Origin of the sequence: Ulvibacter antarcticus, assembly GCF_003688405.1 — a bacterium.
In the GTDB taxonomy this organism is placed as follows: Bacteria; Bacteroidota; Bacteroidia; order Flavobacteriales; family Flavobacteriaceae; genus Ulvibacter; species Ulvibacter antarcticus.
On record NZ_REFC01000013.1, the window covers coordinates 519,043 to 576,713 of the forward strand.

The 57,671-nt window shown below is 36.4% G+C and carries 44 protein-coding genes (2 of these 44 only partly in view); 16 read left to right on the forward strand and 28 right to left on the reverse strand.

Annotated features, from left to right (window positions below):
- The 4 genes from BXY75_RS11155 to BXY75_RS11170 all read right to left on the reverse strand — a co-directional run.
- Nucleotides 1–76 carry the beginning of a CAP domain-containing protein gene (locus BXY75_RS11155; protein ID WP_121907831.1) on the reverse strand. 827 nt of this gene lie to the left of the window's left edge, so the window shows 76 of its 903 coding nt (coding positions 1–76); its start codon is at nt 74–76; its stop codon lies beyond the left edge, outside the window.
- A 151-nt stretch (nt 77–227) separates the two neighbouring features.
- Nucleotides 228–1,451, reverse strand: coding sequence for an alpha/beta hydrolase-fold protein (locus BXY75_RS11160; protein WP_121907832.1), 1,224 nt, complete (start codon nt 1,449–1,451; stop codon nt 228–230).
- Nucleotides 1,452–1,506: 55 nt separating this feature from the next.
- On the reverse strand, nt 1,507–3,165 hold the full coding sequence (locus BXY75_RS11165) for an alpha/beta fold hydrolase (RefSeq protein WP_121907833.1): 1,659 nt from the start codon (nt 3,163–3,165) through the stop codon (nt 1,507–1,509).
- Nucleotides 3,166–3,286: 121 nt separating this feature from the next.
- On the reverse strand, nt 3,287–3,481 hold the full coding sequence (locus BXY75_RS11170; protein ID WP_121907834.1) for a cold-shock protein: 195 nt from the start codon (nt 3,479–3,481) through the stop codon (nt 3,287–3,289).
- 244 nt (nt 3,482–3,725) lie between these two features.
- Here BXY75_RS11170 and BXY75_RS11175 point away from each other — a divergent pair, with 244 nt between their 5' ends.
- Nucleotides 3,726–5,003 carry a carboxypeptidase-like regulatory domain-containing protein gene (locus BXY75_RS11175; RefSeq protein WP_121907835.1) on the forward strand — a complete coding sequence of 426 codons (1,278 nt, stop codon included), beginning with the start codon at nt 3,726–3,728 and terminating at the stop codon, nt 5,001–5,003.
- A 3-nt stretch (nt 5,004–5,006) separates the two neighbouring features.
- Here the strand turns inward: BXY75_RS11175 and BXY75_RS11180 are convergent, their stop codons facing one another.
- The gene (locus BXY75_RS11180) at nt 5,007–5,543 is read right to left on the reverse strand and encodes an acyltransferase (RefSeq protein WP_170152886.1); all 537 of its coding nucleotides are present in this window, start codon (nt 5,541–5,543) and stop codon (nt 5,007–5,009) included.
- Nucleotides 5,544–5,773: 230 nt separating this feature from the next.
- On the opposite strand from BXY75_RS11180, the gene BXY75_RS11185 reads away from it, so the two are divergent.
- Nucleotides 5,774–6,736 carry a lipid A deacylase LpxR family protein gene (locus BXY75_RS11185; RefSeq protein ID WP_121907837.1) on the forward strand — a complete coding sequence of 321 codons (963 nt, stop codon included), beginning with the start codon at nt 5,774–5,776 and terminating at the stop codon, nt 6,734–6,736.
- A gap of 345 nt (nt 6,737–7,081) precedes the next feature.
- Here the strand turns inward: BXY75_RS11185 and BXY75_RS11190 are convergent, their stop codons facing one another.
- The 5 genes from BXY75_RS11190 to BXY75_RS11210 all read right to left on the reverse strand — a co-directional run bounded on the left by BXY75_RS11190 (nt 7,082) and on the right by BXY75_RS11210 (nt 11,887).
- Nucleotides 7,082–8,047, reverse strand: coding sequence for a toll/interleukin-1 receptor domain-containing protein (locus BXY75_RS11190; RefSeq protein ID WP_121907838.1), 966 nt, complete (start codon nt 8,045–8,047; stop codon nt 7,082–7,084).
- A 7-nt stretch (nt 8,048–8,054) separates the two neighbouring features.
- Nucleotides 8,055–9,503, reverse strand: a complete 1,449-nt coding sequence (locus BXY75_RS11195; RefSeq protein WP_121907839.1) for a caspase family protein — start codon at nt 9,501–9,503, stop codon at nt 8,055–8,057.
- Nucleotides 9,482–10,198: a hypothetical protein gene (locus BXY75_RS11200; protein ID WP_121907840.1), complete on the reverse strand. Its 717-nt coding sequence runs from the start codon at nt 10,196–10,198 to the stop codon at nt 9,482–9,484. Before BXY75_RS11200 ends, BXY75_RS11195 begins: the two co-directional genes overlap by 22 nt.
- A gap of 239 nt (nt 10,199–10,437) precedes the next feature.
- Nucleotides 10,438–11,145 (reverse strand): leucine-rich repeat domain-containing protein, encoded by a 708-nt coding sequence (locus BXY75_RS11205; RefSeq protein ID WP_121907841.1) that lies wholly within the window; start codon nt 11,143–11,145, stop codon nt 10,438–10,440.
- A 94-nt stretch (nt 11,146–11,239) separates the two neighbouring features.
- Complete coding sequence (locus BXY75_RS11210; protein WP_121907842.1) at nt 11,240–11,887, reverse strand: alpha/beta hydrolase; 648 nt, start codon at nt 11,885–11,887, stop codon at nt 11,240–11,242.
- Nucleotides 11,888–11,930: 43 nt separating this feature from the next.
- On the opposite strand from BXY75_RS11210, the gene BXY75_RS11215 reads away from it, so the two are divergent.
- The 3 genes from BXY75_RS11215 to menD are packed head-to-tail and all read left to right on the forward strand — an operon-like array spanning nt 11,931 to nt 15,130.
- Nucleotides 11,931–12,350, forward strand: coding sequence for a PaaI family thioesterase (locus tag BXY75_RS11215; protein WP_121907843.1), 420 nt, complete (start codon nt 11,931–11,933; stop codon nt 12,348–12,350).
- 7 nt (nt 12,351–12,357) lie between these two features.
- Nucleotides 12,358–13,425, forward strand: a complete 1,068-nt coding sequence (locus BXY75_RS11220) for an isochorismate synthase (protein WP_121907844.1) — start codon at nt 12,358–12,360, stop codon at nt 13,423–13,425.
- A 31-nt stretch (nt 13,426–13,456) separates the two neighbouring features.
- Nucleotides 13,457–15,130 carry a 2-succinyl-5-enolpyruvyl-6-hydroxy-3-cyclohexene-1-carboxylic-acid synthase gene (menD, locus tag BXY75_RS11225; RefSeq protein ID WP_121907845.1) on the forward strand — a complete coding sequence of 558 codons (1,674 nt, stop codon included), beginning with the start codon at nt 13,457–13,459 and terminating at the stop codon, nt 15,128–15,130.
- Nucleotide 15,131: 1 nt separating this feature from the next.
- Here the strand turns inward: menD and BXY75_RS11230 are convergent, their stop codons facing one another.
- The gene (locus tag BXY75_RS11230; protein WP_121907846.1) at nt 15,132–15,533 is read right to left on the reverse strand and encodes a SpoIIAA family protein; all 402 of its coding nucleotides are present in this window, start codon (nt 15,531–15,533) and stop codon (nt 15,132–15,134) included.
- A gap of 190 nt (nt 15,534–15,723) precedes the next feature.
- On the opposite strand from BXY75_RS11230, the gene BXY75_RS11235 reads away from it, so the two are divergent.
- Complete coding sequence (locus BXY75_RS11235) at nt 15,724–16,563, forward strand: CvfB family protein (protein ID WP_121907847.1); 840 nt, start codon at nt 15,724–15,726, stop codon at nt 16,561–16,563.
- A gap of 247 nt (nt 16,564–16,810) precedes the next feature.
- Here the strand turns inward: BXY75_RS11235 and BXY75_RS11240 are convergent, their stop codons facing one another.
- Both BXY75_RS11240 and BXY75_RS11245 read right to left on the reverse strand, forming a co-directional pair.
- Nucleotides 16,811–17,287 carry a hypothetical protein gene (locus BXY75_RS11240; RefSeq protein WP_121907848.1) on the reverse strand — a complete coding sequence of 159 codons (477 nt, stop codon included), beginning with the start codon at nt 17,285–17,287 and terminating at the stop codon, nt 16,811–16,813.
- Between the two features lie 36 nt (nt 17,288–17,323).
- On the reverse strand, nt 17,324–18,445 hold the full coding sequence (locus BXY75_RS11245) for a C1 family peptidase (RefSeq protein ID WP_121907849.1): 1,122 nt from the start codon (nt 18,443–18,445) through the stop codon (nt 17,324–17,326).
- A gap of 86 nt (nt 18,446–18,531) precedes the next feature.
- On the opposite strand from BXY75_RS11245, the gene BXY75_RS11250 reads away from it, so the two are divergent.
- From BXY75_RS11250 to BXY75_RS17020, 3 genes are all read left to right on the forward strand, one after another.
- Complete coding sequence (locus tag BXY75_RS11250) at nt 18,532–19,371, forward strand: 1,4-dihydroxy-2-naphthoyl-CoA synthase (RefSeq protein WP_121907850.1); 840 nt, start codon at nt 18,532–18,534, stop codon at nt 19,369–19,371.
- A 166-nt stretch (nt 19,372–19,537) separates the two neighbouring features.
- A complete protein-coding gene (locus BXY75_RS11255) occupies nt 19,538–20,257 on the forward strand; it encodes a putative metal-binding motif-containing protein (RefSeq protein WP_121907851.1) in 720 nt (239 codons plus the stop codon).
- A 169-nt stretch (nt 20,258–20,426) separates the two neighbouring features.
- Nucleotides 20,427–21,371, forward strand: coding sequence for an SRPBCC family protein (locus BXY75_RS17020; RefSeq protein ID WP_147437273.1), 945 nt, complete (start codon nt 20,427–20,429; stop codon nt 21,369–21,371).
- A gap of 33 nt (nt 21,372–21,404) precedes the next feature.
- Here the strand turns inward: BXY75_RS17020 and BXY75_RS11270 are convergent, their stop codons facing one another.
- From BXY75_RS11270 to BXY75_RS11320, 11 genes are all read right to left on the reverse strand, one after another.
- Complete coding sequence (locus BXY75_RS11270) at nt 21,405–22,043, reverse strand: SDR family oxidoreductase (protein ID WP_121907959.1); 639 nt, start codon at nt 22,041–22,043, stop codon at nt 21,405–21,407.
- Between the two features lie 149 nt (nt 22,044–22,192).
- Nucleotides 22,193–23,881, reverse strand: a complete 1,689-nt coding sequence (gene asnB, locus BXY75_RS11275) for an asparagine synthase B (RefSeq protein ID WP_121907854.1) — start codon at nt 23,879–23,881, stop codon at nt 22,193–22,195.
- Between the two features lie 260 nt (nt 23,882–24,141).
- Nucleotides 24,142–26,556: an alpha-ketoacid dehydrogenase subunit alpha/beta gene (locus BXY75_RS11280; RefSeq protein WP_121907855.1), complete on the reverse strand. Its 2,415-nt coding sequence runs from the start codon at nt 26,554–26,556 to the stop codon at nt 24,142–24,144.
- A gap of 97 nt (nt 26,557–26,653) precedes the next feature.
- Nucleotides 26,654–26,878: a hypothetical protein gene (locus BXY75_RS11285; protein WP_121907856.1), complete on the reverse strand. Its 225-nt coding sequence runs from the start codon at nt 26,876–26,878 to the stop codon at nt 26,654–26,656.
- A gap of 149 nt (nt 26,879–27,027) precedes the next feature.
- Nucleotides 27,028–29,844 (reverse strand): gluzincin family metallopeptidase, encoded by a 2,817-nt coding sequence (locus tag BXY75_RS11290; protein ID WP_121907857.1) that lies wholly within the window; start codon nt 29,842–29,844, stop codon nt 27,028–27,030.
- Nucleotides 29,841–31,088 carry a T9SS type A sorting domain-containing protein gene (locus BXY75_RS11295; protein ID WP_121907858.1) on the reverse strand — a complete coding sequence of 416 codons (1,248 nt, stop codon included), beginning with the start codon at nt 31,086–31,088 and terminating at the stop codon, nt 29,841–29,843. The genes BXY75_RS11290 and BXY75_RS11295 overlap by 4 nt, the downstream gene beginning before the upstream one ends.
- Before the next feature lie 25 nt (nt 31,089–31,113).
- Nucleotides 31,114–31,800, reverse strand: a complete 687-nt coding sequence (locus tag BXY75_RS11300; protein ID WP_121907859.1) for an LOG family protein — start codon at nt 31,798–31,800, stop codon at nt 31,114–31,116.
- Between the two features lie 89 nt (nt 31,801–31,889).
- Nucleotides 31,890–34,721, reverse strand: a complete 2,832-nt coding sequence (gene uvrA / locus BXY75_RS11305) for an excinuclease ABC subunit UvrA (protein ID WP_121907860.1) — start codon at nt 34,719–34,721, stop codon at nt 31,890–31,892.
- Between the two features lie 86 nt (nt 34,722–34,807).
- A complete protein-coding gene (locus BXY75_RS11310) occupies nt 34,808–35,818 on the reverse strand; it encodes a hypothetical protein (RefSeq protein WP_121907861.1) in 1,011 nt (336 codons plus the stop codon).
- A gap of 293 nt (nt 35,819–36,111) precedes the next feature.
- Nucleotides 36,112–37,818, reverse strand: coding sequence for a gamma-glutamyltransferase (gene ggt, locus BXY75_RS11315; protein WP_121907862.1), 1,707 nt, complete (start codon nt 37,816–37,818; stop codon nt 36,112–36,114).
- A gap of 49 nt (nt 37,819–37,867) precedes the next feature.
- Entirely contained in the window at nt 37,868–38,455 is a 588-nt protein-coding gene (locus tag BXY75_RS11320; protein ID WP_121907863.1) for an acyl carrier protein phosphodiesterase, read from the reverse strand.
- Between the two features lie 70 nt (nt 38,456–38,525).
- On the opposite strand from BXY75_RS11320, the gene glmM reads away from it, so the two are divergent.
- On the forward strand, nt 38,526–39,914 hold the full coding sequence (gene glmM / locus BXY75_RS11325; RefSeq protein ID WP_121907864.1) for a phosphoglucosamine mutase: 1,389 nt from the start codon (nt 38,526–38,528) through the stop codon (nt 39,912–39,914).
- Nucleotides 39,915–39,949: 35 nt separating this feature from the next.
- Nucleotides 39,950–41,440: an aminotransferase class V-fold PLP-dependent enzyme gene (locus BXY75_RS11330; RefSeq protein ID WP_121907865.1), complete on the forward strand. Its 1,491-nt coding sequence runs from the start codon at nt 39,950–39,952 to the stop codon at nt 41,438–41,440.
- Here BXY75_RS11330 and BXY75_RS11335 read toward each other — a convergent pair whose 3' ends face one another.
- The gene (locus BXY75_RS11335; protein WP_121907866.1) at nt 41,441–42,331 is read right to left on the reverse strand and encodes a lysophospholipid acyltransferase family protein; all 891 of its coding nucleotides are present in this window, start codon (nt 42,329–42,331) and stop codon (nt 41,441–41,443) included.
- Nucleotides 42,332–42,447: 116 nt separating this feature from the next.
- On the opposite strand from BXY75_RS11335, the gene BXY75_RS11340 reads away from it, so the two are divergent.
- Nucleotides 42,448–43,095, forward strand: coding sequence for a rhomboid family intramembrane serine protease (locus tag BXY75_RS11340; RefSeq protein ID WP_121907867.1), 648 nt, complete (start codon nt 42,448–42,450; stop codon nt 43,093–43,095).
- An 11-nt stretch (nt 43,096–43,106) separates the two neighbouring features.
- Nucleotides 43,107–43,787, forward strand: coding sequence for an SIMPL domain-containing protein (locus BXY75_RS11345; protein ID WP_121907868.1), 681 nt, complete (start codon nt 43,107–43,109; stop codon nt 43,785–43,787).
- A gap of 1 nt (nt 43,788) precedes the next feature.
- Here BXY75_RS11345 and BXY75_RS11350 read toward each other — a convergent pair whose 3' ends face one another.
- A complete protein-coding gene (locus BXY75_RS11350) occupies nt 43,789–44,901 on the reverse strand; it encodes a TlpA disulfide reductase family protein (RefSeq protein ID WP_121907869.1) in 1,113 nt (370 codons plus the stop codon).
- 140 nt (nt 44,902–45,041) lie between these two features.
- On the opposite strand from BXY75_RS11350, the gene BXY75_RS11355 reads away from it, so the two are divergent.
- Nucleotides 45,042–47,411 (forward strand): GAF domain-containing protein, encoded by a 2,370-nt coding sequence (locus BXY75_RS11355; protein ID WP_121907870.1) that lies wholly within the window; start codon nt 45,042–45,044, stop codon nt 47,409–47,411.
- On the opposite strand, the gene BXY75_RS11360 is transcribed toward BXY75_RS11355, so the two are convergent.
- Nucleotides 47,408–48,631 carry a Pycsar system effector family protein gene (locus tag BXY75_RS11360; RefSeq protein ID WP_121907871.1) on the reverse strand — a complete coding sequence of 408 codons (1,224 nt, stop codon included), beginning with the start codon at nt 48,629–48,631 and terminating at the stop codon, nt 47,408–47,410. The genes BXY75_RS11355 and BXY75_RS11360 overlap by 4 nt on opposite strands.
- 105 nt (nt 48,632–48,736) lie before the next feature.
- Between BXY75_RS11360 and BXY75_RS11365 the strand changes: the two genes are divergently transcribed.
- Both BXY75_RS11365 and BXY75_RS11370 read left to right on the forward strand, forming a co-directional pair.
- Nucleotides 48,737–52,447 carry a metallophosphoesterase gene (locus BXY75_RS11365; RefSeq protein WP_121907872.1) on the forward strand — a complete coding sequence of 1,237 codons (3,711 nt, stop codon included), beginning with the start codon at nt 48,737–48,739 and terminating at the stop codon, nt 52,445–52,447.
- A gap of 24 nt (nt 52,448–52,471) precedes the next feature.
- Nucleotides 52,472–56,152 (forward strand): outer membrane protein assembly factor, encoded by a 3,681-nt coding sequence (locus tag BXY75_RS11370; RefSeq protein ID WP_147437274.1) that lies wholly within the window; start codon nt 52,472–52,474, stop codon nt 56,150–56,152.
- 94 nt (nt 56,153–56,246) lie between these two features.
- On the opposite strand, the gene BXY75_RS11375 is transcribed toward BXY75_RS11370, so the two are convergent.
- Nucleotides 56,247–57,671: the end of a BamA/TamA family outer membrane protein gene (locus BXY75_RS11375; RefSeq protein WP_121907874.1), read on the reverse strand. The gene runs 2,280 nt beyond the window's last position; the window shows 1,425 of its 3,705 coding nt (coding positions 2,281–3,705); its start codon lies beyond the right edge, outside the window; its stop codon occupies nt 56,247–56,249.

A 57,671-nucleotide genomic window follows, 5' to 3' on the forward strand; every position in this document is an offset into this window, starting at 1 on the left:
TTCGGAAAACCTCCTGTGCCGAAATATTGAAATTAAAACTGAAGCAGATTGCGAAAGCTATGATTATTTTTTTCATCAGAATATAGATTATTAGCAGTTGAAAATTTATCGATCTAATCTACCATCAATTTATAGTGTTAAATCGTAACCTTTTGGTTATTATAAATTTACGTCTAAATTTGAAGAAACAATATAGGTGTTTTTACGTAATTCTAAGTTTGGATTTTTTACTTGTTCAGTAGCTCTCTAGCTTCAATCAATTCGTTCATTTGCCATTGTCGTACTCTTTGCACAGCTGCATAGGCAATCGCTTGCTCGATGAATAAATTGGCTTGGGTACTATCGTTTTGAGCTGCTTTAACTTCGGAAAGCTTTTGCAATACTTCAAATGATTGTGGATAGACTGCAAGAGTTTCCATTAAAAGTGCTTCAGCTTCTTCTAGCTCCTTGTTTTCGATGAAGTTTCCGGCGAGCAGTGAATCAAAATATGCTACGGATTCAGGATAATTTTCAGCTACAATTTTTTTAGTAGCTGCCAATTCCGAAGCATTTTTCTTCAGCGTATAATTTGTGTACCCTAAAATTCCATTTGGAATATTAAAGTCGGTCCCAAAGTTTTCCATCACTTGAACATGGTAATTCTTAAAAGCTTCTGAGCCATCAAAATATAGTTTTTTTACCTGCCATTTTTCAAAAGTAGTATTCAAAGCCCATTTGTAAGTAGGTTCTCCAACCGAATTGTGATTCTCATTTTCGAACTGCTTGAACTTAAAACTGGAATTTGCTATTTTTAAGAAAGGTTCAACTTCCATTCCTTTTTCATCTGCCAAGGATACGTAAACATCTGATTTGAAATTTGGATTATCCTTAAATATCTTTTTTGCTTTTTTATGAATCGCTTTGTCTGCCCACCACAAGGCCGGGCTGATGGCGATATACTGATTAAAAAGTCTTGGGTGATCCATAGCAGTATCGATCACAAAAAGTCCGCCGATTGAATGTCCGCCAAGAATTCTATAGTCATTCGTTTTATAATTCTCTTTCATATATGGAAACAACTCACTTTCGATAAATTGAACCATTTCGGAAGCATTTCCGCTATCTTCAACGCCTTCAATTTTCGGCTTACAGTTGCGTCTGTAAGCTTGAGTACCTTTACCTGAAATTCCAACTACGATCATCTCTGGGATTTTTTCACTAATACTCGATTGCAGTTCTATTAAGCCAGTCACATATTGAAAATTATAGTCACCATCCAAAATATAAAGTACCGGGAATTTCTGATCTGAATTGGAATAATAGGAGGGAGGGAGATAAATAAGTAATGGTCGCTCTTCTTTTAATATATCAGATTCTAAAGACAGACGGGTTCCAATCGAAATAGGTTGTGCGAATGAATGTTGCGAGAAAAGAAGCAGGCAAAGAAGCCCGACCTTTAAGATAGTGTTCATTTTCTGTGAGATTTAAATTTAGCTATTGAAAAAATCTGTGTTTACTTGGGTTGTATTATTCCACTACAAATTTAATATTTTGAGTTGTAGCTGAATCGCTTAGTTGGATCATATAAACTCCGGAACTTAACGAAATAGGCAAAGTAATTTCACCAATTGGATTCTCAATAACTTCGGAAAGTAATTGTTGTCCGGCTACATTGTAAACCACTAATTCAGTCTGATTGTAATTATAAGATGCATTCAGGCGAATTCTAATTTCTTCTGAAACCGGATTCTGCGCCAATAGATATTTGTTGTCTAAATTATTATTCTGAACACCTAAAACACCATTTCGAATTTCGTCTAAGGCAAACTGAGCATTGGCTTGCGTTACTTTTACGTGTTCTTCATTTTCAGAAGGAATAAAAGTATTTACAAAGGGGGAATTATGTGTTCCACCTATATCCGGCACAGCATACCAATCATCCTCGTTGTCAATTGCCAAGGAACTAATTGTTGGTATAAAAGAATAATCATCCTGTTCTAAGGCAGCGATAAAAGCTAGTATTATCGGGTTACCACCTCCATCACCTAAGGCAGAAGATATACTTGAAATTCCTCCTGGGCTACTATCTATTCCATCGGTATACCCAAATGACTCTGCATCGGCTGAGAACGATCCTACTGGAACTCCTACAAAGAAAGATTGAAAGTCGGTTACATTATTAGATAATCCGGCTTCCGGTGTAAAGTGTAAATTCACATCGGCTGTAATTCCGGCACCTAAGTCTAAGGTCGTATCAATTACCTGTGCATTTGGTATTCCGGTGGTTGTTGCATTACCACTACCATTGATCATACTTACATTCCGAACTTGTAGCGGAAAACCTAGCGCGTTTAATTCGGACTGAAATGCATCTCTGAATCCCGGTGCGCCTATTGGCAGTAATTGTGACGGATCTTGCTCATAGGTAGAACCAGCCAGTAAATGTCCTAAAAGGTGGTCGAAGAGCATTTCTTTGGCGGCAGGTGAGTTTAATACATTATCTACAATTGCCTGAGCATCGGCATCACCAATTTGATCTGCCAAATAATTAATAAGATATTGCAGGCTTACAGGAATATTGGCACCCCGGTGTGGGGAATCAAAAGAAATGTATAATCTTGTTTCGGGATCCAAACTATTTTGTTCCATATAAGATAAAGCGTATCGACCAATTAATCCTCCCATACTTGGGCCTAGGACAACTAATTCTTCATTTCCTACCTTATTCGCATTTATAAAGTTGATCATTTCAACCAGTACCATTGCGTTTCTCTGAATATAATCTGCGCCGCCATCAATTGCTTTCCCATTGGTAGTATACTGTGGTGCATTTAGAATCACAATATCAAAACCTTCATCTCTAAGAATATCAGCTATATTCTGTCCGCCAAAACCAAGGCTGTTATATAATCCGGTTATATCTCTGGAATCACCCGGATCGAAACCGTCGAGGACAATGATTGGCTTGTCAAGTATCCCATTTACATTATCGGCAAAAATTTCATATTCTCCCTGTCCGAAATACGCTTGAGATTCGTCATAACCTTGATAAGAAATCGTAGCTGTAATACCTGTTAGCATACCTCTATTCGCAATTGGTAAGTATTCGGGTGTTTCCTGAAAATAGCTTTGAGTAAATCCAGAATATGAAATAAGGCAAAATAAAAGAAAGTAAATAGGTTTCATAATTGTATCGATTAGATGGCGTAAGATACTAATTTATAAGAGTTTTTAATTGGGGTGTGCTTATAAAAAAGCCCATCGATATCGATAGGCTGTGTTAACTTCGAAGAAGCGGTTAAATTACTTAGATCACTCGAACGTTGACTGCATTTAGTCCTTTCGGACTTGACTCAACCTCAAAACTTACTTTGTCTCCTTCATTATTATTGTCTACTAATCCAGATTGATGTACAAATACATCCCTGCCATCTGAATCCAAAGAAATAAAGCCAAAACCTTTTGCGTTGTTGAAAAATTTTACTGTTCCGTTACTCGTAATTACTGTTTAGTTAGAAAGAGCAAGTTCGGTTTTTTCCTTCTCATAATAATGAAATTATCGAAATGTTTATGTGTAGACATCTAATAATCATAATATTGGAGTAGACCCACTAATTGAGAATAGATAACTTAAGAAAAATTATTATTAACTGTTTTGAATTTCAATTGCTTCGAAAGTAAAGTGTTAAGTCGTATCTTTAAAGTACGGCTGCAGTACAACTCTATTTCTACTAAATCACTTTGTCATGAAAAAAACAATTAAATGGAATTATCGAATTTTGATAATGACCGTATGTATAGCTTTAGGATCAATATTTACATCCATAGCGCAAGAGCTGACTAATTTCTCTAGTTTTTCAGGAATCGTGCAAGACAGTAATGATAGAAGTCCGTTGGAAAGTGCTTCGATTATAGTGAAGAATTCTAATATTAGTGTTACGACAAATTCCGAAGGAAATTTTATCATTAAAATTCCAGAGCAATATACAGATGGGTCTATCATCGTTAGTTTTCTCGGGTATTCGTCTAAGGAGATTACTATAACGTCACTTTCAAAAGAAAACAACAAAATAATGTTGGTTCCAAAGATAACCAACCTATCTGAGGTGAATTTAGTAACATTTAAGAATGTTGAATCGTTTGTTCGTACGGTTTTTAGAAAAAAAACAGAAAATAATCCGGTGGAACCTAACATCATGACGGCTTTCTACCGGGAAACTGTTAAACGAAGAAGTAGGAATGTTTCTCTAACTGAAGCTGTAGTATCTCTTTATAAGCAGCCCTATAACACGAATAAAAAAGACATCATAGAACTAAATAAGGCAAGAAAAAGTACAGATTACCGAAGATTGGATACTGTAGCCTTTAAACTACAGGGCGGGCCTTTCTCTACTCTTTTTATAGATATTATGAAGTATCCCGAATATATTTTTGCTGAAGAATATATCGCTGATTATGATTTTAAATTTGAACCCCCAACTACTATAAAAGGAAAATATATATACGTGGTTGGGTTTAAACAAAAAGAGACAATAACAGTTCCATTATACGAAGGAACTTTGTTTATCGATTCTGAAACTTTGGCATTGACAAGCGCCAATTATCATCTAAATGTTGAGGATTCTCAAGCAGTGGAGAAAATGCTGGTGAAAAAGAAACCGAGTGATGTTCGTGTTTATCCGTTACTTGCTTCTTATCATGTAGACTATCGTGAGAATAAAGGAAAATGGTATTATAGCTACGGAAACATTGAACTCACATTTAAAATTTCTCAAAAAGGAAAATGGTTTAGTTCGGTTTATAGCCTGGCTTCTGAAATGGCAGTGACCGATTGGGAATTGAATTTGGAAAATAAGAAAGTAAAATCAAGGGAACGATTAAGTCCAACTGTAATAATGAGTGATGAGGTCTCCGGTTTTGCAGATCCTGATTTTTGGGGTGCTTATAATGTGATTGAACCTGAAAAATCCATCGAATCGGCTATCAGTAAAATACAGCGTAAGATTGAAAAGGAAAAGGACTAAATTTCACCAGTTCTCACGCCAGTCAATATTTTCCTTTATCACTTTGGAAGGGTTACCGGCAATGATCGTTCTATTATCGGGAAACGATGAAGTAATTACACTTCCCAGTCCAATGAGATTTGTATCACCAATCACAACACCTGGTGCAATGTTGACATTCGACCCAACATAGATGTCGTTTCCTAATTGAATTGAAAGCTTCTTGTCGCCCTTTTTTGTATGAATAGAGCCATGAGTCCACAACTGACTATCTCTACCCGCTAACCAGGTATTATTGCCAATTGCAACGTTATTCCAGACGTCGATAAAATGATTGTTGATAATGCGCGAATTTTCACCTATACTAAAATTACCCTGACCAATAATAGTATTGCCACTCAGTATACGCGTTTGTTTACCTATTGTTAATTGCCCGCATGAAATATTTGTGTGGTCCTTAATAATTACATCATCGCCTATGTGCACTTCTTTAGCGTTGATGACACTTTTACCGATATAGGTGTTTTTTCCGATCCTATAATTGAAAAAGGAACGGTACATAAATACTCTAAGCCTGTTTGAGGGACAATAAACAATACATTTAAAAAGTATTTTTTTTCTGAAGTTATTCGCCATTGAATGTTTGTCTTTCGATAGATCTTTAGAAACTTATTGTCGTTGGTAATTAACGAGTGACTTAACCCCCTCATTTCTGAAGCAATAAAGATACTAAAACTCTTGATTTCGATGCACGATAAAACCACAAGAGCTAGTGTTTCGTATTTATATATATGAAGCTACGTTTTTTTACTTTGATCGTCTTTTTTTTTAGTGTACAATCGATTACGGCACAAAAGATTGAAAATATGGTTTCCTTTCGTGATATAGCCAGTGAAAGTTATTTCCGATTTAACTATGATAATGATTACTTCTCGGCTACAGATAAAAATTACACTCAAGGATATAGCTTCGAACTGGTAGCGCCATTTCTTCGGAAAAATCCTATTAATTACCTTTTTTATAAACCTGGCAATTCCGAAGTAAAATATTGCATTTCGGTAGAGCATATTGGGTTTACACCTAAAAATATTGTGAGTCCAGAAATCCAATCTTCAGATAGGCCTTTTGCTGCGGCTATTATGCTTAAGAGCTTTTCCATTGCAAACGACACAGTTAATAAAAGCAGATTTGTTTCGGCATTAAGTTTGGGGATTATAGGTCCCGGTGCTTTTGGAGAAGAAATGCAGAAAGGGATTCATGAGGCAACTGGGAATAAGATTCCATTTGGATGGCGCAATCAAATAAAGAACGATGTGGTGCTTAATTATCAGGTTGATTTTGAAAAGGAATTCTTTCGATATAGAAATCTATTTGCTTTGCATTCGAATGTAGGTTTGAAACTTGGCACATTATACACGAATGCTTCAGTAGGGTTTAATACTACCATAGGTTTAATAGAAAATCCATATTCTTCCGAAGCACAACAAAAAACCTTTCAGATATATCTCAATATGCAACCGTTGGTGAACGCAATTGGATACGATGCCACGCTTCAAGGAGGTTTATTTAATAGAGAAAGCCCTTATACCATAGCTTCCGAAGATATTGAACGAATTACTACACAGTTTAATTATGGACTGGTTTTAAAAACACGGACACTTTATTTTGAGTATTCCAGAACTACAATCAGCCGTGAATTCGATTTCGGAAAGCCTGCGAAATGGGGTGGAATACGGGTTGGTTTTACCTTTTAAAGTCTATTAAACAATATCATTATTAAAGTTTTCAAACCTTATAGTACAAAGGAATTATATACTATTTTTTTATTTTTTCCGAAATAAGGGTAACAAATTAGAGTGGGTGGGTATATAAAGATGTAAAGCTGTAGACTTTCAAAATGAAACATAAAGTAAACTTCGGTAGACGATCTCACTAAAAAGAAACATTTTGACTTGACGATTAAGCTTTAAACAAGAAACCAAAACCATAGGAAAACTGCAACCTTCTATTGTGAAACGGATTTCTTACAGAAAAATTTAGTTAGTTATTAGTTGATAAAAAAAGCGATTCCTCTCCCAATCGCTTTTTTAGTATAATTACTATTCTTCAGCATTGAGAGTAGCGATAAGTTGCTTCATGCTAGCTTCAAATTTATCCTCTCTTACATCCAAACATAGACTTTCACGTAACCTTCGAATTATTTCATCAAGATTATTCCGAAGAGAAAGTAAGCGTGTATTCTGATTGTTTAAATCTCGTGTATCCAGCATCTTTTCATGATATTTAGGAATAAGTGCCTGATTTTCTTTGATCTGCTTATCGATGTCGTCAATAGCTTTTAAGGTAAAATCTGACTGAAAGAAATCATCGTCGAGAAAACATGCTATGAATTTTTTTTGTGGAGTGTAGGCCTCTAAAAAGAAGGTGTTCGTAGTTTCCATAGCAACCCATGCAGAGCGCAGACTTTTATTTGAAACCAAGGATAAGGTCACATTACTTTCCTTCACACAATTTTGTATAAATTCTTTTATGTCTGCACCGGCTTTCATTTCTTCACGGTCTATAATAACTTCAATATTTGCAGCTTCTAATGCATCGTGAATTTTTATCGCGACATCACTATCACCGTGATTATATGAAATAAATACTATGGGGTTTTCAGGAATTACGTCGTCTGTAGCTGATTTTGGTTGTTTCTGAAGGATTTTTTTCCAAATAATAATTCCGAGGAAAATAGCGAGTGGAAGTAAAAAAAGTAGTGATATTTTTAGGGTATCCAGAAATGACATATTACCTTCTTTAAGTGCCATAGGTTGTAATAAAATGACTAACAAAGTTGCACAGACGTATAAAACACTGAGCAGCATTAATCCGTTTACTTTTATTTTGTATTTACTTTTTATCTGAAAAGTTAGATACAATAAGGGGATATATAACACAAGTAGCCATAGCCAAGCAATAATTTTTCCGTCCGGGTATTTATTTCCAATTATGGTTTGAAGGATCATTGTAATAAAGAGAATGATAAATCCGATAGAAAATGTGGTTATTAATTTTTTTTTCATTTGTCTATTAGTCTTTGGTTAGTTGTTGTATTGTCCAGAGATTTGCCTTTAGAAGATGTGTTTTTCCGGTAATGGAACTTGGAGCAACTAAGATTGCAGACTCATTATTTTCTGGAACCTCATATTCATAGATCAATGCGGTCACATTAAAATCTTCCGTAAAATCGTAAGCGCCAATAACGGCAGGCAATACAGAACCACCCTCAGCGACCCACGCTAAGGAGGTATCTCTACTTGGTGAGGAATTAGTGGTTTTGACAGATAGATCTGTAATTACAAACACTATAACCCTGAAGTATCCCTTTTCTGGAAGAAAAATTGATTTTAGATATTGAAAGGGACTAAAACTATTTTCTCTCCAACTCGTTCGCCATCTATCAGGACTTTCCTTAGGTGTTCCGTCCGTATTGATCTGCTCGATTCGTGTAGCGATAGCAAACCCCTGTACTTTATCAGCTTCTGGCATTATTAAGTAATATCCTTTTCCGTCATAGCCATTAGTATTGAGTACTTTGTAAAGTATATCATCTACATCTTTGAAGTTTTGGCATCCCTTAAATATATCCCGATTTATTACTGTTCTCTCTGAAGCCTTTGGAGGAGGCCATGGAAATGCTTCTAAAAAACTGGGCAAAAAATCCACATCGTCTTTTATACCACCCCAAGTCATATATGTATTCATTGCATTTGAGGAGATGATGTCTTCATTCGAATTCTTTACGTAAGGCAACCAAGTACTTGTATAATGTAAGGATTTCTTAATATATCGATTTTTAGAGATGGTAGTAGATAGCAAGGGTGCAAAGCCACTACTTTTTACTTTTTCGGAGACAATGGTGTTCACTGTTGGAGTAATAAACGCAAGGTGATTGTAACCCGAAAAATTATTAGGAAAGCCATAACACTTTGTTTCTTTGGATAATTCTTTCAGATATTTAAAATTGCTTCTGAAGCATCCGTTTATTATTATGATGCGTGGAGTATTGCCTTCCTCTTTTTGAAAAATCGACTCTAATGCGATGCCAGAAGCTATTAATTGTTTTTCGCTTTTCCCTTTGGTTTCAATGGGTAAAAGATAGGTAGTATTATTTATAGTCGCGGTGTGACCCTCATAGTAAAACAAAGAGTAACTGACAGCTGCCGAATTAATATTGAATTGATCAATGGCGTTTAGAATTTCTTTTTGGGATGCATTAATAAGCATGGTAACGTTCAATCCAACCTTAACTAAACTATCTTTAAGGATACGCACATTGTCAATGGCTCCTGGAACGTCCAAACCTCTTTTATAGTTTTCGTTTGCAATAAGTAATGCGACATTTTGATTGGTTCCAACTGTATCGTTTTTAGAGGGTTGTGCGAGAAGTATTGACGACAATAGTGATATAAAAACGATGCTCAATATGATTCTCAGATGCGGAAAATCCAATAGTGTTACTTTGCAATCTCGTCCCATAGTTTCGATTTAAGCAGATGTGTTTTACCGGTATGTTTACTTGGTTTTTGAAGTGCTGCAGCATCTTCGTTTTCTTTTAATTCGTACTCATAAATAAGGGCGGTTACTGTATATGCATCGTTATAAGGTGTATAACAGACAGAATCGGGGAGTTTATTGGTTCCTATCTGTAGCCAGGAAAGAGCTGTCTCTCTCTCGACAATTTCTCCGGTTTGTTGAAAAGGAAGGTCGGTAACTACAAACACGATAACCCTGTAATAGCCTTTTTCAGAAAAGAAGATCGCTTTTAAATAATCACTTAAACTTATGTCTTCAACTTCGAGGGTTGTATTCCATCGAGATTTTTCTGGCTTAGAAGTGGCGTCCGTATTTATTTGCTCCATCTGTGTAACTATTACGAATCCTAAGTTTTCTTCGGAAGGCACTGTAAAATAGCTTCGGTCAACATACCCATTATTTTCTAAAGCGGTAGAAATAATACTATCGACATCTTTAAAATAAATGGCATTCGAAAATACTTCATTGGGTAAATCTTTTTTTGCTGAGGCATTAGGAGGGGGCCATGGAAATTTTGGAACATCAATACTACCGACATCATCAATTGGCGAGGATAAACTATTTGATGGGCAACTTACTAATGTTATTAATAAACAAATGAAGGCTATGGAAGCTAGAAAGCGAGCATAAGTTTTCATGGTTTGTAGATGTGAGATTTACATTACATGAATAGAAACTCTATATAGAATTTCTATCCTCGAAAGCATAAAGGTTAAGTTAAAATAATTAGATAGTTGATTATTAATATTAAAGGTAAGCAAATATTTATTACCCATATTTCGATTATATAGTAAACCGATAAATAATTAGCATAAAAAAAGCGACTCTTTTCAGAATCGCTTTAAACCAATAAAAACAAAAAATTATGAATTAGTAATTAATTTTCATCATCACTCGTTTCGCTAGCTATAATAGTTTTAGCTGATGGATTGAGTGGATTAGAATTTTTAAACTCAGTCTCAGATTTAAATAAGAGTAATGAGGCATATCCTTCTGTATCAATAATTTCATTTTCAGCAATCACAATTTGCTGCAAATTTTTAGAATGTGCCAATCCAAGTGGCAAAGTTCCAGTTAGTTTATTATCAAATACATTTAGAAGTTCAAGTTTAGTTAAGTTGCTTAAAGAAGTAGGTAATTGACCTTCAAGTTGATTGCTGCTTAAATGTAACTCTGTTAATGTTTGTACATTCCCTAGAGATGCTGGAATATTACCAGTTAAGTTGTTTCCGTTTAGTGCCAATAACTTAAGTTCATTAAGATCACCAATAGCTGCAGGAATTTCGCCATTCAATTCGTTGAAGGATAATTCTAGCGTTTGTAAATCCGTTAAATTTGATATGGAAGAAGGTAAACTACCAACCATATTGTTAAACATAAGGTTTAAAGAAACTACCTTATCATTTTTTACTAAAACTCCGTACCATTGATCAACAGGTTGGTTAACATCCCAGGTATTTACCCAGTTTTCACCTTGAGTAGCTACGTAAATATCTAATAAGGCTTCTTTTTGTTGTTCACTTACTTGAGCTGTTACAAGAAATGCGCTAAATGCGAAGGCGGAAGTGATTAAGAATTTTTTCATATCGTCAGGTTAAGTTTTTTCCTACAAAACAATGTAAATTAAAAACTTTGTTTGATGATATGCAAATTTATTCGATGAAATGCACTTATTTGTACTACTTTTCTTTAGAAAGCATTTTCAAATATGTCCGATTTACCTCGTGAACACCTTCAAATTGTACTGTTTTGACTCGATTCCCGAAAAGTCCGGATCCTTTTAATGTTTCTTCAGTTTTTCGTGCTTCAGTTATGTACTCATCTTTATTGCCGAAGAGATAAGTCACTTTTGTTGACTTACTTAAGTATGTAAAGTCTTCTTTTTTTAATTCCTTCGGAATGCCTCCCGAATGCAATACCAGATGATTACAATTAATTTTTCGACTTGCCATCCATCGCATAGCGATAGATACTCCCTGAGAGTAACCCAGAATGATGAAGTTAGGCATGTTCTCGGGTTTTTCTGAAGCGAACACCTCATCTATATACTTGAGAACGTTTATGGTGTCTTCTTCGGTGTTTTCTTTTGTTAACCAGCAAGCTCCTACATGTTTAAACTTCGACCCTAGATAATATTTGGATGGTGCCTGAGGCGCAATAATAAAATTCTCCTCACCGTCCAGATCTGAAAAATAGTTGATGAAATAACGACTCAGATAGCCCATACCGTGAAAAACAAGCCATACATTTTTCGTTTTTGGACTTAGTTTATTGGCTGTGCAATAAGTGTTAGAAGTAGTGTAAGAAACTTTTTTTTCCTGGGCCATAAATAATAAGCATTTTGTAATTTTACAAATGTAAATTATTCCTATGAAACTATCTAAGTCCGAAATTTTAACGGCCTGTAATAAGATGTGTAAAAACACACTTATGGAAACTCTATCCATCGAATTTGTTGATGTTACCGAAGATACAATTGTAGCCAGAATGCCGGTTACTCCCAGAGTTCATCAGCCCGATGGTGTTTTACACGGAGGGGCTTCAGTTGCTTTAGCAGAAAGTGTTGGAAGCGCAGGCGCTTTTATATTTTTAGACGCCAAGGATGTGAAAATTAGGGGTATAGAGATAGCTGCCAATCATGTAAAAAGTGTTGTGGATGGTTTTGTTTATGCACATGCTACAGTCCTTCATATGGGGCGTACCACTCAGTTATGGCAAATCCGAATCACAAACGAAATTGGTCAATTGGTTTCGCTGGTAAAACTAACTACACTTACGTTACGTAATTAACTGGAACATGGAAATAGTTCAACTCTTTCAGAAAATTGAAAATCATTATAAAGACAATAAGCCATTTACAATTTACTCATTGCCCGGCAGTAATGTGATAAGCAGCTTGTTTCAGAATACAGACGAAATCTTTACCACAAAGTCCTTTACAGAAGCAGGGATGATTATGGCTCCATTCGATACTGAGCGACTTACTTACTTTATTCCGGAAAATGCCTCAGAAAAAATAGAAACGGCATTTGTACTAGAAGATATTCAAAAAGAAGAAATACAAATTAAAGAATCTTTAGCTGATCATGCCCGACATTTAAAGTTAGTTTCTGAAGCTAAAAATGCGTTGAGAACGGAGAGAATTCAAAAAATAGTCGTTTCCAGAAAAAAAGAGATTTCTCTCAAAAATGTAAATATCACAGCCATCGCACGACGTCTTTTATCATTATATCCTTCAGCTTTTCGCTATATGTGGTACCATCCCAATACGGGACTTTGGTGCGGTGCGAGCCCTGAAGTTTTGGTAAAAATATCAGGATTATCGTTTAGCACTATGGCTTTGGCAGGGACTAGAAAAATTGCAAAAAATCAAATTCCAGATTGGACCACTAAGGATATTACAGAACAGCAATTAGTGACAGATGCGATCACCACAAATTTACAGAAGGTGACCGCTGTGGTAAAACTTTCTAAAACTTATACGTATCATGCAGGTACATTAGCCCATTTGCGCACAGACATTACAGGTGTCTTAAAAAATGGAAAAGCAACTTTAACTACCATCGCTGCTGCTTTACATCCTACACCGGCAGTCTGTGGTTCCCCCAAGATTTTAGCCCGTAAATTTATTATGAATCATGAAGGATATGAGCGCGATTTTTACACAGGATTTATTGGTCCGGTAAGCCCTGTAACTTGCGATTCACAGTTATTCGTGAATTTACGATGTATGAAGATAGAAGGAAGCATGGCTAAGTTATATGTTGGTGGAGGTATTATATCCGAATCTGTACCGGAAGATGAATGGCAGGAAACCTGCAATAAATTACAAACCATGCTACAGGTAGTTCACCCTTCGCTGTAAAAATGTTCTACAATTTGTACCTTTAACACGAATGAAGTATTCAAATAAAATTCTCTCACAAACGATTACTCAATTATGTTTGGCTGCCGGTATAGATCATATCGTCATCTCACCCGGATCTCGTAATGCGGCACTCACAATAGGGTTCACTGAACATGAGGACTTCAAGAATTTTAGCATCGTAGACGAACGTTGTGCCGCTTTTTTTGCCTTAGGATTAGCACAACAATTAAAGAAACCTACCGCTTTGATTTGTACTTCGGGTTCGGCCTTATTAAATTATTTTCCCGCAGTCGCTGAAGCTTTTTATAGCAATATTCCACTGGTGATCATATCTGCTGACAGACCTGCTCATCTTATTGAAATTGGCGACGGACAGACCATCCAACAGGAAAATGTTTTCGGAAATCATATTTTGTTTAACGCGAATTGCATAGAAGGAAGTTCGCATCAGGCGTATAATGAGGAGATCATTCACGATGCTTTGCGAACGGCAATTCATCAAAAGGGACCTGTACATATAAATGCACCATTTTCGGAGCCACTTTATGGTACGACTTCCGAACTTATGTTACAACCGCAGAATATGCTCTTTAGGTTGACTTCGGAAAGTTTTGAAGAAGATCTTACAGCATTTGCTAATAAATGGAATGATGCGAAACGAAAAATGATTTTGGTTGGGGTTTTGACTCCGGGGAGTATTGAAGAAGAATTCATTTACAAATTAGCGGAGGATGAAAGTGTTATAGTTTTGACCGAAACCACTTCAAATTTACATCATCCTAACTTTTTTCCATCTATCGATCAGTTAATAGCACCTCTGGGCGAGTTTGAATTTCAAAAATTACGCCCCGAATTACTGCTCACTTTTGGTGGGATGGTAGTTTCAAAAAAAATAAAGGTGTTTTTAAGGAATTACGCGCCCGACGAACACTGGCATGTGGATTCATATAAAGCCTACGATACCTATTTTGCTTTAAAGAAGCATTTTAAAACGAAGGCTAATGTTTTTCTCAAAAAGTTTTTACCTCATGTAGATATTGTGTCTAGTTCGTATAGAATATATTGGCAAGAGCTTCGGAAATATCGACTGGAGCTGCATAAGAAGTATTTGAAAGAAATTCCGTTTTCCGATTTTAAAGTATTTTCCTTGGTAATCGAGGCACTTCCGAAGCAATTACAATTACAACTAAGTAATAGTGCAACAATAAGATACTCGCAGTTGTTCGAATTTGACAATGATCAAATGGTATTTTGCAACAGAGGGACAAGTGGAATAGATGGAAGTACAAGTACAGCGATTGGAGCAGCAAGAGCGTCAGAGTTACCCTGTGTTTTAATTAGTGGTGATTTGAGCTTTTTGTACGATAGCAACGCATTATGGAACAATTATATTCCTGCAAACTTTCGAATGATCGTTGTTAATAACGGTGGAGGAGGTATATTTAGAATCCTTCCGGGGGCGAAGGAAACTTCACATTTTAATGAGTTTTTTGAGACCAGACATTCACTTTCTGCTAAGCATCTATGCAGTATGTACGGCATTGATTATAAGATGGCAAATGACGAAAATACTGTAGGGACAGCCTTTGAAGATTTTTTCGAGGCTTCCGAAAAACCAATGTTATTAGAGATTTTTACGCCTTCCGAAGTAAATGATAAAATATTGCTGGACTACTTTAAATATATTGCGACACCAAATTAGTTTATTCTAAAAGGCTAGAAGCCCATTCTTTTGCTTCATCTAATGATCCGAAAGTTTCAAAAGGTTTTTTATAAAACCGCTTCTCTAATTTGGCAGCATTTTTTGCCCAGTCGGAGTAACTCACCACGGCGATTCCTTTTAGATTGGGAATCATTTCCAGGTATTTGTAATCGTTCGGGTCTACCGAATAATTATTCACCCTATTTGAAATATATACCACGGGACGAATTCCTACCTGGCTAATTAAATTCAGTAGGATAAAAATACCGGTACGAAATGAGAACAAGGAATCTTCTTTACCTTCCATAATAATAAGATTATCGTATATTTTGATCTCACCTATTTCGGTGTCAAGTACTTTTAATGGTTCGATTACCATTGTAGAATTCGAGATGTCAAGCATAATGAATAATTTGGAATTCAAATGTAGTAAATTCCTACAACAGTTTACTGCTTAATCGATTAACCGCCCGTATTTTCGATTATACGTAAATTATATCGATGAAGAAACAGAATATTGCTCTAATTCTAAAGATAAATAATGAGATTAGCTTTCATATAGATTGATTTCTGAAATATGTATCTTTGCATTTATGATAAAAACTGGTGAATACAATACACTTGCAATCCTTAGAGAGACAGATCCTGGACTATATTTAGGCGATGATGATGAGAATGTGGTTTTGCTACCGCATAAATACAAACCGGAGGAGTTTAGAATTGGCGATGAGCTAGAAGTTTTTGTGTATTTGGATAACGAAGAACGTCCAATTGCTACAACATTGGAGCCGTTTTTATTGCTTAACAGTTTTGGATACTTACACTGTAGTGATGTAAATGAATTTGGAGCTTTTATGGATTGGGGACTTGAAAAACAACTCTTTGTTCCTTTTAAAGAGCAGGCCAGACCTATGAAATCTGGGAATTGGTATATTGTCTATTTATATTTGGATGACATAACAAATCGCCTTGTAGGATCTAGTAAAACTAATCGATTTGTTCAAAATGATGAACTAACGGTTGCTGCTTATGACGAAGTGAATATCTTAGTTACCCACCTTACTGAAAAAGGCGCGAATGTTATTATTAATGGTGTTCACAAAGGTCTAATTTATATTGAGGATATTTTTGAAGACATACGTACCGGTGATAGAATGAAGGCTTTTATAAAGAAGATACGTCATGATAATAAAATTGATGTTGTACTACAAACTCCCGGATATAAAAGTATTGAGCCCAATGCAAATTTTATCATGGACGAATTAAAAGCGGTTGGAGGTTTTCTCCCATTGCATGACAAATCGGATCCTGAGTCAATTAAAAATGAACTGGGTATGAGTAAGAAAAGTTTTAAGAAAGCCATTGGAACCCTATATAAGGATAAGCAGATTGTAATTAAAGAAGATGGTATTGAATTGCTCTCGAAAGATTAATTTGGATTATTAGATGGTTGGATTTTTTGATTGATAGAAGAAAAATTATATTATTTAAAAAATTCCAATTTGCCTAAAGCCTCTTCTCGATACTCCCGAAGCATCGGGATTATAATTCCTTCTAGTCATTCTAAAATCACTCGAAGTGACAAAGTATTCTAATTATAATACCTGCTACCTCATTTATTTGATTTTTCACCAATCACCAATCACCAATCACCAATCACCAATCACCAATCACCAATCACTAATACCCTCTGCTATAGCGATACGGAGCGCATCTGGGACAAATTCCGTAAGGCGGACAGGGATCTAGTAAATCTAAACCTCTCACTTCAACATAAACTGTATTTTTTACTTTAGAAGAAGCATCTGCGCTGTAACCGCTAAATCCAAATCTATTACTATCTTTTGGTTCTACTTCCAATGTTTTAGTGATATAACTTGTTGTAGTAGTAACGGCATTCATCATATCAACTGGTTCCCAATAATTAGTAGAACTAATTCTAAGTGAGTTAAGTGTTTCAGCAAATGTTGGAGTTGCATCCAACGTAAATGTTGACGAATTTTCAACACTTCCTTCCAGTGTTTTTAAAATTGGATCAAAGCTTGGTGCTTCGGTCAATGAGGTAGCATTAATGGTAAAATAACGAGTATCAAAATCGTATTGCCCAATAGCTAGTATAGGCAACATCATTAAAAGAAGTAGCAATTGTTTTTTCATCACACAATACATAACAAATATCACACCAATATAGGATTATAGACTCAACTTATTTGCTGTGTTTTTTGGTAAAGCATCTTTATGGACCATAATACTAATAGTCTTTAAACGCATATATGCTTCACTAAAATAGACATATCCGCCGTTTGCTGTTCGAGTTTCATCATTACCCCAGCTATTTTTTACTTTGTAATATTTAGTACCGTTTTGATCATGTAGCACTCCTGTGATATGCATTAAATGGTCGTCTGTCGTATCAAAATTCTCAAATTCATCCTGTCGATACTCTTGTGTTATGTTCATTTCGGGATATAGACCTTGTAATGCTTTTATATCGTTTTCTGAATCCTTCGGAATAACTGCAACACCATCTTTAGACGAGAAAGTACGCTCACTAACATCACAATCTAATTCTACAGTGAAGCCCTTCTGAAGTGCATTATCTATAGTATTCATCATTTCGTCTAATGGAACATTGTACATGCGGCCATAACTCCAGTTATCTGGAATATTTAAAATGAATTGCTTATAAAATGGCGCATGCGTAAAGGAAGTAATAGTAAGGTAATCTTTAGGTTCGATTTTGGTCATATTACGAAAGGAATCTGGTGTATACTGTTTGCCTTCGTACATAAAAGTATTGAGATTTTTCCCTAAATATACATCCAATACTGCGTCAACAGCATTTCTCCATTTTTTACTTAGCTTTTTTCCGGGATTCTCTACATAAGTATCAACCATAGCACTAAGAACAGCGACCATTTCGGCATGATTATGAGATTCTTCATTGACAAACAATCCGCTAAATGCCTCTTGAGGTACCAAACCGTAATCGGCAACTGAGTTTATTACATCATGTGCCAAACCTCCTTCGCTAAATTGTGCTTTCCCTTGACGCATCACAAAATTCTCTGCCTTTTTTGGGTAAGTATTTCGAACAGTATACATTTCTGAAAGATCAATCTGTTTTCCTGTGATACGCATGATTTCCGACTCCAAAAATGAAGAAGTAGAAAAGCTCCAACACGTTCCGGTTCTTCCCTGACTAATTACGGGAGTAGCTTCCAGATCAATAACTTCAGTAAATTGATAAGCATCTTGTGCAAATAAGCTAAGGGAGGCGAAAAGCATTCCGAAGAAAAGAAACAAATTTTTCATAATAAAGCGTAATTTTTTAGTATTCTGAAGCTATGCTTTCTACATCGCAGCCGTTAAAACTATATATTTGCGTAAATTTAATAAATATGAGCACACCCAACTGGAAAACGGTCAAAGAATATACAGATATCACTTACAAAAAATCTGAAGGCGTGGCGCGTATTGCGTTTAATCGCCCGGATGTACGTAATGCTTTCAGGCCAAAAACTACAGCCGAGTTATTAGACGCTTTTCATGATGCACAGGAGGATACGAGTATTGGTGTGGTATTACTTTCTGCCGAAGGACCATCATCCAAAGATGGGGTATATAGTTTCTGCAGTGGAGGTGATCAAAAAGCAAGAGGTCATCAAGGCTATGTTGGGGAAGACGGATACCATCGTTTAAATATTCTCGATGTACAGCGATTAATCCGTTTTATGCCCAAAGCTGTGATTTGTGTTGTACCGGGCTGGGCAGTTGGTGGCGGTCACAGTCTACACGTTGTTTGCGACTTAACATTGGCAAGTAAAGAGCATGCTATTTTTAAACAAACTGATGCCGATGTTACCAGTTTCGATGGTGGTTACGGAAGTGCGTACTTAGCGAAAATGGTAGGGCAGAAGAAGGCGCGTGAGATATTTTTCCTCGGAAGAAATTACAATGCTCAGGAAGCGTATGACATGGGAATGGTAAATGCGGTTATACCACATGATGAGCTGGAATCCACAGCCTTTGAATGGGCTCAGGAAATCCTCGCGAAATCACCAACTTCCATCAAAATGTTGAAATTTGCTATGAATCTCACAGATGATGGGATGGTTGGGCAGCAAGTCTTTGCAGGTGAAGCTACACGCTTAGCATACATGACAGATGAAGCCAAAGAGGGGAGAGATGCCTTTCTCGAAAAGCGAAAGCCTAATTTCGATAAAAAGTGGTTGCCTTAAATCAATCACCTTCTTAACGATTATTTTTATTTCTGAATGACATATTACTGCTATTAGCTTGTATTAGCACAATTACAGCGTTATAAAAGGTACATTATCGAATAGTTTCTATTGGTAATTATTTACTACGTAAATTTCTGAATACTAACTAATTAATAACAGTAATATGAAAAAATTAATTTTTTTACTCGTTTTTTTATTCATCGCTTTTGCTTGTTCAAAAGATAATGATGAAGTACAATCAGATTTAAACGCTGATTCACATACTACACTCTCCAAGAAAGGGGATAAAGTGGATATTTGCCATAGAAAAGGGAATGGAACATGGCATGTAATTAATGTAAGTTCGAACGCCTTAGCAGCTCACCTTGCACATGGGGATGTGCAATTAATTGATGAGGACGGTGATGGTTTTGTGACGGAACTAAATGAATGTGTTCCCGGTGGAGACTGCGATGACACAGAAGCAACGACTTTTCCTGGTGCTGAAGAAATTTGTGGTGATGGAATAGACAATAATTGTGATGGTGATATCGATGAAGACTGCTGTCCTTATTTTACTGTAGATGAAATTGTTGCTCTTGGCGCAAATTATACTAGCTATTACAATTTTAATGTCGACCCATGTATAACAGAAGAGACCGTCGCTTTTCAAGGTACTCCTTGTACTTTTGGATTAAGTTACGATGTAGCACTATATGGTGATACCATCGTTGTTGATTTAGACTGTAATAGTTACGTGGGAATTGATATTATGACCTTAAACGCCTGTGAAGATGTATTAGTTGCGGCTCAAGCTATCTTAAACAAACCGAATGTATGTAGTCCGCTTCAAGCAGGTACAATTCAAACTTCTAAAAATGCAAACAAGATATTAGGGAATTAATTAAACTTTCCAAACTGATACTTGAACACCAGTTGTCTAATAGATAACTGGTGTTTTTTTTGTTAAATGATACAGTAATGGGAGTTAAGTATTTCATTGTAAGATTTTAGCCACAATGTTGTTTTGTTTTTATAAGTTTGCAATCCCAAACTATTAAAAATCAACTTAGTTGAAAAGCCTACTTTATATCTCCATCCTATATGCGCTGATTCTAGTTTATGGATTAGGATATCTATCTATTGTATTCTTTGGAAATTATGGATGGACGCTATTTTTTTTAGCACCATTTTTATTGGGTTTTATTCCTTCTTTTATAATGTCGAACTTAGGTGTGGTTGGTTTGAAAAAATCAATCTTACTTGGACTTTTCACGCTGTTTATTGCTTGTGTTGGGCTCATCGTTTTTGGGATTGAAGGCTTTATGTGCATCATCTTATCACTACCCTTGTTTATTGTATCTGTTATATTAGGTGCATTTTCATCAACCAGGATCAATCTTAAGATAATGAACAAACCCGGCATGGTACTTGGGATTTTAGCACTTTACTGTGTTGCGTTTTTTACGTTAGATTATTTCAATTACACAGATGAGCTGGTGCCTGTTATTACTTCAGAAGTGATCGATGCCCCTAAAGAAGTTATTTGGGATTTGATTACCCATGATTTAGAAATTGAAAAACCTAATAAATTTATCCTACGAACTGGGATGAGCTATCCAGTTAGTATATCAGTGTATGGTAAAGGGAAGGATGCTGTCCGACATTTTAATTTTTCTACAGGTAGTTATCTTCAACCCATAACCGTTTGGAACGAGCCTAATTTATTACAATATAACATCGATAAAGAACCATTGCACATGACGGAGAGTAACCCTCTATGGGAAATTCACCCGCCTCATCTAACGGGTTATTTCGTTTCAGAAAAAGGGCAAATTAGCTTAACAACTGTGTCAAATGGTAAAACTAAAGTTGAATACAGCACATGGAATAAAGTACATATGACGCCGGTAGCATATTGGAAATTGCTTTCTACTGCAGTAATTCATCATGTTCACAAACAATTTTTCAAATCATTGAAAGAGTCTGTAGAAAGTAAAAAAGCCGAAAACATTTAGTTCTCAGCTTCGTATTTTTTATTAAATGGTATATTATGAAAGCACTTGAAATTCGTTTACAGCTTCTTCAATTTTTTGTTCACCTGTCAAAATTTCGAAAGATTGATTTTTCGCTACTTCAGAATTCAAACTAGTAACCAGAGTTCTGGCTACATCCCATCTAGGGATTTCACCTTGCTCATTTAGACTGTGTCCTAGTTTAATTTTACCTAAACCTTCTTTATTATTTAAAGCTCCCGGTCTTACGATAGTGAAAGTAAGACCACTAATATCCAGATACTGATCGGCATTATGTTTTGCTTGTAAATAGTCCTTAAGTTCATTCGCTTCTTCAGGTTTATCAGCTCCCATAGAACTTAGCATAACAAATTTATCAATACGGTCCTTTTTCGCGGCATCGATCATGCGCTTAGCGCCTTCTTGATCAATCGATTTTACATCTTTCCCACCAGAACCAGCCGCAAATATTATTTTTTGAATTCCTTTTGTTGTGTGAGACACATCATTAGCAAGATCGCCTATCACGGTTTCTATATTTCGAGACTCAAATTGCTTTTTCTGTTCTTCGTTTCGAACCATCGCCACCGGAGTGTACTGATCTGAGTCTTTTAATAAGTTGATTACTTTTCCTCCTGTAGTGCCTGTCGCACCTGCTACTAATACTTTTTCCATAATCATAATATACATCAATATTCCAATGAAAACAATGCATTAACGATGTTTAACTCTTAAGTGAGCCAGATTTAATAAAATTTAACAACATAAAAAAAGCTCCGAAATTTTCGGAGCTTTTAAAGTATTTAATTTAAGAATTCAAGAATTTAGTAAGCCTCATCGTGAACATTTTTAACAGCACGACCACTTGGATCGTTCATATTCTTAAAACTTTCATCCCATTCTAATGCAACCGGCGAACTACAAGCCACCGAAGGAACGGAAGGCACGCTCAAAGCAGCAGCATCACTTGGGAAGTGTTCCGCAAAAATTGATCGGTAATAGAATTCTTCTTTTGAAGTGGGAGGCTGAATAGGGAATTTAAAATGCGAATTTGCCAGCTGCTCATCGGTAACTTCACTATTAACCATTTCCTTTAAAGTATCAATCCAACTGTAGCCCACACCATCGCTAAATTGTTCTTTCTGTCTCCAGGCAACACTTTCAGGAAGCATATCTTGAAAAGCTTCGCGCAATACCCACTTTTCCATTGCTTGACGTGCTTTCGGACTTCCTTGACCACCAATTATCATCTTATCTTTCGGATTTAAACGCATGGCTACATCCATAAACTCCTTATCCATAAAAGGGACACGACCTTCTATTCCCCATGATGCCAACGATTTATTTGCACGAAGACAATCGTACATATGTAATTTGTCCAATTTCCGTACATTTTCATTATGAAAATCTTCGGCAGTTGGTGCCTTGTGGAAATAGAGATACCCACCAAAGATCTCATCGGCACCTTCGCCGCTGAGTACCATTTTAATTCCCATTGCTTTTATGGCACGTGCCAATAAGAACATAGGTGTGGAGGCCCTAATCGTTGTGATATCATAAGTTTCGACATGATAAATGACATCGCGAAGCGCATCTATACCTTCTTGAATCGTAAATTTTATTTCGTGATGGACTGTTCCAATATAATCGGCAACCTTTTGTGCAGCTGCAAGATCCGGAGAGCCGTCAAGTCCAATGGCAAAAGAATGCAGTTGTGGATACCAGGCATTGTCTTTATCACCACTTTCAATTCGTTTATCAGCGTATTTTTTGGCAAGTGCAGAGGTGATAGACGAGTCCAAACCACCGGAAAGTAGTACTCCATAAGGAACATCACTCATAAGCTGTCTGTGAACTGCAGCGTCTAACGCATTCCGAAGATCGGAAATACTGGTTTCATTATCTTTTACATTTTCGAATTCCATCCAGTCACGTGTCCACCAACGCTTCAACTCTCCATCATTGCTGTCTAAATAGTGTCCAGGTGGAAATAGTTCAATTTTAGTACAAACGCCTTCCAACGCTTTTAATTCCGAAGCCACATAAAAAGTTCCATGCTGATCCCAGCCCATATAAAGTGGAATAATTCCCATATGGTCACGAGCGATTAAATACGAATCGTTTTCAATATCATAAATTGCAAATCCGAAGATACCGTTCATTTCATCCAAAAAAGCACTTCCTTTTTCTTTGTAAAGTGCTAGAATTACTTCACAATCAGATTTAGTTTTAAAATTATAGCGTCCTTCAAATTGCTTACGTAGTTCATTGTGGTTGTATATTTCACCATTTGCTGCCAATACCAAGTTCCCATCATCACTAAATAAAGGTTGCTTTCCGGAAGTAGGATCTACAATCGCCAAACGCTCGTGCGACATTAGTACTTTGTCATTACTAAAAATACCACTCCAATCCGGGCCACGGTGTCTAATACTTTTTGACATGGCTAAGATTTGAGGTCTTAGAGCCTCACTCGATTCCTTTAATCGGAACGCACATACAATTCCACACATAATTTCTATTTTTTTATTGGTTAGTTATTCAGTTATTATTTTATTCTTCACTTAATTTAATGGCAAAAAAAAAGCCTGTCAGGTTATAAAAACTTGACAGGCTATATATCTCTACAAGTTTTTGTTAAGGCATATAATTATTATTATTATTATTTAATTCAAAACGTAACATAAACTTGATATTTTGCTTTTATTGAATGACTAAAGTACTATAATTTTTTTAATATCCTAATAAATTTTTATGTTTTGTAGGAAATAACTTATCTCAACTTCGGAAAATGTTTCGGATTTGCCTCGTGCATCATCGCATACACTTTCTCAAATACATCTTCGGTGGAAGGCTTTGAGAAGTAGTCACCATCCGTTCCATACGCCGGTCTGTGCGGTTTAGCCGTAAGTGTTTGTGGCTTACTATCAAGATGTTTGTAACCATCCTGTTCGTCTAATAAGTTTTGTAAAATATAAGCTGAGGCTCCTCCCGGAACATCTTCATCAATTACAAGGACCCTATTTGTTTTCTTCAAACTTTTAACCATATCCTTATTCAAATCTAATGGTAATAAGGATTGTATATCAATCACTTCAGCATCAATTCCAACCTGATTCAATTCTCTGGCAGCCTCTTCAACAATACGAAGTGTACTTCCGTAGGAAATAAGAGTAATATCTGTTCCCTGTTTTAGCGTTTCCACAACTCCAATGGGTGTTCTGAACTCACCAAGATTCGAAGGCATTTTTTCTTTTAATCGATATCCATTTAAACATTCAACGATCAAAGCAGGCTCATCGGTTTCCAACATAGTATTATAAAAACCTGCCGCTTTTGTCATATCACGTGGCACCAAAATATACATTCCTCTTAATAAATGAATCAATCCACCCATTTGAGAACCACTATGCCATATACCTTCTAATCTATGTCCGCGGGTTCTTACAATAAGCGGTGCTTTTTGCTTCCCCTTGGTACGATAGCGCACTGTCACTAGGTCATCACTCATAATCTGAAGACAGTACAAAATATAATCTAAATACTGAATTTCTGCAATAGGTCGCAATCCTCGCATCGCCATACCAATTCCTTGACCAAGAATAGTCGCTTCACGAATACCTACATCGGCAACCCTAAGCTCACCATATTTTTCCTGCATTCCTTCCAGTCCCTGATTCACATCACCAATAACACCGGAATCTTCTCCAAATATCAGCACATCAGAATGTTTACTAAAGATAGCATCAAAGTTATCACGCATAATCATTCTTCCATCAACATCTTCTGAAGTACTATTGTAAGTTGGTTTTACTTCGGCAATGGTCTTTGCATTTTCTTTCTCTTCGGAATAAAGATCGGAACTGTATTTTGGTTGGATAATCTCAAAATAATTTTCGATCCAATCCTGTAGTTGTCTTTTTTCTGAAGAATCTTCACCCAGCACATAACGCAACGATTTTCGAACAGCTGAAGCAATCGTTCTACGAAGTGGTTCCTTTTCTGAAACAAGATCGTTCTTAATCTTTTCTATAAAGTTTTTATTTGAAGAACTTTCGGCCAAATTGGTAAGTAAAGTAACCGCTTCTTGCTGCTCCTGCTTCTGAGGTGCCAAAAATGCGTCCCAAGCAGCTTTCTTGCCATCTCGTACCGCTTTTTTAATCTCCCGCTCCATCGCTTCCAATTCCTCTTCCGAAGCCATATCATTTTCAAGCATCCACTTACGCATTTGGGTATTACAGTCGAATTCTACTTCCCATGCTAATCGAGCTTTATCTTTATAACGCTCATGTGATCCGCTGGTAGAATGACCTTGCGGCTGCGTAAGTTGTTTAATATGAATAAGGCAAGGAACATGTTCTTCTCGTGCAATCTTAGCTGCCTTTTGATATACATCGATCAAGGCGGCATAATCCCAACCATTGACTCTAAAAATTTCGTAACCCGGTTCAGTTTCCGTACGTTGAAAACCTTTTAAGATTTCACTTATATTTTCTTTTGTAGTTTGATGTTTAGCATGTACTGAAATCCCATATTCATCATCCCAAACACTAACAACCATCGGTACTTGTAATACGCCGGCGGCATTAATAGTCTCCCAAAATAGGCCTTCACTTGTACTGGCATTTCCTATAGTTCCCCAGGCAACTTCATTACCATTTACAGAAAAATTCGACTTGTTCTCTAGTCCTTTTACATTTCTAAATATTTTAGAAGCTTGTGCCAACCCGAGTAAACGAGGCATCTGTCCCGCAGTAGGGGAGATATCCGGACTGGAATTGTGTTGTTTGGTTAGGTTTTTCCAACTCCCATCATCATTAAGGCTATGTGTAGAAAAATGTCCACCCATTTGCCTTCCTCCACTCATTGGGTCTGCATTGATGTCTGTATGTCCGTAAAGACCTGCGAAGAACTGATGAATATTCAATTTATCAATCGCCATCATCACAGTTTGATCCCGATAGTAACCACTTCGCCAATCTCCATGTTGAAAAGCTTTTGCCCATGCAAGTTGTGGTACCTCTTTACCATCTCCGAAAATTCCAAATTTCGCCTTACCGGTTAATACTTCCCGTCTTCCCAACAAACTACACTCACGACTAGTGACAGCGATTTTGTAATCGTTCAAAACTTCTGATTTGAAGTCTTCAAAAGATAGTTCACTGTTCGTCTGTGGATTTGTCTGCATAAATTGAATTGTTTTGGGCTACAAAAATAGCGAAAAACGAGTTGCCAAACAACGCTAAACCATAAGGGAGGTCTTAATTTTTTCTAAAGAGTATTCCTTATTTCTCAGTCTTCGGAAGTACTTTAATCACTATAATACGAATTAGGAGTAAAAAAGGGAAACCATGAAGCAGTAAATCAAACCAATCTGAAGCTTCCATTCCCGAAGGATCACCAATGAGCCATTTCAATTTTCCCCAAAGATGTGGTTCAGGGAAGAAAGGTGCAAGTCCTAGTGTTAGGCATAGTAATAGAACAAGTTTCCAATTATTTAAAAATTCCATTTTTCAGTATTCAATATTCAGTATTCAGTGGTCAGTGGTCAGTCTCAGTCTCAGTCTCAGTCTCAGTCTCAGTGATCAGTATTCAGTTTCTTGTAATTGAAGTCACTACCAACTGAGACTGCGACTGCAAACTTTGACTGCCTGCTAAACTAATACCACTCCCTTGTAAATAATCGTAGCAACGTTTTCGGACTGAGCGTTACCACAAATCGTACTTTTTCGTCATAATGTGGTAAATTTGGTTCGAAGCCTAAACTTGAATACACTGGAAAGTACAATTCAAAATAATCTGCCACCAAATTAACACGAATTCCAGTGTCGAAAACGGCTTTTGTTCCCACGCCTTTGTTGTTTATTAAACCAACATCTCCATAGGCATGTATCCATTTCCAAATATTTGTACTTGCGTTAAGTGTCGTCATCCATGTGTTTGAAAAGGCAGGTTCTAATTGTGATTTAAAACCACCTTCGGCTACAATTAATTGTTGACTAAATAAGCCCTGATCTTCACTTCGCCCGTAATAACTATATTTAAAAAGGTAATCGGTAGGTCGGTCTAAAGCGAAACTAAAGAAATTTCCATCCGAGCCGGTATCATTAAACAGGAAGGTACCTGCGAACAATCTTAAATTCAATTGACGATTACTATTAAATAGTTTTCTGTATTCAAAATTCACAAAAATCTTACTAAATCGTGATGATAGTTCATAATCCGCGCTACCCCTAAAATAATTGATTAAATTCGGGTTACTATAAACATATTGAAGATTAAACACACTATAATTCGGATCCTGATTCAATTCATTTGGGTCATCATCCTTCGATACATTTATACTTCTAATGTTGATAAATTGCTTTTCATTATCCCTTAGATCTTTATTTCTGAATGCAAACGTAATATAAGGTGTGAGAGTCTTGTAAAATAAATCTGTGTCGTACGAATAGTAGTTTCCGGAAATCCCGTAGCGCATCGCGTAGAGTTTCCCTTCTTCTTTACGATCTGTATAACTTATTGAAGCCCGACCTACCAAATTTTTGGATCTGAATCCAAACTGCGGCTCCAAACTATAAACAATCCCTTTTGGAAGAACTGTTTTATTGTACAATCGCAAACCTGCCGATACACCATCATATAAATTATATTCAAAGATTGGCATAAAAAAGAACTGTGTATAATTGGGATCTTCCACATCCTGGAAAAGTCGGAATTGCACCGGCTTATTCAGTAATCCCTTTACTTTTTTATAGTTGTTTCTTCTATTAAATTCGGGGATAATACCGTCGTAATTCAAGACTAGTTTCCGAACTTGCGCGGCAGGCAAAGTTATACTAGCCGTATCGCTTATAGGAAACGTCCATTTTTTGAATAGAACTTCCTTTTTATCGAGTCCGAAAATGGAAACAGGCATTGAATTTTCCCTTAGATTCTTGATATTCACCTTCAAAGAATCACCTTTTTTCTTTACCGATGTAATTTTGAAATCGATACTTGAGCGCTTATTTGCATAGTCTTCAAAGAACCAGTTTATAGGTAATTCGGTATTCTGTTCCAAAGTTTTTTCAAAATCAGAAATTTTAATCGGTCCGAGTTTCTTTTCAGAATATAACTGCTTTATACTCTTTGCTAAAACGTCATCTCCCAAATAATCGGAAAGATATGTAAGGCCTTGTCCGCCATAATAATCATTCGCGATGTTTTTATTGAATTTAAGCAATGAATCTTTTGGAGTCGTTAGTTTTTGATGCAAGTTGTTTCGTGCCATATTAAGATAAAGCAACGGATATTGGTCATTAAACTCTAAATCGGCAGCATGTGCCCAACGAATAATCCAAAAGTCACTTAGGCTTCCAATAATTTTCATTTTCGGATAATAGATATTCACATACTCCATCATAAAATGAATCTGCAATGCACCGGACAACCAGTAATCTTCACGAGGGTTTAAAAGAAGAGTATTCTCAATATAATTTCTCGTGATGGTCTTTAACTGTTCCATATCGTATTCAAATCCATCAGGAAATGGACTAATAAAATCGGGCAATTGGTTTAAACCATAGACCGGACTACTTCGATAATCAACCTCACTAATTACCATCTTTTCAAAAGGGTAGGGGCCCATCCGCTCTGAAAGAAAATGAACAATTCTGTCGATAACAAGTGCACGAATTGGCGGAGTCACCTTATCATCATGAATATCTGTGACTATTTCAAATTCGTCGGTGACCACGCTTTCAAAAGTTGCTTTTTGGTCAACATAAAGCACCGAACGAATACGTGATTTTCCGTTTAAGGTTGTGGTTTTTATCCCTTCGGAAACTGTTTCAGAAACCACATTTAAATCGGATGTAAGATAATATTGTGAGGGTACTTCAAATTGTATCGTCATTTCTGAAGCCGACATATACAAATCCTCTGTATTTTTATTGCTATAGAAATGCCATCCTGTCTCATCATGAACCGCCGGACTTATATACCAATATTGAAGAATAAAATTATTCTCTTTCGTTACTCCGTACCTTGTAAATTTAGCGTCAGGCTGTTTTACGTTGTATTTTAAACTAAGAGTATACGTTTCACCCGGTAAAAGATCATTGTCTAAGTTTACTTTTATAATATCGACAGCATCTCCGTATTCCCATTCCAGTTTTTTCGAATCACTGTTTTCGATAGTAAGAATGTCTGTCCGACCTCTGTTTTTATCTTTTTCGAAATGGAATTGGCTGTCGTAGTTTTCAGAAAATCGTTTTCCAAGAGGGGTGGTTTTACTACTAAAACTGTTAGCCCAATCCAGAAGATATATTTCCTGAAGCGCCTTCTTTGAATTATTGTAAAATTCAATCTGTTGGCCAATCTCAATAGTCGCCGTTTGTGGTTGAAGTTTTGCATCAATGGAGATTCGCTGCTGAGCATTTAAGCTAACGGCAGCAAGTAAACAAATGATCGTTATAAGTTTATGAAGCCTCAAGAAATTTTTAGAAATTTAGTTGTTTCACTAAAAGGAAGGTCGTTTTTTAGGTAATAGATACCACTGTCTAGCTGGGATAGGTCTATGCTAATCTCTTCGGAAGGCTTTGTCGTTAACTGCATAATCTCTTGTCCTAAAGTATTGTAAATTCTGAAGCTTACTGGTTCTGTAACTTCCTGCGAAATTTTGAGGAATAAATTATCGGTTACAACAGTGTTTTTTAGTGTTACTAAAGCTTCAGAAGTATCAAATTCTATTCCACTTAATACTATTTCTTTATTTGTTTCCAACTCCATTACAACGGGTAGATGGTCACTCATGGCATAGATTTTATTCCGAAGCTCCACATCGAATTCACCAACACATTCAACATCATTCACATTTTTATTATAACAGTTACCATTATTTCCGAAGGACTTATAACTCGAATCAACATAGCGTAATTTCGGATCTGTCTTCATATTTTCAGAAATAAGAATAAAATCGAATCGATCATCCATACCGCCTCCGGCACCGGCACCAAAGGGCCCGGAACTCGTACGCGTACTTTGTGTATGCACCTGCTGGAAATCGGAATTATTATTCCACGAACCAGGAGTATCTATCGGATCTGCCATAACAATAGCATTCGTAGGGTCTAACAATTCAATATAAGCAGGCTCGGTAGAAGTATATAGGTTGAGATCACCGGCAAAGATGATAAACGAATTTGGATCTAAGCTAGGTAAAGTACTTGTAAATTCATTGACCATATCCAATCGAAGATTCACATTGCTACCGCCTTGACTCGATTTTAAATGAGTGACGTAGACATGTATTAGAATTGGATCGGTGCTCTGATCTGCGGTGTTTAGTTGTAAAACATACCGATTGATATCCCGAACGCTGGTTTCAATTATTCCAGTGCTTACCAAGGAGAACATTGAACTTCTAAAATAAAGCAGCTGCTGTAAGTTCGCAGAACCGGATTGATTGTATTCGAAAGGTGCTGCTGTATAATTTTCGCCTTCATCATTGAGACCAATATTTAAGACCTCATTGGCACCGGCAGGAGTTTTTAATTCACATACCATAAAAATATCTGGCTCGTAAGTGTCGAGTATTTCTTGTAATATAATAGATCGATCTCCAGGTAGATACTCAGGATAATCCAATAGATTATAAAACATAGTTTTCAAGCTACCCTGTGCGATTGCAGTGCATGATATAATTGTGAGTGCGATAAAAAGTATTCTTTTTAGCATTTCAGGGAGTTGATGTGTGTTATTATTAGAAGTTTGGGCTCAAATGGTATTCGTCGTAGAATTCATTCAAAATCTTAAGAACTTCGTCCTCGGTATCTACCAAATGTACCAGATCCATATCTTCCGGACTTATATTTCCTTCTGCTAACAAAGTTCCTTTAATCCAATCGAACAATCCTTTCCAGAATTCTCTTCCCACCAATATTAATGGAAATTTATCAATTTTATGTGTTTGTATAAGTGTAAAAGCTTCAAAAAACTCGTCCAGCGTTCCAAAGCCACCAGGCATAACGACAAAGCCTTGCGAATATTTAACAAACATTACTTTTCTAACAAAGAAATAGTCGAAATCGATACTTTTATCACTGTCTATATAAGGATTGTCATGCTGCTCGAAAGGAAGGGTGATATTGAGTCCTACTGATGTTCCACCAGCCAAATGGGCTCCTTTGTTACCAGCTTCCATAATTCCCGGACCACCACCTGTTATCACTCCATAGCCATTCTCGGTTATTTTCTTGGCGATATTTTCTGCCAATTTATAGTATTTATGATCCGGCTTTGTTCTAGCCGATCCAAAAATTGAAACACAAGGTCCTATCCGGCTCATTTTTTCATACCCTCCAACAAATTCTCCCATTATTTTGAAGATTGCCCAGGAGTCGTTCGTTTTTACCTGATTCCAATTTTTTGGTGTTAATTCGTTTCTCATTTCTAATTTCTACTTTTCAATTTTTATTATTCTATGGTTTTATAAGGTCTTTGCAGACTTTAATACTGAAACCGAAAATTGTCAATCAGCTAAAGTAATTCTTTTTGAAGGAACTTTGCTGTGTAACTTTTTTTACTTTTTACGATCTCTTCCGGGGTTCCTAGAGCCAGAACTTTACCACCTTTTTTACCTCCTTCCGGACCTATATCAATAATATAATCTACTGTTTTAATCACATCAAGATTGTGTTCGATTATCAATACGGTATTTCCTTTATTCACTAGTTTATTGAGAACGATCATAAGGACACGAATATCTTCAAAATGAAGCCCTGTTGTGGGTTCATCTAAAATATAGAATGTATTACCGGTATCTCTTTTGGATAGTTCTGTGGCGAGTTTTATACGTTGGGCTTCTCCTCCTGATAGGGTAGTTGATTGCTGTCCTAGCGTGATATATCCCAATCCTACGTCCCGAATCGTTTTCAATTTCCTGAATATCTTCGGAATTAATTCGAAGAATTCACAGGCGTCGTTAATTGTCATTTCTAACACATCGTAAATCGACTTTCCTTTATATCTAATTTCCAGTGTCTCCCGATTGAAGCGTTTTCCCTGACAGGTTTCGCATTCCACATATACATCTGGTAGGAAATTCATTTCTATCACTCTCAAGCCACCGCCCCTACAGGTTTCACAGCGACCTCCTGAAACATTAAAACTAAAGCGACCCGGTTTATACCCGCGTATCAAGGCTTCGGGTACTTTTGCAAATAAACTACGTATTTCAGAAAACACGCCTGTATAAGTGGCTGGATTCGATCTTGGTGTTCTTCCAATCGGCGATTGGTTGATATCGATCACCTTGTCAATATGTTCTAGTCCGCTAATCTTTTTATAGGGCATTGGTTTTTTAACGCCGTTGAAAAAGTGAGCATTCAGAATAGGGTAGAGGGTTTCGTTTATCAAGGTAGATTTTCCACTTCCCGAAACACCGGTAACCCCAATCATTTTTCCCAATGGAAAGTCTACTGAAACATTTTTAAGGTTATTACCCGTCGCTCCTTTTAGAGTTAAAATTTTACCGTTTCCTTCTCTTCTTTTCTTCGGAATTTCGATCTTTTTAGTACCATTTAGGTAATCGGCTGTGAGCGTATGATGTTTTAAAATTTCAGATGGGGTTCCTTCTGAAACAATTTCACCTCCATGATGCCCGGCTGCCGGACCAATATCAATCACATAATCGGCATGTTGAATCATATCTTTATCATGTTCAACAACAATGACCGAATTCCCCAATTCCCGTAATGAGATAAGCGATTTTATCAATTTTTCATTATCCCGCTGATGCAGGCCAATGCTTGGTTCATCAAGTATATAAAGCACTCCAACCAATTGAGAACCAATTTGAGTCGCCAATCTTATACGCTGTGCTTCTCCCCCGGAAAGAGATTTTGAACTGCGATCGAGGGCAAGATAAGTTAGCCCTACATCTACCAAAAATTGAAGCCTTGTTTTTACTTCTTTAATAATTTCCTCGGCAATCTTTTTTTGTGTTTCTGAAAGATCCTTTTCAATGCCTTCGAACCATTCTGCCAGTTCCAACACGTCCATATGTGCTAATTCTGCGATGTTTTTTCCGTTCACTTTAAAATAAAGGGATTCTTTCCTAAGTCTGGCACCTTTGCATTCAGGGCAAGCGATCTTATCCATATACTCTTTAGCCCAACGTTGTAAAGACTTAGATTCGTTAGCGTCAAAAGTATTCTGAAGGAAAGTCGCAACACCTTCAAATTCTATTTTATAGCTTCTGGTGATACCCAGCGTCTTAGATTCAATGTCAAATTTTTCATCCCCACCGTGGAATATCATTTCTTTAGCTTCCGAAGGAATACTTTTAAAAGGATCAGTTAGTTTAAATTGAAACCGTTCTGCAATCAAATCTAACTGTTTAAAGATCCAATTACTTTTTTGTGGCCCATGTGGAGCAAGAGCGCCGTTTTTTATAGACAATTCCGGATTTGGAATAATCTTATCGAGATTTACCTGATAGAGTTGTCCCAAACCTTTGCAGTTGGGGCACATGCCTTTGGGCGAATTGAAAGAAAAATTGTTTGGTTCCGGATTAGGATATGAAACGCCACTAGAAGGACACATGAGCGACCGACTAAAAAACCGAACCTCATCGGTTTCATTGTCTAATACCATTAGCACGTCGTCTCCATGATACATGGCTGTTACAATGGTTTCACTCAATCGTTTGCTATTATCTGTATCACTAGCTATTTTTAAGCGATCAATCACAATTTCAATATCATGATTTTTGTATCGATCGACCTTCATTCCTTTAACAATATCTTTTACGACGCCATCAATCCTAACTTTCAGGAATCCTTGTTTCGCAATTTGCTCGAATAGCTCTCGATAATGTCCTTTTCTGGATCGCACAACCGGCGCAAGAATGCTTACTTTTTTATTATCAAAATCGTTGAGGATAAGTTGTTTTATTTGCTCATCATCATAACTCACCATTTTTTCACCAGTATTGAAACTATATGCATCACTGGCTCTAGCAAAAAATAATCTTAAGAAATCATAGATCTCTGTGATAGTACCAACAGTAGAACGCGGACTGCGACTTGTGGTTTTTTGTTCTATGGCAATTACCGGGGAAAGACCATCAATTTTATCGACATCGGGGCGCTCTAAACTCCCTAAAAACTGACGCGCGTAGGCAGAAAAGGTTTCGATATAGCGTCTTTGTCCCTCTGCATAGATAGTATCGAATGCTAAAGAAGACTTCCCACTACCCGAAAGACCCGTAATCACCACTAAGTTTTCTCGCGGGATTTTAACATCTATATTCTTGAGATTATGTACTCTGGCTCCCAGAATTTCAATAAAATCGACATTTTTAACCATAGTTTGCAAAGGTACTCATTTGGAACGTAAATTTTTAAAGGAAGCCATTCGGAAACATAAAATTTTCGAAGGAGTCGCAGAAGAACTTAAGAGTCGTTATCTCCATCTAGAAACTGATAAAAACTGGTCGCTATATAAAATAGCACACCAATGATAATTCCCAGACATATTGCAATTACCTGAGTTGGTAATTTGAAAATATGGAAAGCAAGCGGAAGTATCACACCAAAACTGGCAAACAGTATAAAAATTGTTTTTAAATAACGTGTTAGCGGTGATGTGTTCGATGCGGAAGAGTCCACAATTTGATACAGATTAGGAATGACCATTTTATTCATATAATCACCTAATTTGGCCAAAAATATTTCATTAAATGATGAATCTTCGAAGACGTCTTTGTCTATCTGAACAGCTAATAGTACAATTCTCTCAGCGTGATTATCAGGAATTTTACTTAAATCTAATGCCTTTTTGAAGGCACCAAAATTATAACCAAAATAATACCATAGACCCGAGCCACATTTATGAAGGAACCATTTTTCTACTATTTCTCTTCCGTAAGCACGACCACTGTTAGGGCGTGCGATGGTTTTTTTATCCTTCGGATTTACCATCATCAGAGATTTTAATTCCAAATAAAGGTTTTCGGTTTCTAGGAAATTCTGATCCTCCTGAAGAAATTCGATCGCCAGTTTTGACTTTCCTTTGTAGAATTCTTTTACTTCAAAAAAGGTGAGTCCTTCAAACTCATCATCGATATATTCCTTTAAGCCTGAAGCCCATATATCGGATTGAAGTAAGAGTTCGATAATTTCCTGGAAATTCGACATCTTTTGAGACACCTTGTTGTGCTCTATGGAGTTATTACGGTTTTCTGCGAGATTAACGCCATTCGCCAATAAATATAATAATAGGATAGTCGAAATAAAACCATTGATACTTATAAAGTAGATTGTAAATTTGGCCAGTTGCTTAATAAATTCCGGGTCATTGTCAAGTTTGTTCCACAACAATACAATTAATACAATACAAAGGACACCACTGCAAATGAGTGGTATTAATGTTAACAAATCCTTATGTATAGATTTTTTCTTCATTATATTTCGAAAAAGGCAAAAAAGGGTATCGCTCAAATGAACCATTGAGCAGGTTGATTTTAACTACTAAGTTTTATCCGGTATGCAATCTACTTATCCAGAATGATATAAAGTGCTACTTTTCCCCAAGTTTTACCCCAATAACTTTTATTATAATTCTAATTTATTTATGTTATTTCTTCATGCGTCATGTTCAAATTTAGTTTTTTTTCTTACAAAAAGTAGTATTTTACCTACAAATCGTTATACTGTCATAGATATTCGTTAAACGGGTTGTTTTCAGAATATTAAACCTAAAAACCAGCCGCAGAATCATCTCCTCTATGGTCTGCACCACCCTCAAGTTTTCCATCTGGAAGGATTAAAATTGCATCAACTTTTCCTATAATTGGATCTGTTTCTGTGTTATGCGGATATCCTTTTTCTTCCAATGTGCGAATTAACGATTCTGGAAATTTTCCGTGTTCATATCGAATAGCGTCTGGTAACCATTGATGATGAAATCTCGGAACATTTACCGCTTGTTGCATATTCATACCAAATTCCCTAACGTTCAAAATTGATTGTAACACTGAAGTTATAATCGTGGCACCTCCGGGAGTGCCAACCACCATCCAGAGTTTTCCATCTTTTTCAATAATAGTGGGAGTCATAGAACTTAGCATCCTCTTGGATGGCGCAATCGCATTAGCTTCGCCCCCCACCAATCCATAAATATTAGGTTCTCCAGGTTTGGCGCTAAAATCATCCATTTCGTTATTCAGAAAAAACCCGAGTTCTTTCGAATATAACTTTGAGCCAAATCCCGAATTTAATGTAGTAGTTGCGGAAATAGCATTTCCGAAGGGGTCAACAATAGAATAATGTGTAGTCTCGCTACTTTCATATCCTGTTATCTTGCCATAACCTATTGTTTCTGAAGAGGTGACTTCGTCAAAAGAAAAGTCGGACATTCTCATTTTAATGTACGAATCACTTAATAAGGAGTCAATCGGGATCTCAACAAAATCAGGGTCGCCCAGGAAATAACTCCGATCTGCGTAAGCACGCCTTTCTGCCTCTGTAATAAGTTGAATAGACTTGACAGTGTTATGACCGTATTCAGAAATAGGGAAGGGCTCGATCATCTTCATGATTTGCGCAAGACAAATACCTCCACTGGAAGGCGGTGGCATTGATATTACTTTAAGATCTTTGTAATCAAACTGAATAGGTTCCCGCCATTCGGTTTCATAAGCTTCCAAATCGTGAAGGGTCATGATTCCACCTTTTGACGCCATGAATTCAATTAGTTTTTTAGCTGTTTCTCCTTTGTAAAATTCAGATCTACCATTGGAAGAGATGTTTCTCAAGGTTCTCGCCAAAGCCTTATTTTTAAGAGTATCACCCTTCTTGTATACCTCAGTGAATATTGATGGTTCTCCATTTACTTCTTCAATTTCTGCCCTGTATTCGAGAAATTGAGCCGCTTGCTTTTCTGTAATAATAAACCCTCTTTCTGCTAATTGAATTACGGGTGCTAATATTTCTTCGATCGGTAAACTACCAAATTTCTCATGCACTGTAAATATTCCTGCAATAGTTCCCGGCACTCCAACGGCCAAGCCGCCTTTTTTACTTTTTTCGGATAAATACACGCCATTTTCGTCTAGATACATATCACGATTTGCAGATAAGGGTGCTTTTTCTCTATAATCCAAAGAACCCGTTTCTCCATATTGCGTTCGGTAGACGATAAATCCACCACCTCCAAGATTCCCCGCATAGGGATAGCAAACGGCCAGCGCCATTTCGGTTGCAATCATAGCGTCGAAAGCGTTTCCACCTTTAAGCATTATGTCCTTTCCTATTTTTGAAGCTTCAGATCTGGCAGATACCACCATTGCTTTATCGGTAATTAATCCAATTTCTGGTAATAGGTTGGCTTCAGTTGGTGTAACTGTTTTTTCATTGCATGACAGAAAAAGTACGGTAGTAATGAAGAAAATTATATAACGCATATATGTTAAGTTAATGACTATCAGTTTGTAGGGCATTGTGAAACTAATATTATGATAACTCTTTCAATTTATTTTCAGAAAAGATAATCAATTCAGCGAAAAAAGAAGTGAATTCGTTTTCAAATTCGACATAATATTCTTCTAATTCCATTACGGCAAAGTTCATTTTTGAAATCCCTTTCGTTCTTACATTCATTTGATCTAGTATTTTACTAATTCCGGGTATAGTTGCATAGCTCAATAACCAATTATCGGACATCATATAGGGCATCATTCTTTGTATTCGGCTTGGAAGAATTTCGAAGTTGTTCCGAAGCAATTCATAGAAATCTGCAACATAGTTGGCTAAGGGTGTAGGATGATATTTATTCCAGTTTTTAGCCAGATAATGATCATATAATATGTCAACAATAACGCCACTATAATGACTGTAGTTCTCATGCAAACGTGCTGTGCTTTTTCGAACGGTTGGATGCTGATCTGTATAACTATCTATGGCTCTGTGTAGCAATATCCCTTTTTGGATTTCTGAAGGGTATTTTTGATACTTTTTACCTTTAATCCCATCGGCGATAAAATTACCAATCGTGATTCCCTCGTTTTCACCTGAGAGATAAATGTGAGCTAGAAAATTCATTGGGTCAATTTACAAAAACGTGCCGAAGAATTGTCTTATAAAAAAGTATCTTTGCAAAAAAAATAAGAGTATGACATTAATAAAATCGATTTCGGGAATACGAGGTACTATAGGTGGAAATCAAGGGGATAATTTAACTCCAATTGACGCTGTAAAGTATGCGGCCGCTTATGGAACATGGATCAAACAACAAAGGAATAAGGAAAATTATAGAGTTGTTGTTGGAAGAGATGCGCGTATTTCAGGACATATGGTTCAACAATTAGTGATGCAGACTCTTGTTGGAATGGGAATTCATGTAATCGATCTTGGTTTATCAACAACACCTACAGTTGAAGTTGCCGTGGCATTAGAACATGCAGATGGAGGAATCATATTAACAGCGAGTCACAATCCGAAGCAATGGAATGCATTAAAATTGTTGAATAATAAAGGTGAATTTTTAAATTCCGAAGCAGGTCAACAAATTCTTGATATCGCAGAAAAAGGTGAAATCACTTTTGCAGAAGTTGATGATTTAGGAGAGATATCGATAAATGATGCTTATATAGATTTACATATTGATGAGATTCTGGATTTGCCATTAGTGAATGCAGATGCGATTAGAAAAGCAAAATTCAAAGTAGTTGTAGATGCGGTCAATTCTACCGGAGGGATTGCCGTTCCTTTACTCCTTGAAGCACTTGGTGTACATCCTGTTAAATTATACTGTGAACCAAACGGAGAATTTCCTCATAACCCGGAACCTTTAAAAGAACACCTTGGCGATCTAATGAAATTGGTGGTTAAAGAGAGAGCAGACTTTGGATTGGTTGTCGATCCGGATGTCGATCGATTGGCTTTTGTAGATGAAAAAGGGGAGATGTTCGGTGAGGAGTATACCTTAGTGGCAGTAGCAGATTATGTACTACAGCATACTCCTGGAACTACGGTGTCAAATATGTCTTCATCGCGAGCATTACGTGATGTGACAAATCGCCATGGAGGAACATATACCGCCAGTGCTGTTGGCGAAGTAAATGTGGTACAACAAATGAAGGACACAAATGCGATTATAGGCGGTGAAGGAAATGGTGGGATTATTTATCCTGAATTACATTATGGACGGGACAGCCTTGTAGGTATAGCGTTATTTTTAACTTATTTGGCAGAACGTAAAATTACAGTTAGCGAGCTTCGGAAAGAGTATCCTTCCTATTATATGAGTAAGAAGAAAATCGCTTTAACTCCACAAATTGACGTAGATGCTATTCTGAAGGCAATGGAGGCGAAATATGCTTCCGAAGAGATCAATACGCTCGATGGAGTAAAGATCGATTTTGAAAAAAATTGGGTGCATTTAAGAAAGTCTAATACAGAGCCAATTATTAGAATTTACACTGAAGCCTTAACTCAAAATGAGGCAGATTTGTTGGCAGACAGATTTATTAATGAAATAAAATCTATAGCGAATCTATAAGTTTTATTACATTTACGGGATTCAAATTCAGATAGATGTCTTTTTTAACCCAATCTAAAAAAACCGAATTAGAGCTATATTTTAATTCTTTCCGACAAGAAATTATCGGTATTGATCAACACTTTAATTCACCGTACGGTAGAAAGAAAATTGTTTATACCGATTGGACAGCCAGCGGAAGGTTATACGGTCCCATTGAAGAGCGAATGGCATCGGTTTTTGGACCTTTTGTTGCCAATACACATACCGAAACTTCAGTAACCGGTACGACAATGACACTTGCTTATCGAGAAGCAAGAAGGATTATCAAAAAGCACGTTAACGCCAACGAAAATGACGTGTTGATCGCTACCGGAACCGGGATGACTGGTGCAATAAATAAGTTTCAGCGCATCCTTGGATTAAAAGTTCCGGAAAGGCTAAGAGACTTTGTTTCAATTGAAGAAAGTGATCGTCCTGTGGTATTTGTATCACATATGGAGCATCATAGCAACCAAACTTCGTGGTTGGAAACAATTGCAAAAGTAGTCGTTATACCTTGTGACGAAAAAGGACTCTTTTGTTTAAACAATCTTAAAATTTTACTGGAGAAATATAAATCTAATAAGCTAAAAATAGCATCGATTACGAGTTGTTCGAATGTTACCGGAATTACCTTGCCATATCAGGAAGTTGCTCAATTAATGCATCAAAATGATGGTTTGTGTTTTGTGGATTTTGCTTGTTCTGCTCCATATATTCAAATAGACATGCACCCGGATAATTCTGACTCTTATCTGGACGCTATTTTTGTATCTCCACACAAATTTTTAGGAGGACCGGGGAGTAGTGGTATTTTGATTTTCAATAAAAAGCTATACAAAAATTTGATTCCTGATTGTCCAGGAGGGGGCACGGTAACTTGGACTAACCCTTGGGGTGGGCATCAGTATATCAAGGACATCGAGGAACGAGAAGATGGTGGAACACCAGGTTTTCTTCAGGTCATTAGAGCTTCACTTGTGATGAATCTCAAGGAAAAGATGGGAATTTCTAATATTCTTAAACGTGAAAAGGAGCTAATGTCTTATTTTTTTAAGCGCATGAAGTCACATTCAAACATTTCCATATTAGCCTCAGAACATGAACATAGACTTGGTGTAATTGCTTTAAATGTAGGAAGTCTCCATTATAACCTTGTAGTAAAGATCTTAAACGACCGTTTTGGTATACAATCAAGAGGTGGTTGTAGTTGTGCCGGGACTTATGGTCATTATTTATTGGGGATCGATGAAGATAAATCCAAAGAAATAGTGAGCAAAGTGGAATCCGGAACCTGTGATTATAAACCGGGTTGGGTACGCCTTTCTATTCATCCAACTACCACTAATTCTGAAATGGAGTTTGTATGCGATAGTTTGATTGCTTTGGCAGATAACTTTGAAGAATGGAAAAAGGATTATGTTTTTCTAAATAATAAGTTTCAACATCTTTCCGAAGTATCACATCCATCGAAAGTTATGAAGGATTCCTGGTTCGAGTTTTAATTATTGAAATTCGGGAGGGACACTATTACGATGCTTCCATCTTTTATGCGTCCATAAATAAAATTCTGGAGCTTCTTTTATTTGTTCTTCTACTAGCTTTAAGAAAATATCTGTTATCTCGTAATCTTTATATTCTTTCGGGTTTAATGTAATTGTTTTAAAGGTAGCCTCATAATAGCCTCGTTTAATTTTTTTTATGGCAACAAACATCACTGCCATATCCAATTTTTTAGCCATCATTTCGGCACCAGTATATGCTGGTACTTTTATTTTAAAGAATTCTTGCCAATGGTGTGCACTTCTAATTTTAGGGGATTGATCTGAAACAAAGCCGTTCAGGGTTAATTCCCCTTTCTCTTTAGATTCTTGCAGTACTGGCACAGTTTCCTTAGTAGTAATTAAGAAACTGTTGTATTTCGCGCGAATTCGCTTTACCATGCGATCGAAATATTTATTTTCTATACGTTTATAAATCGCGTGGGTTTTAATATCTACATACTTCTGAAGAACAAAAATCCATTCCCAACTCCCATAATGAGCCATCATAAGCACGATGCTTTTATTTTGATTGATGACGCTATGAACTTCATCAATATTTGTGGGCTTAAATCGCTTTAATAGTTCTTGTTCAGATATTGAAAGAGATTTAATCGTTTCAAAAATCATATCACAAAGATGGTGATAGAATTTATTTTCAATCTCCTTCTTTTCAGCTTCAGATTTATCGGGAAATACTAGATTTAGGTTTTCACGCACCGTTTTTTTACGATATCCAAATACCTTATGGATAAAAAAGCAGGTCACATCCGAAGAGAAATACAGCAATCTCATGGGATATAATGAGATGAACCATAAAATGGGATAGACTAAAATATAAACTACTAGTTGCATAGGTAAATTTATCGCAAAACTAAGTATTTTTGATAAGTGATGAACATAATCAAGATGTATTCAGAAAAAATAATTTGAATATTGATCTCAGTAACAAACTTAACTATTAAAGCTAAATGCAAAATATTGATATAGCCACTTTGATAATTATTGCAGCAAATGTAATTATTTCTTTAAAGGGTTTTAAGGATTACGCCTTTTTCGAAAAGTACAAATTTAACATTGCCGGAATACGTAGAGGTGAACAGATACGGATGTTCTCTTCCGCGTTTTTACATGCCGATTTTAATCACTTACTATTTAATATGTTGACACTATATTTCTTTGCGGGTGTCGTTATTGATGAATTAGGTGTTGCATTATTTGTGTTGCTTTATCTCGCGAGTCTATTGGTAGGTAACCTCTTATCATTTTACTTTCACAAAGAAGAATATCATTATAGTGCCGTAGGGGCCAGTGGCGCAGTGATGGGGATATTGTATGCAGCCATATTGTTTATTCCGGATCAGAATTTGTATTTGTTTTTTATGCTTCCAATTCCAGCATGGTTATTCGGATTGGCATATTTGTTGTATTCGATCTATGGAATGAAAAATAAAGTTGGAAATATTGGCCATGATGCGCATTTAGGAGGAGCAATAGCAGGTTATGTGCTTACTATTGTCTTTGCTCCGGACTTATTACAAAACAGTTTATGGATCGTGTTAGTATTGGCATTCCCAATTGTTCTACTCTTTATTTTACACAAACTAGGAAAAATTTAATACTTTGAATTATGAAAAGAATACAAACAGTTTTAATGCTTTTAATAACTACAATTATCATGGCACAAAATAACCCACAACCAACTGTCGACGTTACCGGAGAAGGAATAGTACGAGTGACTCCAGATGAAGTTACGATAAATGTAAGGGTAGAAAATACAGGGAAGGATGTAAAAATGATTAAAGCTGAAAATGATAGAGCAATCAATGATGTTTTAAATACCGTAAAGCGTTTGGGAATTGCCGATAAAGATGTTCAATCTGAATACATTAGGCTGAGCAAAAATTACGATTATAATACGAAAACCTACAACTATGCTGCGAATCAGTCAATTGGTATTAAGCTTAGAGATCTTGGAAAATACGAATCGCTTATGAATGGTTTAATGGCAAGTGGAATTAATCGAATCGATGGAATTTCTTTCTCATCTTCCAATAATAAAGCCCTTGAATCTGAAGCTCGTAAAAACGCTGTAGCCGATGCGAAAATGAAGGCTTCAGAATATGCTTCTGTATTGGATCAGAGTATTGGAAAGGCAGTTTCAATTAGTGAATACCGAGTTAACAATAACCCGCAACCTATGTACCGCACAATGGCAATGGAAAGTGATTCTTCCGGAGGAAATCAAGTGATTGCTCCCGGAGAAATGGAAATCCGTGTGAATGTAAATGTAAGCTTCTTACTGAATTGATTTATTGACCCATTAAGGATGCAATTTTAGATTCTAATGCAGCTCCACGAAGGTTTTTGCCAATAATCTTACCTTCTTCATCCAATAGAAAGGTCGCAGGAATAGAACGTACACCATACATTTTGGCAATAGGATCTTGCCAGAATTGTAAGTTAGATACATGATACCAGTCCATGTTATCATCGCTTATGGCCTTAATCCAACGATCTTTCTGCGTGTCCTTGTCAAGAGACACACTTATAATATTTAGACCTTTGTCATGATACTTTTCGTATACTCTTACTACATTGGGATTTTCCATTCGGCACGGACGGCACCATGAAGCCCAAAAGTCGATTATAGTATATTTACCAAGAGTTTCTTTTAGCGATAGCATGTTTCCTTCAGGAGTGGGAGCACTAAATTCCGGTGCCATTCCACCAATATCAGTTTTAGACATACTTGCAATAGATTGCTTGATATCTTTTGCTATCTGGACATCGGCGTATTTAGGAGAAAGATTGTTAAGAATTTCGGATGCTTCGGAAGAAGATATTTCCTTTTTCATAATCATTTCAGAAAGTAGCATAAGCGGAAAAATAGCATTGTTATTTGATGCTATAAACTCCTTTTTATACTTTAATTCTTCATCAAAGACATTTTTACTTTCGTTTTGAATTTGACCAATTAAAGCTGTATTTCCTTCACTCTGAGCAATTTTATAACGAGCCATATGCTCTTGCTTGGTAGAGTTAAATCGGCGCTGTTTTTGTGAATATTGATTATATATTTCATTTTGGCGACCACCAATTATATGTGAGGCCTGAAGACTATCTTTATAGAGAACCACCTTTAAGTTTTCAGTTTCCGGAAAGTATGGAAGTTTTGCGTTATTACCTTTGATTTCTAAAAAATGAAGTACAGTGCCGTCATTTTTAGGAAATTTGGCAGCGAATTTACCACCTTGAATAGTTATTGTATCAATTACTTTAGATTGACTATTTTCAAATCTGTATACCAGTAACTCTGTGTTATCATTAAAACCTTCAGCAACACCATCTATTGAAAATGTATTCGTTTCAGAATTACAGGAGATAAGTAGCGATGTAAGTAATACGGCAAATATTCGTCTCATTAGTATAAATTTTAATTTTGGCAAAAATAGTTACATTATCATTCTTAAAAAAAATGCAAATCTCAATTTATTGTTAATTCTGCCAATCTAAAGGGATTCTAAGTAATTATTGTTTAATTTTAGTAGTTAAATAGTGTAAAATGAGAGCAGGAACAGGGGACTTTCCATTAAAGATCAAAATTAGTTTTGAAAAGTTGTTCGATCATTATAGATCGTTACAAAATGGGGGTTCTATACTTCAACAGGATCGAGCACATAAAATTCTCGAGGTAGCTGAAAAGTTTCCTAAATTAACATCTGGAATTTATAAGAATTCAGATTTTATAAAGTATCAAGAAGAGATAGATTTTATTTTGGAAGATGTTTTTTCCGAAGCATTAACCCTAAACGAAATAAAAGTTGCGACCACTCCTTTTAATGAGCATATTTTTAAATCAACTCAACGTTTTAAAAATATTATGAATACTGCGGATAAGAAGTTTGATTTGGAGCTTAATAATTTTGATAAAGATAGTTACTACATATTGGGTTGCAGCCTTATTTTAAATTTCTACTATGGTTATAAAATTGATTTTAGGCGACCTTACAATTACAGTATTCCAAGTGCGAATGGATTGACCAAAAATTATAAAGTGCTCTTTAATGCCGACTTTGTTTCGATTGAAAAAACGGCTAAAGCAGAGGACATTAAAAAGGAAGATCTTGATTTATTATTAGAGAGTTTTGATAATATCGAAATTTGGAAGGAAAAATTTCCACCCGGAAGCTGGATATTTAAAGGGTTTATTATTGCAAATATGTTCGATGTAACGCAAGATGCCTCCATTTCAGAATTTAAGACTAGTTTGTTGCAAAAGCAGTCTCAAATGGACAAATCGACAGAAGATTTTGAAAGAATTTTTAGGTCCATCTTTAATATTGAAGGATTAAAAATTGGATTTACAGGTTTTAACATTGAAGAAGAAGTTTTAGAAAAGGAATTCAGTAAAAATGTTCCGAGTTATATTTTGAATGCAGAGACCGAGCAGCCGTGCAAAGAAGCACTTTGTGAAGCTTCTTATGAAACTCTCTTTAGAAAAAATGAACTCTATATAGTTACCGATGCAGAGAAATACCACAAGTTATATCCAGATAATGTATTATACGAAAAATTAGTAAAGCAAGGTATAAGAAGTGCAATATTTGCTGCCATTGTTGCCAAAAATGAGCTAATGGGTATTCTCGAATTAGTGTCCCCGGTAACGAATGAATTGAACACGGTAAACGCAAATAAATTAAAAGATGTAATGCCTTTCTTAATTGATTCTATTTTAAGATCTAAAGAGTATTTTGAGAATGAATTAGAATTGATTATTCAGGAAGAATGTACAGCAATACATCCAAGTGTTCACTGGAAATTTAATGCGGAGGCCAAAAGATATTTTATTGCCAGAGAACAAGGAAAACAGACCTATTTTAAAGAAATCGTTTTTGAAAATGTATATCCCTTATACGGCCAAATTGATATAAAAGGTTCTTCTGAAGCGAGAAATGACGCTACCATTAAAGATCTCCTGCTTCAAATGGAGCAAATTAAACTGATTGTCAAAAAGATTGCTGACCTTGAACCATTACCGATTTACGATCAGATTATATTTAGAGTTGAGCTTTATTTGAAAGATTTGCAGGAAGTTTTGGCAGTAGATAGCGAGAGAAAAGTGTTAACTTTTATCCGGAAGGAAATCATTCCTCTATTTAATCATTTGGGTAAAAAGAACAAGGCACTTGAGGATTTAGTTGAAGAGTATTATGAGTTAATTGATCGAAACACAGGGCTGGTTTATAAACACCGTAAAAATTATGACGATTCGGTGATGTTAATAAACAAGCGAATGGCAGCTATAATTGATTCAAAGCAGCTCAATGCTCAGAAAATGTATCCGCATTTCTTTGAAAGATTTAAAACAGATGGTGTCGAGCATAATATGTATATAGGCGAGGCCATTACAAAACATAAAACTTTTCATAAAATTTATTTATACAATCTTAGACTTTGGCAGCTACAAGTTATGTGCGAAATGGAGAATGATTTCTATCGTATAAAAAAGGAATTACCGGTGCCGTTAGATGCTGCTTCAATGATACTCTCATTTAATAGCTCATTGTCTCTACGTTTTCGAATGGATGAGAAACGATTTGATGTGGATGGAACTTATAATGCAAGATATGAAGTCGTTAAAAAGAGAGTCGATAAAGCCAATATTAAAGGGACCGAAGAAAGAATTACTCAGCCAGGTAAGATTTCTATTATTTATTCTCAAAAGGAAGACGAGCTTGAATATCTTAAATACATCGCTTTCCTCCAGCACCAGAAAATTTTAAACAAAGATGTTGAAATAGTTGAACTGGAAGATCTCCAGGGAGTTACCGGTTTAAAAGCAATACGTGTAAGCGTTTTATATTCAAAAGGGGAGGAGAGGTCCAAAAAGTATTATACCTATGATGACCTTTTGTCACAGTTAAATGATTAGACTTCAGGCGTTACTAATTTAGTAACCTCTTCTACCGTAATATCTGCCATTCCAAATGAAAGCCCAAACGCGAATATGGAAAGTACAGTTCCAATGACAAAAATGGTATAAGTTACTCTTAGTATTCTATATTTTCGATCTAAAACTTTCCCTAGAAAGTACAAATCTTTTGTCATTGAAGAATAAATGTAATCTCTGTCTTTGAGCAATTCTTCGATTGCCCATTGATATTCCGAAAGTTCCATCTTATGGAAATTCCCAAAGAAAGTTAGATTTACACTTTTATTAATAACGTCTTCCTTGGTAAATTCACCTCTGGTAACATTGGGTCGTGTTGCAATCACAGCAAGTATCATTGTCACAGCACTAGAAAGTACAAAAACTGCTGTAGGCCATACTAAATACGGGTTAGTATCAAATTTAGAAAACAAGTTAGCCAGCGTCACAGATATGATGATCGCATTTACAGAAAGTAGAATGTTCGCCTTGGTGTCAGCGATATCACTAAGTTTAATATGATTTTTTAGTGCTGTTCGATAAAACGTCTGTATTCCTCTATCTGGACTTGCATCCTTATACTTCATTTTTAACTGAGCCTTGATGTCTTCTTTTTTTAACTTCTTTTTTTCCTTTTTCTTGGATTTCAGTAAATCAACAAGGTTTTCTTCTTTCTGTTTTTGCCAGTTTTTAAGCGCATATTCACTATAAAACTGATGTTTTTCTACCAGAACTTTTATGTTTTCGTCACGCCAATCGCTTGGAGAATACTTTTTTACATCTTGAGATTTTAATTCCTGACGTAAAAAATCACTTGCTTCCTCAAAGTAATCTTTTCCGAAGTGAGAAGAATCTGCATCTTTTATCATTTCCTCCATTTTATCTTCGGGAGCACGGGTGAACTTAGTCGCCAAAATACATTTCATCACACCTTCTATAGTGTCTTTTGCAACGTCTTTAGATTCCAGAAATTCTTTTGCAATTCTCGCACTTACTTCCTCATGTCCCTCGCGGGTTTCAATGTAGCCGGCATCATGCAGCAATGCAGCAAGTCTTAGAATTGTAGCATCTTTAACATCAATTTGTGAATCTTCAATGATTTCATTTATACTTTTATATACACGTTTAGTATGGGTGTAATTGTGATAAACAAAAGTGTTGGGCAATTTCTCTTTAAAGAGTTGAAGTATAAAATCGTCCGTTTCTTTTAAAATGTCATTCATATTTCTTGAATTATAAAACCAATTTACTAAAAAAAAACTCCATAAATTTCCGTTGAAAAAAATTAACACGATTATAACCTTTGTAGCATAATTATCACTCTTCGCATGTTTATAAAAAAAAGTTTCTTTATTATTTTATCAGTTTTAGTCACGGCCTGCGCTTCTTATGAGAATCAGTATTTGTTTCCTGATGAAAAACCTGTATATCCTTCTGAAAAGCAATTAGAAAAAACCTTTTATTTAATTGGAGACGCAGGGTATTCTCCGGTTGGCGGAATGAGTGAAGGCTTGCAGGTACTTCAGAATTATATGAAGACACAGAAAACTTCCGGGAATTATGCACTTTTTCTAGGGGACAATATCTATCCAGCTGGTATGCCTCCCGAAGGTCATCCTGAACGGGCAGCATCCGAATATAGACTGGATGCACAATATAATGCTGTGAAGGATTACGATGGGAAAGTTTATTTTATTCCGGGGAACCATGACTGGTATAATGAAGGATTACATGGATTGAGTCGAGAAGAACAATATTTTGAATCGAAAATTAAAGATCGACAAGTGTTCAAGCCATCTAAGGGCTGCCCGCTTGAAAGTATTTCAGTAACCGATAATATCCAACTCATTTTAATCGATAGCCAGTGGTATTTGGAAGATTGGAATGTACATCCCACAATTAATGAATACTGTGATATTAAAACCCGCGAGAAATTATTTATAGAAATTCAAACGGAGCTGGAAAAACATCAAAATAAAACTATTGTATTTGCCATGCACCATCCTATGTTCACAAATGGAACTCATGGTGGTTATTTTAGCTTAAACAAACATCTGTATCCAACGCAACAAAACATACCCTTACCTGTACTTTCATCATTAGTGGTCCAAATTCGTTCTCAAGGAGGTGTTTCTGTGCAGGATAGGTATAATGAATTGTACAATAACTTAATGAATCGTCTTGCCGACGTTACGAGAAATAGTGACCGATTGGTATTTGTATCAGGACATGAACACACCCAACAGTATATAGTGAAGGATGGTCATACACAAATAGTTTCCGGTTCAGGGGCTAAAGGTGGTGGTGTATCTCTAGGAAAAGATGGTTTGTTTGCTACTGGAAAACAAGGTTTTGCAGTGATGGACGTCTTTAAAGATGGTTCGTCTTGGGTTCGTTTTTATGGAGCCGGCACTAATTTTGAACCTAAGTTATTGTATGAGAATGAAATCTTTCCCGCTGTTGTAAATTATAATACAACCAAGCTACCAAAAGATTTCGAACCAACAATAGTTGCACCTATTTATAAACAAGATAGCATTTCAAAATCTCTTTTCTTTGAATCGGTATGGGGAGCACGCTATCGTGAAGTGTTTTCAAAACCGGTTACCGCAAAAGTAGTGAAGCTGGATACTTTATATGGGGGTCTTAGCGTGATTAGAGAAGGTGGACAAAAAGAGTTTCGATCTTTGCGATTAAAAGATACTTTAGGTAACGAATACAGAATGCGAGCACTAGGAAAGAACTCCTTGAAAATTTCAGAAAAAATCGTGCTGGATGAAACAGGCGAAAACACCGACCCTGATGAACAGACTCAACTTCCTCAGCGAATTGATTATGACGAAGATTTTTACACTGCAACACATCCATACGCAACACTTGCCATACCAAAAATGGCCCAAGCAGTAGATATTTTCTATACAAACTCACAGCTATTTTATGTTCCAAAACAAAAACAATTAGGTGATTATAATGAAAATTATGGTGACGAATTATATCTTATTTCGATCGATCCTACCGAAAGGAGCGAAGGGGAACAGACATTTGAGTATCCCGACGATATAGAGACTACGGATGATATACTTACAAAAATTCGAAAGAATGGCGATATACAAGTCGATGAAGAAAATTATATTCGATCAAGACTTTTTGATATGCTGATTGGTGACTGGGATCGTGAGAGTGATCACTGGCGCTGGGCAGAATTTTACAACAGCTTTGGTAAAAATGTATATGTCCCGATTCCCCGAGACAGAGATGATGCATTCTCTAGTTTTGATGGAAGCATAGTGAATGTGGCTCGTTCCATATTTAGTGGTGCAAGACAAAGTCATATTTACGGTCCTGATATATCAGATCTTGACTGGTTTAATGCTGAAGGAATTATTTTGGATAGAGCTTTACTGGAGAGATCCGGTAGGGAACAATGGCAACTTGCTGCGAAACGTATCCAGGAGAGTTTAACTGCAGAGGTAATCAATGAAGCATTTGATACAATCCCCGAAGAAGTTAGAGATGAGGAACTTCAGAAAATAATTGAAAATTTAAAGGCACGGAAGGAGAACTTGGTAGAAATTGCCAATAAATATTACGATATACTGGCAAATTTTCAAACAGTCACAGGTACGGATACAGATGACTTTATTGAGATCACACGTCTTCCTGATGGCTTTACAAATATAAAAACCTATACGCTCGTCGATGGTGAAAAGGCAAACTTGGTTACAGATCGCACGTATAATCATTCAACAACCAGAGAAATTTGGGTATATGGGCTTGGCGGTGAAGATGTATTTGAAGTCAATGGAAAAGATAGTGACCTTATCTATATTCGATTAATTGGAGGACAGGAGAAGGATACGTATAGAATTAAAGATGGACGACGCGTTAAGGTCTACGATTACGATAGTAAGCCAAGTGTCGTTGAGGAAAATAATGAAGCCAGTTTGATTTTCACCGATATTTACAGTTTAAATACGTACGATTACAGACGACAAATCAATGATAGTAAGCGCTTAGGTCCTGCCTTTGGTTACAATCCTGATGACGGACTTAGAATAGGAATACAATTCTTATATACCATCAATAGTTTTAAAAGAAACCCGTTTTCAAAAAATCACAGTCTTACAGGCGGATATTATTTCGATACTTCGAGTTTTGATTTGACCTACAGTGGGGAATTTGCGAATTCGATTGGAGATTTAAACTTGAGTATTGGAGCTCGTGTTACCAGCCCCAATTATACAGTAAATTATTTTGGCTATGGAAATGAAACTCTCAATCCTGAAGATGAGCTGGGATATGATTTCAACCGCGTGGAATTACAAACGTATTCTGCCAATTTTGGATTACTCCGAAACTCAAGCTTTGGTAGTTACTTTAAATTACAAACGAGAGTCGATGCGATACGCTTAAATGAAGTACGAAATAATCTGTATCAATTTCAAGGGCAGACTGAACTTGAAGACACCTCGTTTTTTGGATCTGTAGAAGCAATATATAGCTATAGAAGTTTCGATAACCCAGCTAATCCTGCTCGAGGTATGACCTTTGATCTTTTATTAGGATTGACCGACAATTTTACGAATCCGGAACGGGTATTTGGTTATTTAAATTCTCAAGTTACATTTTATAATGCCTTGGTAAAAAACGAGAAATTAGTACTAAAATCTAAGGTTCAATCTTCTTTTAACTTCGGAAATAAATTTGAGTTTTATCAGGGTGTGCATGCTGGAGCCAATAGCGGATTAAGAGGGTTTAGGGAAGAGCGATTCACGGGAAAATCTGCACTGGCAGGAAGTGCAGATATTCGATATAGTTTTGATGAATTTAGGATTGAACTATTTCCAGTTCAGATAGGAATTTATGGTGGTTTGGATCTAGGTCGTGTTTGGACTCCTAGTGGAGATTCTGAAAAATGGCATAATTCACGAGGCGGTGGGTTATGGATAAATAGTCAGGGAGGATTAAACGGGACATTTAGTGCTTTTAACTCGAACGAAGGAACTCGTTACAGTTTTGGTGTTGGCTTTAATTTTTAAAATGAAATCTTCAAATATTCTTGTATGCGTATAAAATTACTCTTTTACATATTTACCATTCTTATTTTATTTAGCTCTTGTGCTACACGACGTATAATGACTTCGGAAAAGTTGAAGGATGCGTCATATCCATCAGAGGAAATGAAATTTGAAAGATTTTTCATTGTAGGCAATACGGCGAAGCCTTCCGAAGAAAAAGGAAAAGTCTTGTCAGCAATGGAAAAATACATGCTCTCTGACACTTCCGAAGCAAAAAACCTCATATTTATTGGTGATAATGTGAGGGGAAGTAAAAAAAATGAATCCAAAATTAAGCAACAATTAGACAATGCGATTGGTGTTATAAAAGACACGAAGGCCAATCCTTTTATTATTCCCGGAAATTACGACTGGGATTTCAACGGGGTGGAAGGACTCGAAATCATTGAAGATTATTTGGATGAAAAATTAGAAAAAGAAAATGCACTTACTCCAAATAATGGTTGTCCGCTGGAAAGTATCGAAATAAGCGAGTCTGTCCAGTTAATTGTGGTTGATAGCCAATGGTATATTGAAAATTGGTATTTGCATCCTGAAATTAATGATAAATGCGAGATAAGAACTCGTGAAAAACTGTTCCTGGAACTGGAAGGTGAGCTAAAACAGCACGCAAACAAAACGATTGTTTTTGCAATGCATCATCCAATGTTTACGAATGGTTATCACGGAGGAAAATTTGCTTTTAAAGACCATATTTTCCCACTTCAAGGGAATGTGCCGCTACCGGGAATAGGAACCTTAGTAGCCGAAGTTAGATCTCAAGGTGGAATTTCTATTCAAGATAGATTCAATAAACGTTATAATGAGTTAATGCTGAAGCTAGACGTGCTGTTAAATGTGAATGATCAACGTATTGTTGTCGTATCGGGACATGAGCGAAACTTACAATATATTGAGCAAGGAAATGTCAAACAAATTGTATCGGGTGCAGGCTCAAAAACCAAGCCGGTTACTCTTAGCGATAACGGGCTGTTTTCATATGGTAAAAAAGGGTTTAGTATTCTGGATGTTTTTGAAAATGGTAGTGTCTGGGTGCGCTTTTTCGGATTGGATACAGAGGACAAGGCAAAGATGATATTTCAGAAAGAAGTCTTTAAGCCACTGCCGATATTAAATCTCGATACTTTACCCAAGTCCTTTCCTAAATACACCGAAGCTTCTGTTTATGAACTAGATAAAGTTGAAAAATCGGATTTCTTTAGATCATTTTGGGGAAATCATTACAGAGATGTATATGGAAAAAAGGTAAAAGTTAGAACCGGAGTGTTAGATACCCTGTATGGCGGACTTGAAGTAATACGTCCGGGCGGAGGGCATCAAACAAAATCGTTGCGATTAGAGACCAGTGACGGCAAGGAATACAATATGAGAGCTTTGAAAAAGAGTGCGGTTCAGTTTCTCGAAACAACGGCTTTTAAAGGTATAAATGGCGAAAAATATTTTTCAAGAACTATTCCTGAAGAATTGATTTTAGATTTTTATACAGCCGCACATCCATATGGAGCTTTCGCAATACCAGGCTTGGCGAAAGCAGCGAACGTGTTTTACACCACGCCAGAATTGTTTTATATCCCTCAACAAGCACGCCTTGGGAAGTACAATGAGGAATACGGAGATCAACTTTATATGATCGTTGAAAAGCCTTCCGATGAATATACCAATAGAAAAAGTTTTGGTTATCCCGACGATATTGAGAGCACCGACGATTTATTGGAGAAATTACGAGAAGATGAGGATTATACGCTTGATGAAGAAGCTTATATTCGTGCTCGTATTTTCGATATGTTAATAGGTGATTGGGATCGCCATAGTGATCAGTGGCGTTGGGCTGAATTTGAAGAAGATGACGGAAAGAAAGTATTTGTGCCAATTCCGAGAGATAGAGATCAGGTATTCGCAAATTTTGATGGTTCATTTCTCGACGTTTTACGTTCTATGCTGGGAGCAGTAAATCAGTTTGGTGTTTATGGAGAAGATATTGTAGATGTAAAATGGTTTAATGAGGCGGGTTCAAAACTTGATAGAGCCCTGGTTAAGCGGAGTGACAGAAGTGTATGGATTGAACAAGCTAAAAATCTTCAAAAATCCATCGATGAGGAGATTATTGATAAGGCTTTTGCTGCGTTGCCGAAAGAGGTTCAGGATGCTTCCGTAGAGGAAATAAAAAAGAAGCTAATTCTGCGAAAAAACAATCTGGTGAACATTGTAGAGCGCTATTGCGATCAATTTGCAAAATTTCAAATGCTAACCGGTACCGACAAAGATGATCTCTTTGAAATTACCAGAATGCCCAATGGTTTAACTCGTATCGCTGCCTATAGAATTAAAGATGGTGAAAAAGGGGATGAATTATTCGACAGGACTTTTGATAGTAAGAAAACAGAAGAAATTTGGCTGTATGGTCTGGACGATAAGGATGTGTTTGAGGTTAAAGGAAAACCAGATAAACCTATCCTAATACGGATTGTTGGTGGACTGGGTAAGGATACCTATAAAATCGAGAAAGGACGTAAAATAAAAGTGTATGATAACCGAGGTCAAAAGAATAAAGTTGAGGAGAAAGGTGGTGCACATTTTCGCTTCACCAAATTGTATCAGGCCAATCATTACGACTATCAACGGTTTAGAAAAGGAGGCGGTAATATGGGGGTTGATGTAGGTTTTAATCCGGATGACGGAACTCTTATAAGAGCTTCATTTGTAAAAGAAAAGAACGATTTTATCCTTAATCCATACAGTAGCAAAACTGAAATTTTCGCCGAATATCAATTTCTCACACAAGGTCTGGATCTTCGTTTAAATAAGTACTTTGCTGCCGTTGTCTCCGACTTTAACTTTGTCGTTACTTCGCGTTATACGTCTAAAAATTATACAGAGAATTTCTTTGGCTTCGGAAATGAGACTGCTAACCCGGACGCTCAATTAAGTTTGGACTATAATCGCGTAAATATGGAGATGTATCATGCCGGGATGGGCCTTCAGCGTATTTCTGACTATGGAAGTTATTTCGATTTTAAACTTGATGTGTCTTCAGTCGAATTGGTAAAAAATGGTGATAATTTCGTGTTGCAGACACTTCCGAAGCAAGTAGGAAATAGATCTTATTTTTTGATTCCAAACGCAGGCTATACATACAAAAATTACGATGTGGAGGAATTCCCTTCCAAAGGGATGAAGTTTAATATAAATGGTGGAGGAATTGATAACCTTGGAAATAGCAACATCACGGGATTTGTAGATGCATCGGTAGGGTTTTATAATTCGTTGTTAAGTAACAACCGCCTTGTTTTAAATACCCACCTGGCTTCTAAATTTATCATTGGTGATACGCCCGAGTTTTTCCAACAAGCGAATCTTGGAGGAAATACTGGACTTCGCGGTTACAGAGATCAGCGATTTACAGGAACAAGTAGTTTGTTGGGTAATGCGAATATCGCCTATAACTTTAAAAAGATAAAAACCTTCTTTTTTCCAATTGGGTTGAGTGTTTACGGGGGTTACGATATTGGACGCGTTTGGGTAGAAAGCGATACTTCAGATATATGGCACGACTCTTATGGTGGAGGATTCTTGGTTAATTGGACAGATGCATTAAAAGGAAATTTCAGTTCTTTCGTAAGTGAGGAAGGAACGAGGCTATCTTTTGGATTTGCCTTTAGTTATTAGACTTCGGAAAAATTGTAAAAAAAAGAGGGTAGTTGAAATACAATTAAGTATTAACTACCCTCTTTACTGTTCGGTTATATTAATCTAGTTCGTCTTAGAAACCTAAACCAAAGCCAATTTGAAGCTGTGCATCCTCTTCTGAAACGAAGTAGCCTGCTTTCAATGAAAATGTATTAAGACCACCAATCCATACACCACCACCTTGTGAAGTTCGCCATTGATCGGCAGTGCTATTTTCCACCCAAACTGTTCCGTAGTCAAATCCGCCATAGATCCCAACTGTAATAGGCACTACTGCAGTTACGATTCGAGCCAAACGCACTTTTAAATCTGAACTTTGGTAGAAATAAGATTTTCCACTAAAGCGTTCGTTACGATAGCCTCGTAAACCGTTGTTCCCTCCAATGGAAGGAGCGTGATAGAAAAAGAAATCGTTTCCGAAGTTCCCTTTAATCTCGGCTACAGAGCCTAAAACAAGATCACCGGAAGAAATCAGCTTTCTGTCGAATCCTAATTTAAAAGAAGCATACCCAAAGTTGTTGTTTTCAAGCTCAACATTTGATTTATATCCTATTTCAGCACCAACAAAAAACCCTCGAGTAGGGAAATCCATTGCATCTTCATTTTTATATTCAAATGCTGCTTCTGCACCTATATAGTTATTTGTTTCGAATACAGCTGGATTGACATTCGCCGGGGTGAAGAATCTTTCAGGATTCTGTTCAACTTCATAACTTTCGAAGAGTCCATGAATTCGTATTGTTCTATATGCAATTCCCGATTTTAATTTAATCTGTTGCATGCGAGCTCTATTGAATTCCATTTCGACCGCTTCTTCATCATAAACACTATCAATTCCATAACCGAAGAAATTGTTGGCAAAATTTTCATTCGTAAAATATCCTTCAATCTCAAAATTCCAATTCGGAATTATATTTGCAAAAGTGCCCTTATATTCCAGTTCGACCGCCGTAAAATCGAAGAAATAATTCGCCGATAAAAAGTGCTTGTATCTAAAATCTTCTCCGTTAAAGCCTTTGTTAGTATAAGTATCCTTTAAACCTATGTAAAGTCCGTCGTCTGTTTTAAAACCTAAATTTGGAAGTAAAATATTATTGTTTTCATTGAAATTTCTCCAAAAATATGTGTTCGTTTCATATAGTTTTGTGAACTGATGTGCGGGGGTTTTATCCTTAAATTCAGTTTTTTCGTAAGGCCAATCGTATACTTTGAGATTTTTTTTATTACTAATGTCAAATTCATCATCTCCATATCCACCTACGATTCTAACCATAATTTCACGATCTCCATCGCCCGAAACTTTAAATTCATCATCATCGTTAAGTCCGTAAATCCAAATTTCGTTTGTAATTGCTCTATCGAAGGTGCGTTGAAAGAAAATCTTATCGGTTTTGTTCTTTAGCGCTCTTTTTCCAATCACTTCGGTTTTCCCGTCTGGAAGTCGGATGATTTCAAATTTATCATCTTTATGTGTTCCGTGAATAATAACGGTTTCATT

Bases quoted from the DNA above. Each gene is read 5' to 3' on its own strand.
- BXY75_RS11160 (WP_121907832.1), bottom strand. From the start codon at position 1,451: ATGAACACTATCTTAAAGGTCGGGCTTCTTTGCCTGCTTCTTTTCTCG.
- BXY75_RS11165 (WP_121907833.1), bottom strand. From the start codon at position 3,165: ATGAAACCTATTTACTTTCTTTTATTTTGCCTTATTTCATATTCTGGA.
- BXY75_RS11175 (WP_121907835.1), top strand. From the start codon at position 3,726: ATGAAAAAAACAATTAAATGGAATTATCGAATTTTGATAATGACCGTA.
- BXY75_RS11180 (WP_170152886.1), bottom strand. From the start codon at position 5,543: ATGTACCGTTCCTTTTTCAATTATAGGATCGGAAAAAACACCTATATC.
- BXY75_RS11185 (WP_121907837.1), top strand. From the start codon at position 5,774: ATGAAGCTACGTTTTTTTACTTTGATCGTCTTTTTTTTTAGTGTACAA.
- BXY75_RS11190 (WP_121907838.1), bottom strand. From the start codon at position 8,047: ATGAAAAAAAAATTAATAACCACATTTTCTATCGGATTTATCATTCTC.
- BXY75_RS11195 (WP_121907839.1), bottom strand. From the start codon at position 9,503: ATGGGACGAGATTGCAAAGTAACACTATTGGATTTTCCGCATCTGAGA.
- BXY75_RS11200 (WP_121907840.1), bottom strand. From the start codon at position 10,198: ATGAAAACTTATGCTCGCTTTCTAGCTTCCATAGCCTTCATTTGTTTA.
- BXY75_RS11205 (WP_121907841.1), bottom strand. From the start codon at position 11,145: ATGAAAAAATTCTTAATCACTTCCGCCTTCGCATTTAGCGCATTTCTT.
- BXY75_RS11210 (WP_121907842.1), bottom strand. From the start codon at position 11,887: ATGGCCCAGGAAAAAAAAGTTTCTTACACTACTTCTAACACTTATTGC.
- BXY75_RS11215 (WP_121907843.1), top strand. From the start codon at position 11,931: ATGAAACTATCTAAGTCCGAAATTTTAACGGCCTGTAATAAGATGTGT.
- BXY75_RS11220 (WP_121907844.1), top strand. From the start codon at position 12,358: ATGGAAATAGTTCAACTCTTTCAGAAAATTGAAAATCATTATAAAGAC.
- menD (WP_121907845.1), top strand. From the start codon at position 13,457: ATGAAGTATTCAAATAAAATTCTCTCACAAACGATTACTCAATTATGT.
- BXY75_RS11230 (WP_121907846.1), bottom strand. From the start codon at position 15,533: ATGCTTGACATCTCGAATTCTACAATGGTAATCGAACCATTAAAAGTA.
- BXY75_RS11235 (WP_121907847.1), top strand. From the start codon at position 15,724: ATGATAAAAACTGGTGAATACAATACACTTGCAATCCTTAGAGAGACA.
- BXY75_RS11240 (WP_121907848.1), bottom strand. From the start codon at position 17,287: ATGAAAAAACAATTGCTACTTCTTTTAATGATGTTGCCTATACTAGCT.
- BXY75_RS11245 (WP_121907849.1), bottom strand. From the start codon at position 18,445: ATGAAAAATTTGTTTCTTTTCTTCGGAATGCTTTTCGCCTCCCTTAGC.
- BXY75_RS11250 (WP_121907850.1), top strand. From the start codon at position 18,532: ATGAGCACACCCAACTGGAAAACGGTCAAAGAATATACAGATATCACT.
- BXY75_RS11255 (WP_121907851.1), top strand. From the start codon at position 19,538: ATGAAAAAATTAATTTTTTTACTCGTTTTTTTATTCATCGCTTTTGCT.
- BXY75_RS11270 (WP_121907959.1), bottom strand. From the start codon at position 22,043: ATGGAAAAAGTATTAGTAGCAGGTGCGACAGGCACTACAGGAGGAAAA.
- asnB (WP_121907854.1), bottom strand. From the start codon at position 23,881: ATGTGTGGAATTGTATGTGCGTTCCGATTAAAGGAATCGAGTGAGGCT.
- BXY75_RS11280 (WP_121907855.1), bottom strand. From the start codon at position 26,556: ATGCAGACAAATCCACAGACGAACAGTGAACTATCTTTTGAAGACTTC.
- BXY75_RS11285 (WP_121907856.1), bottom strand. From the start codon at position 26,878: ATGGAATTTTTAAATAATTGGAAACTTGTTCTATTACTATGCCTAACA.
- BXY75_RS11295 (WP_121907858.1), bottom strand. From the start codon at position 31,088: ATGCTAAAAAGAATACTTTTTATCGCACTCACAATTATATCATGCACT.
- BXY75_RS11300 (WP_121907859.1), bottom strand. From the start codon at position 31,800: ATGAGAAACGAATTAACACCAAAAAATTGGAATCAGGTAAAAACGAAC.
- uvrA (WP_121907860.1), bottom strand. From the start codon at position 34,721: ATGGTTAAAAATGTCGATTTTATTGAAATTCTGGGAGCCAGAGTACAT.
- BXY75_RS11310 (WP_121907861.1), bottom strand. From the start codon at position 35,818: ATGAAGAAAAAATCTATACATAAGGATTTGTTAACATTAATACCACTC.
- ggt (WP_121907862.1), bottom strand. From the start codon at position 37,818: ATGCGTTATATAATTTTCTTCATTACTACCGTACTTTTTCTGTCATGC.
- BXY75_RS11320 (WP_121907863.1), bottom strand. From the start codon at position 38,455: ATGAATTTTCTAGCTCACATTTATCTCTCAGGTGAAAACGAGGGAATC.
- glmM (WP_121907864.1), top strand. From the start codon at position 38,526: ATGACATTAATAAAATCGATTTCGGGAATACGAGGTACTATAGGTGGA.
- BXY75_RS11330 (WP_121907865.1), top strand. From the start codon at position 39,950: ATGTCTTTTTTAACCCAATCTAAAAAAACCGAATTAGAGCTATATTTT.
- BXY75_RS11335 (WP_121907866.1), bottom strand. From the start codon at position 42,331: ATGCAACTAGTAGTTTATATTTTAGTCTATCCCATTTTATGGTTCATC.
- BXY75_RS11340 (WP_121907867.1), top strand. From the start codon at position 42,448: ATGCAAAATATTGATATAGCCACTTTGATAATTATTGCAGCAAATGTA.
- BXY75_RS11345 (WP_121907868.1), top strand. From the start codon at position 43,107: ATGAAAAGAATACAAACAGTTTTAATGCTTTTAATAACTACAATTATC.
- BXY75_RS11350 (WP_121907869.1), bottom strand. From the start codon at position 44,901: ATGAGACGAATATTTGCCGTATTACTTACATCGCTACTTATCTCCTGT.
- BXY75_RS11355 (WP_121907870.1), top strand. From the start codon at position 45,042: ATGAGAGCAGGAACAGGGGACTTTCCATTAAAGATCAAAATTAGTTTT.
- BXY75_RS11360 (WP_121907871.1), bottom strand. From the start codon at position 48,631: ATGAATGACATTTTAAAAGAAACGGACGATTTTATACTTCAACTCTTT.
- BXY75_RS11365 (WP_121907872.1), top strand. From the start codon at position 48,737: ATGTTTATAAAAAAAAGTTTCTTTATTATTTTATCAGTTTTAGTCACG.
- BXY75_RS11370 (WP_147437274.1), top strand. From the start codon at position 52,472: ATGCGTATAAAATTACTCTTTTACATATTTACCATTCTTATTTTATTT.